Raw genomic sequence first — 57671 nt, forward strand, 5'->3', positions numbered from 1 at the left:
CTCCTGGTGCTTTCTCTCCTGACGTTTCCTCTGCCTTACCGGCTACGAGCGTCGAGGCTACAACTTCCGTGTTGTTTCCGGAATCAATGGCAATGCCTTCACCCCCTGTTATGCTTGACCCCACAACTTGGCGCACATCCATCTTGTTATGCTCAGATTTACTGCTACTAAACACCCCACCGTCTTTATGGTACGACATCTCATACTGTAAGCTATCCTCTGCATTATTGATCAGGACATCGTTGCTGGCTTTCAGCCCCACCTTGCCATCAGCCGCAATGGAACTACCTGTGATGCTAAGATCATGCGATTTGCCATCCTGCCCTGCAATGACAGTGGTGTCACCTCCCGATTTTATCGAAGAGCCAACGGCATGAGAGGCTTGCATATCCTCTTTCGTATTTTTGGTGCGAAGATGATATTCCATCTCAGCGTTTCTCACCCCTATCGCTATCTCCCTTGGGCGCCAAGAGCAACATTACCCTCGGCATCTATATCGGAAGCAGCAATATGGATATCGCCACCCGAGATAACAGTGGTCTCTTTTCCAGAACTTAGATGAGAGCCATTGTTTAAGGCAACATGAGATGTTTCACTCCCATTCTGATTGTCCAAACTGTTGCGTGTGGCATCAATCGAAACATTCCTCTCAGCTTGCAAGAGAAGTTTATCCTTTGTTTGAACATCAGAGCCTAAGATATTCAAATCTTTTCCAGAGGCATAAGTGGGCTTGATGTACTTTGAAAAATATTTATTTAAAAAAAATGTGTGAATACACAACAACAAGTGTATTCCGTTTAGGGCGTTCTGTTTTGCATGAGGAGTATGATCCCATTAAAAATGAAGAGATTAAGAGGAATAAAATAGAGATAATAAAATAAAGGCCCCGTTAAACGAGGCCTTAGTATTTTTTGTGCTGATAATTTCATTTTTACGAAATTAGAATTTGTAAGCGACACCTACACGGAAGTCATTGGTTTTGTAGTTGAATTCACGTGTATCGTTGGCGAATTTCTTTTTACCAAAATCGGAGTAACGGTATTCTGCACGTAAAAGAACGTTGTCGGTCATTGCAAAGTCAACACCGCCTCCAATAGTGAAACCAACCATTGTCTTCGTGTCATCAGCCCAAGTACCACCAGTCAAATCTACATTTTGCTTAATTGATGGGTTTTCAACCACATCAGCTTTCTGTTCACCTTTAACTCTCTCTCCTTTTCCTGTAACTGATTGAATGCCCTGTACCTGCGCATAGGCAATACCACCAGCAACATAAGGCATAATACGGTCAACAGCAGCAAAACCGATACGAACGCGTGTAGCACCAGACCATTTTTCTTTGTAACTGTGCTTTTCCGTTACCTTGTCACCTATTTCAAACTGTTGCTGACCTTTTAATTCAACCTTAGCTTTTTCAAGGGCAGCATTAAAATCTGCTGCATTTTTTTCAGTAAGAGTCAATTCACGGGCTGTTTTTGATTCTTCACGGTCTGCCCAAACTGCATCGGTTTCAACACCGAGAATGAGACCATTTCCAAGGTCTACGTTAGATCCGGCATAAATCCCACCCATGAAACCAGAAGGACTAGGTGTGTTATCTTTTTTGACAAGTTCTTTATCTTCTCCTGGAATAGTTACTTTAGTTTTACTCGAAAAGTTACCAACTTGACCACCAAGATAAAAGCCTGTCCAAGAAAACGAAGGGGCTGCTGCGATAACTGCTGGGGCTGTTTCACGAGGGATCACCACGTCAGCAGCTTGTGCTGCAGAAGCTGAAATTAAAGCGGCAATAGAAGTTGCTATTAAAGATTTTGTATTCATAATTTTGCTCCTAAATTAACTATAAAATGACCTTACAAGATTATAGATAGAAAAGCTGTAGTAAAAATGTCACAGTCGTACAAATAAAAGCCCAGAAAACAGCGCTTTTGTAAAAGTCAATATCTTTTGGAAATTTAATTTTTTATTAATACTTTTTATTCATAATTGCACTTTTGATGAAATTAGAACTTGTAAGCGATACCTACGTGAAAGTCATTGGTTGTGTAGCCTAGTTTAAGGTAATACTTTTTAAATTCCTTCTTAGCAAAGTCTAAGTAACAGTATTCCGCACGAAGCAGAATATGATCTGTCATCGCGAAATCTATACCACCACCAAGGATAAAACCCTCCATCGTTTTTGTTTTATCAAATACTGTAGCAGAAACTCTTTACTTGGCTTACCCATTTTCCCAACTTTTTTGTTCCTGAAACTTTACCAACACCTTGTATTTGCGCATAAGCAATACCACCAGCCACATAAGGCATAATGCTGTCAGCGACAGAAAAACCAACACGAACCCGTGTTGCACCAGACCATTTTCTTTGAAACCAATGCAATACACTGCTGTGTCACCCTTTTGAAACTTTTCATTTTCATCCAATGTGACACCAGCATCTTTAAATTCATCATTAAAATCATCAAATTCATCAATCGCAAGAATCTTTGAGACCGTCTTCGTCTCTCCTCAGTCTGCCCAGACTGCATCGGTTTCAACACCTAGGACATTTCTAAGATCTACGTTGGAACCTAAAATAAATACCACCTATGAAACCTGAAGGCTTAGGTAGTGCATCTTTATCTGAAGTTTTTTTCTTTTGTCTCTAAATCAAATACATAAACTTTGACTTGAAAAGTTGCCAACTTGACCACCAAGATAAAAACCTGTCTAAGAAAACGAAAGAGCTATGATAACTGTTGGAGCTTTTTTACGAGGAATGACAATATCAGCAGCTTGTGCCGCAGAAGCTGTAGTCATAGCGATAACAAAAGTTGTTACTGAAGATTTTATATTCGTAAACTTTGCTCCTCATTTATTTACGAGCACAGTATTATACGACTACAAAAAAACACTGTAGTAAAATGATACAATCATAGGAAACGAAAGCTGACGCAATATAAAGTCATTTCATAACTTCACGTTTCACAAGAAATTGTAAGTTATGAATACGTATAATTCATTGATTTTACCGCGTAATTATTGCCTGTCGTTTATAAAAATCTTTTTAAGGAAATCTGAATAATATCTTTTACACCGCCAATAAATATGGAGTGTGTAATAATATAACAATAGAAAAAAATAGAGGCCCTGTCTTTGACAGAGCCTCTTGGAAGTTTATTTCGTTGTTGACGAAATTAGAATTTGTATGCAACACCTACACGGAAATCATTGGTTTTGTAAGCTATTTTATCCCCGTCCTTTACAAATGCTTTTTTACCAAAGTCTGAGTAACGGTATTCTGCACGCAACAGAACATTGTCTGTCATTGCAAAGTCAATACCACCACCTACAGTGAAACCAACCATCGTTTTCGTTTCATCAAACACTTTAGCAGAAGCGATTTCGGCACCATCAGCTCCTTCCGCCTTAAGAGAATCGACTATCTGGAGCTGCGTATAAGCAATACCACCAGCAACATAAGGCATAATGCGATCAACGGCTGCAAAACCAACACGAACGCGTGTTGCACCAGACCATTTTTCTTTTATAGAGGTGCTATCTACACGTTTGTCAGTCGCCGCGATACCAGTAATAGTTTTTCCTGTAGCAGGTGTAGCTTTCGCTGCTATAAGCTCATCTTTGAAAGCATCAAGGCCAATTGCTCCAATGACTGCTGAATGCGCTTTTGAATCTTCGCGGTCAGCCCAGACGGCATCAGTTTCAACACCTAGAATGAGGCCATTTCCAAGATCTACGTTGGAACCTACATAAATACCCCCCATGAAACCGGAAGGTTTAGGTGTCCAGTCTTTATCTGTAATTTTCTTTTTTGTTTCTGAATCATATTCATCAACTTTACCTGAAAAGTTACCAACTTGACCACCGATATAAAAGCCTGTCCAAGAAAATGAAGGGGCTGCTGCGATGACTGCTGGGGCTGTTTCACGAGGGATGATAACATCAGCAGCTTGCGCTGCAGAAGCTGCTGCTATAGCGATAACAGAAGTTGTTACTAAAGATTTTATATTCATAAACTTTGCTCCTAATTTATTTATGAGCACAGTGCTACAAGATTACAGAAAGAAAAGCTGTAGTAAAAATGATACAGTCACAGAAAATGGAGGGCACATCCCAGACAAAATCGCTTCATAGCTTGATTTTGTACGAGAAACCTAAAGATATAACATACAAATAAATTATTGATTTTAAATGTAATTATTTTTATTGCTTATGAATTTTTTTGAAGAAAATCTGAATAATATCTTTTCACATCCACAATAAATTATGTCTTGTGTGATAATATGGCAACAGAAAATAACAGAGGCTCTGTCAAAGACAGAGCCTCTGTTATTTAACTTATCATCTGTTAAAATTTGTAAGCAACACCAACACGGAAATCATTGGTTTTGTAAGAAGTCTCATATTTATCATTTGAGAATTTCTTTTTCCCAAAATCTGAGTAACGATATTCCGCACGTACAATAATATTATTGGTCATTGCTAAATCAACACCAGCACCAAGGGTGTAACCAACAAGGGTCTTTGTTTCATCAGACAGAGTACCAGAAGCGATTACTTTGTCTGAATCTTTATCTGTTATTGAAATCAACGCACTATCTTGAAGCTGTGTATAAGCGATACCACCAGCAACATAAGGCATAATGCGTTCAGCTGCAAAACCAATACGTACACGTGTCGCACCAGCCCACTTTTCTTTAAAAGTGAAACTGTGGGTTCGTTTAGCACCAGGTACAAGCGCATCTTTACCAATATTAATTGCAGCGTCTTTTAATACCTTGTTAATATAATTGATGTGTTCTGGGGCAATGACATATGTTTTTCCTGTCTTCGTGTCATCTTTATTAGACCACATGATATCTGTATCAACACCTAAAATAAGGCCATTGCCGAGATCAACGTTGGAACCTGCGTAAAGACCACCCATGAAACCAGATAGTTTAGGCAAAAGGTCATCAGGTGCTGGAATCTTTTTTCCGTTACTGAGAATATCCATTTTCGTCTTACCCGAAAAACCACCAATCTGCCCCCCAACATAAAAACCTGTCCAAGAAAAAGTTGGAGCAACAATAACGGGAGCAACAGGTGTTGGACTGGGGGGAACAATAACATCTGCTGCTTGAGCTGCTGAAGCTGAAACAAAAGCGAAAGCAGAAGCTGTTATTAACCATTTCATATTCATATTTTCTCTCCATAGCTGAATATTTATTTGAACACACCATTTCATATAGAGCCCCATCTTCAGATATCTGTAGCAAAAATGATACACTTATAAAAAAAACAAAAAGCCAATCAAAGTACCCTTAATTGCTTGATCTGTAATAAATGAGAATTAAACTATGCCCATGCACAAATGATCTCTTTTCCTCACGTTTTCTCTCCTTTTATAATTTTGAAAAAAAACTGCGCCACAGTACCCTCCGTGTAAAGCGTGTGCTATTGGAATGAAAATATAATATATTGATTTATAATGAAAAAAATATCTTTTATATTAATTCGTCTGCAATATTGACGATGCTCTTATCTTAAGCTTTTTTATATTAAAGAAACCAAAACCATCCCTCTGCACCTCACAAACGAGCAAGTGTGTGAATAAATAAAACTATTTAAAAGCTAAAATGCTTCCTATTAATACTCTCAATATTGTAATAGTGAAGACCGTTACAATATTGAGAGCAGCTAAATCTAACTGTTCCATTTAAATTCATACAAACAACGTTTTTAGCTTCATCCTTCGCATAACCAAATGTGAATAGCTCTTTGATTGTTTTTTCATCATTGTAAAGAATGCTTGTACCCGACAGAACAAGATCTTCACTACCCCATGAACTGCAACAAGATTACATGCAATTTCATCACGCTTGCTCTTTGTTTTTAATTTAGGCATTTATTCCTTTTTGACATACTTACCATTTTTTTCTTCTCTCAACCTTATAGTAAAGTCTTTTTCAGAGCTTCAGCCTTATTTGTAGGCTATCATTTCATACTCCTTTACAAGACGAAATTGAAAAAAATACCTAAAGACAGACAACCGGTATGATAAACATTAAAACTTATATAGAAATCTCCTTAAAGCTGAAAAAATGAGAAATCTTTCTTAAAGTTTTCAAACCACCCCTTGCTTTAAAAATCATGAATTTGACAGAAAAAATATCCCTCTTTTTCAACTTCAAAGCATATATTATACTTTTTGATGTTGTTTTTTCACTTTTTAAAAACTCATTGGACCTCGTGCAAATAGGTTTGTCCGTCCTTTTTTCCCTGGTCTTCTTTTAGGATAATGATCTCTTTTTTTACCAGAATGTAACACAGGTACTAACTTAGCTGCTGTTATGCATTCGCTGTTATTTGTGCAAGAAAGTTCTATCTGAAAAACTTCAGATAATAACTTGCAAAGCTGTTCAGCAGAAAAAAAACCTATTGGAGGAACAGTCGAAGATGCTCTCTGTATAAGATTTTGAGACGCTAAAAAACTTGCACCTTGAGCCATAGAGATTGAAGCAAAAGTAGCAAAAGCTGTAATAAAATATTTTATATTCATAAATTTAACCTCATCAAATATTCATAATGGATTTTATCTAGTGCCTTCATTGCAAATTTCCAGAGAAAAATAATGTGTTTATAGATAAAAAGTGAAAATCCTTAAAAATAAAGCTTTGGAGCATTTTGCTTTTAAAATAAAAGCAAATTGCCCTGCTCTGCCAACATAGAAATTACTTATTGAGTAATAAATAAAGGCACGAAGTATCGTCTGAAAATAATAAACTATACGAACTTCATATAATATACTGATTTATAATGATAATTTAGCATTATTCATATTGACTGAGAACCCTAAACATCATAAGATTCTCTCATTCAAAATCTTTTTCATGTTGAATCAATTAAAACCATTTGTTTGCACGTTATAAGTTGGAAGAGCTGTGTGGATAAAAAACACTAAAAAGACTAAAATGTCTCTTATGAACCGTGCCAAGGGCTACACAACATTGGGAGTTGGAAAGTGGTGTGATGGTAGCAGCTTGTTACTCCGTAAGCGTAAAATGGGAGTGCTCAATGAATTTTATATCATATTTTTGGGGGCTTTATCGTTATACCATTCATAAGCGCCGCTGTAAAATGGATTTGGGTGCCGGTTTCTTTAAAAAAGCACATGAATTAGCAACACAAATATATTCCGTTTAGGGCGTTCTGTTTTACACGAAGAACGTAAATCCATTAAAAACATGAGGCAATGCGTAATCTCTATTATTTAACAGACATTGCTTTAAATACTTGTGAGAGTCGTAAAGCCGAATTAAAAATGATGGTAAAGATGAGATTTGTTTTTTACATTTACACATTCATATTCTCCCCCAATTAGGCTGTATACTGGTTGCAGAGATTTAAGTCTTCCAACCTACCGTATGTTTTCAGCCTCTCCTCAAAATTGCTTTGTTTCAAATAAAAGCTGTTACAAAAATAAAAAATATGAATTCGCAAAAGTACTTTTATTACCTAAACTTCAAATGAAATAGCACTTAAGAATTTATTATAATTCTTATCAGAAAAGATGAGAGGATAAAATGTCCATAATGTACAAGCATTTTGTCCTCTCACATCAATAATTAACTCCATTAAAAAGCCAATTTTAAAGTTAGCTATGCGCAAAAATATCAACTTCCGCCCATCCTAAAAGATCAAGCCTAGCTCTCATAGGCAAAAATTGAAAGCATGCCTTGGCAACATTTTCTCGCTCTTCACGTCTTAAACGTTCTTCAAATATAACCTTTAAACGATGCAAATATAACACATCCGACGCAGCATATTCAATTTGCGCCTGTGATAACGTTTCTGCCGCCCAATCCGAAGATTGTTGCTGTTTAGAAATATTCACATTCAGCAATTCATTACAAATTTCTTTCAAGCCATGACGATCCGTGTAAGTACGCGTGAGTTTCGAAGCAATCTTTGTACAAAAAATAGCCTCTGGCATAACACCAAATGTATGTGCTAAAATAGCAAGATCAAAACGCCCAAAATGGAATATTTTTACGACTGCTTTATCTTTAAGAAGCTTGACCAAATTAGGTGCATTCTTTTGTCCTTTAGCAATCTGTATAATATCAGCAGTACCATCTCCAGAAGAAAGCTGAACAACGCATAAACGATCACGATGGGGTTGTAATCCTAAAGTTTCGGTATCAATCGCAACAGCATCAGTTTGATAATTATCTAAGTTTGGTAAATCACCTTGATGAACACGAATCTCAGCCATTTACCCTCCTATTTGCTAAAGCTGCAAGAATACGCGCCCAAGACCGCTGCCCCTTATGAAACGATTTTAAATTATACTTTTCATTAGGAGAATGAATACGGTCATCAGCCAATCCAAAACCAACCAAAAGAGTTTCCATACCAAGAATTGACCGAAAATCTGCTACAATTGGGATCGAGCCCCCCATGGCTGTTAAGACAGCGGGCACTTCCCACTCTTGTGATAAGGCATCCTTCGCCTCCTTGATAAAAGATGAATCATCAGAAATCTGAAGTGCCGGAGAAGAACCGTGATTCTTAAATTCAACCTTACAATCAGCAGGAATTGAGCTACGTACATAATCACGCAACGCTTGGCGTATTTTCTCTGGATCTTGCTTATGCACCAAACGACACGATACTTTTGCACTCGCTTGAGAAGCAATAACTGTTTTCATCCCCTCCCCTTCATAGCCGCCACTAATACCATTAATTTCCATGGTAGGACGTGCCCATACAAGCTCTAAAATGCTCCGCCCTTTTTCACCAGCTGGAACGGAAAGTCCTATAGGACCAAGAAAATTTTCAGCAGTACAATTAAGTGCATTCCATGATTGTAAAATCTGTGGAGGTGTTTCTTCTACGCCATCATAAAAACCAGGAAGTGTTGCCCTATTATTTTCATCGTGAAGTCCTGCTAAGATTTTCGTTAAAATACGAATGGGATTAGCTGCTACTCCTCCAAAATAACCAGAATGTAAATCACGATTCGCTGCTGTGATAATAATCTCTTCTGCCATAATTCCCCGAAGAGAAAGAGCAATAGATGGTGTATCCGCATCCCACATTGACGTGTCACAAACCAATGCATAATCTGCCTTAAGTTCATCTGTATTTGCTTTTAAAAAAGGAATAAGGGAAGGAGAAGCACATTCTTCTTCTCCCTCAAATAAAACAGTAACTTTAATAGGAAGCTGCCCTGTTTCTTTCTTAAATGCACGACATGCTTCAATAAAAGTCATCAACTGACCTTTGTCATCTGAAGCTCCACGAGCACAAATAACTTTCTCTCCATCTCTCTCTTTTAAAGAAGGTGTAAATGGATCATCCTCCCATAAACTCAATGGATCAACAGGTTGAACATCATAATGTCCGTAAAACAGCACATGCAAACAATCATCTGAAGGTCCAGGATGATGCCCAACAACCATTGGATGCCCCGGCGTATCACGGCGTGAAGCCTCAAAACCGATGCTTTTTAAATCCTCCACTAACCAATCAGCTGCTTTACGACATGCATCCTTGTAAGCCGAGTCTGTAGAAATCGATTGAAAACGTAAAAGAGAAAAAAGGCGTTCAAGGCTCTTCTCTATATTTCCATCAAGATGTGTTAGTACTTTATTCAGCATAAAAAAAACCTTTCAAGCCTTGTGTAATTATATTATAGATGCGATGACTTTAAGCCTCTTGTAAGATTTTGCAAGACACCTTATTCATTTTTGACATTGTGAGCAGTAAAAACTTGAACGTCCAGCCTGTAAAATGCGCATAATAGGCGCTCCACATTCCAAACATTGCTTGCCTTCTCGTCCATAAACTGAAAAAGCATGCTGAAAATAACCAAGCGAACCATCTATATGCATATAATCACGTAAAGAAGAGCCACCAGACAAAATGGCTTCAGAAATCACATTGCGTATATTTTGTGCTAAAGAATCTGCAAATTCACGTGCACGTGCCGTTTTTGATGCTAATGTAAATGCACCACGTTGTGGAGACAAACGACTCCGCCAAAGTGCTTCACAAACATAAATATTCCCAAGACCTGCAACAATAGACTGATCAAGTAAAACACCCTTGAGAGACATTTTTTTATTAACAAAAGCCTTTTGTAAATAACGACCAGAAAACGAATTACTTATAGGTTCAAGACCTAGCTTATTTAAAAGTGGATGTTCATAAAGCTTATCCGTATCGACTAAAAGCATAAACCCAAAGCGACGCACATCATTATAAATAAGACGATAAACGTCACCATTCTTTGTCTGAATATCCATGACAAAATGATCATGTTTAACTAATTTACTTGACGCTGAACAAGCTTTTCTTAAAAAATCATTCTCTATACGCCATGAACCAGACATTCCTAAATGGCTTAAAATCGTTTCATCCTGAGAAAGATGAAATAATAAATATTTCGCACGCCGACCAAGTTCTATAATTGTTCTGCCAATAAGGCGCTCAGAAAAAGCCTCAGGAAAAGGAAAGCGCAAATCTCTACGATTAAGTTTGACAGATACTATCTTTGCATCAGTTACAACGGACTCAAGTCCACGACGAACTGTCTCTACTTCAGGAAGCTCAGGCATTACTCTTCTTTAATAATTATACACTTTCCAATCGTATCACTGATAAATTGACTTCTTCCCCCCTCAAAAAACGAAGACTTCCTCTACATCTACTAAACAAATTCTTGATGAGTCGATTTTACTTGGATTCCTACTCATGTGAATCATTTAACTAAAGGCTTTATGGACAAACCCTGCCTTGAATATATACCACACACTCTAAAATACTTAACGTATCAATAAAGCTTACATCCCACCCCACCTCAAATGACCGCGTTTTATGGTAACAAAATTAAGCCCATTCACCCTTACGAAATACAGGAACTCTTACACCATCTTGGGTAATGCCATCTATGTCAATTTCACCAGAACCAATCATCCAGTCAATATGAATGACACTTTTATTCCCACCACGTGCTGCAATCTCTTCTGACGTCAATGATGCCCCATCTAAAAAGCATTTGGAATAACACTGCCCTAAAGCAATATGACATGCAGCATTTTCATCAAATAAGGTATTATAAAAAAGGAGGTCACTCTTAGAAATTGGTGAAGAATGGGGCACAAGGGCAACTTCGCCCAACCGGCTTGCACCCTCATCACTTTGCAAAACCTGCTGTAAAACTTCTTGGCCTGTTGATGCACGAGCCTCAACAATACGCCCGGCTTCAAAACGTACTTCAATATTATCAATCAGAGTTCCTTGATAGGAAAGGGGCTTTGTTGAGCGAACGAAACCTTCAACCTTATGAGCATGAGGAGTCGTGAAAACTTCTTCTGTCGGAATATTCGGATTGCAAATAACACCATTTTGAGCAACGGATGCACCACCATGCCATTCATGATCATCTGCCAAACCAACAGTTAAATCAGTCCCTGGCCCTGTAAAGTGTAAGGCAGAAAAACGCTGCTCATTAAGCCAAGATGACCGTTTCTTCAAATGTGCATTATGAACAGTCCACGCCTGCACCGGATCTTCTCCTGTAACACGTGAAGCAGAAAAAATTGCATCGGCTAATTTTTTAATCGCCTCATTAAGTGGTAAAGAAGGAAACATTGCCTCAGCCCATCCTGCTGTTGGATAAGCAACAATCGACCAATTCATAGCAAAATTTGATATTTGCTTGAGTGCCGGCTGGTAAGCTATTGAAGTGGCTTTATTTAAACGTGAAACCTTATCAAAATCCTGATTGGAAAGGAGCAAAGGATTATCACCAACAATCGCTAAACGCGCTGCCCCATTTTCAAAAGCCTTTGCCATTCCCTCATAAAGCCAAGAAGGGGCACAATCAAAACTAGCTGTATGGGCATTTTCAAACCGTGTAAGCGATAACATATCATCACTAAAAATTGGTGTAATGACACCAGCACCAACCTTATAAGCATGATATGCAATACGCCGAACAAAAGGTAACGCTGAAACTGGAGCAGTTAAAACAAGATCCTGCCCCTCTTGTAAATTCAACCCCACTTTCACTGTAATTTCTGCAAGACGATTAAGCATTTCAGGCAAAATTGTCTCATGAATATCAAAGTACATTACCAATACCCTTCTTTAAATAGAATGCGTTCTTTATGTCGTCATATTATAAATTGTTTTTCAGATCCTTTGAGTTCGCTTTCTCTACGTATATTTATGCGTATCATTATCGCTAAAATTCACTTAATTCATAAACCGCAATGGGTATATCATCCTTCTTTGGTCATGAAAAACTTACTAGTTCCTGTGTCGTTTTTCTAACATTGCAACAATTGCATTTAACTGATCAGATGAAGGTAAAACCATAATCGTTTTATTTTCCTCTTTCCTAGCTAGATGTTGAGGTGCATAGGCAGGGATAGGAACTTTATCAAGCTGTACCATAGCAAAAGGCGCAGGATGTGCCATCTTGGACTGTGCTACTTCTGTCGAAGGAGATGTACTTTTCTCTGCCTTTACGCCCCTACTCTCTAAGCCTTCATCTATAAAGCTTGGCGCATGACCAGAACGTTCTTGAGCAAAAGCATAAGCAACATCATAAGGGCGATTATTTGTAGGAACTTGAAGCTCTCCATCACGTGATCGTTTTTCATAAAAAGCATTTCCCCCTGCAACCTGAACATAATGCATGTTTTTATACGGAAAAGACAAACCAGCGGTATGAAAAAACTTAGCGTGTTTAACTTTCTTATCTCGTTCACCCCGTAAAACGGCATCAGCCGCCTCTCTTACACGAGCAACAGATGCTTTCTCCGTCATAGGACGCGTTAAAACACCAGGAGCAAATTGCCTATATTGACCAACAACACCACAAATCGTCTTAGGATAGGCGGTTGAATTAACACGATTCATAACAACCGTTCCAACGGCAATCATTCCTTCACGGCTTGTGCGATTTGATTCAAAATACATCGCTCGCATAAGACATTGACGCTCTGTCAATGGATATGTAACCGCTTTTGTCTTATTATTATTTATTTTTCCAGCATCTAAATGACTTGAAGCACATCCCACAACAACTAACGGCGCTACACAACAGGTAACAAAAACATTCCAACGATTTTTTTTCATCTTATGCAACACATTCCTATAATCTCTGAGATATTCAAGTCTTGAAATGAGCTTTAAATGTATCTCTCAATAAAGTACATAGCTAATTGTTACCACTCAGTAAAATTTTAATACAAGAGGTAATCAAAAAGTATCTATGCAAAATAAAAAATAAAAAACTCTTAATTTACAGATCGATATTGTTATTCTTCATGGTTCAATATAGGCTATAATAACCCACACGTTTCAATTACAATAAAGTAACACTATCCACTTCTTCTACATACGAAAAAATAATACAGATATCCCCTTTAATATAAAATTTTAACAAAATGATCTGAAAGGAAATTCCCCTAGAAAACTCCCCTCCTGCCACAATACGAGTGATGATATCATCCAATATACAAATATGTCAAACCAAGAGTTAACAATCTGCCATGCTTCTCTGAAAAAACTCTTTGTTGCTTCTTTGTGCTTTGCCATAAAATGGTTATCTTATTCTTCTTATAGCTGCACTGTAAGAAAATACTCATATATCTACAAACTTATTTTATACATATAAGAAAAATTTTAATCTATTTTCTTCTCACCTACCCCAACTTTATAAGTAAGGTCATCACGAGGACGATCAGAGGACATATGGTAACCCGTTATGATATAATGCAGCATTTCAGCAATATTAGTAACATGATCACCAATTCGTTCAATATTCTTTAAACAAAACAGTAAGTGCGTACAAACCGTAATATTGCGCATATCTTCCATCATATACGTCAAAAGTTCACGAAAAAGAAAAGTATACAAAGCATCAATCTTCTCATCACGCTCACGCACCGCGTCAACACGCTCTAATAGGCGACTCGTATAAGCATTTAAGACTTCTTTTAATTGATTGAGTGCTAAAGCTGTAATTGTTTCAAGCCCATGATAAACAGAAGCAGATTGACGTATTTCTGAAAGTGCAACAGTCCTTTTAGCAATGTTTTTTGCCATATCCCCAATCCGTTCAAGATCAGAAGAAATACGAATGGCTCCAATAATTTCACGCAAATCGACAGCCATCGGTTGGCGTTTGCAAATAATAGCAACCGCTTTTTCATCAATGTCACGTTCTGCTTCATCTAAAAACACATCATCGGCAATCACTGTCGTTGCAAGTTGAAGATCACTACTCACAACCGATGCGACAGAACGTTCAATCATCCTTTCTGCATGGCTCCCCATTTCTGTAATCCTTACTCTTAAATATTTTAGTTCTGCATCATAAGAACGGACAGTATGTTTCATAGACATATCTTACACTCCTCAATTCACCTATCCAAAACGCCCCGTAATATAATCTTGTGTCCGTTGCTCTTTTGGTGAGGTAAAGATCATTTCAGTCGCACCAACTTCTACCAAATGCCCTAAATGAAACATAGCCGTATATTGAGAAACACGTGCGGCCTGTTGCATGGAATGCGTTACGATAACAATTGTATAATTTTGCCGTAACGCATCGATAAGCTCTTCAATCCGTGCTGTTGCAATGGGATCAAGAGCTGAACAGGGCTCATCCATCAAAATAACTTCAGGACTAACCGCAATAGCACGTGCAATACACAAACGCTGTTGTTGTCCCCCTGATAAACTTGTTCCAAGATCATGAAGGCGGTCTTTTACTTCTTCAAACAAACCTGCCTGCCTCAAACTCTTTTCAACGACATCATGCAATTCAGAGCGTGTTTTAACTAAACCATGAATGCGTGGACCATACGCAACATTCTCAAATATAGATTTTGGAAAAGGGCTGGGCTTTTGAAAAACCATTCCAACACGAGCGCGCAATTCTACAACATCAATCCGTGTGTCATAAATATTCTCCCCATCTAAGGTAATAAGACCAGTTGTTTTAGCGCCTTCAATTGTATCATTCATACGGTTAAAACAACGCAAAAAAGTTGACTTTCCGCATCCTGATGGACCAATCAAAGCAGTTACTTGATGTTCAGGAATATCAAGTGTAATACCGTGGAGTGCTTCTTTATCTCCGTAAGAAACCTTCACATCCTGACCGCGCATTTTAATCTTCATTACAAAAATTCACCTTACAAAAATCTTATCAAAGCTGTTGTTTTATTAAAATTACTGGCGGCGTTCAAATCGTCGACGTAAAAAAACCGCAGAAATATTCATGATCGCAAGAAAAATCATCAATACAATAATAGCACCTGATGTCTTTTCAACAAAAGCACGCTCTGCTTCACCCGCCCACATAAAAATTTGAACAGGCAAAGCCGTTGCTGGATCCATGGGGGTCGTAGGAATATTAACAACAAAAGCAACCATTCCAATCAAAAGCAAAGGAGCTGTTTCACCCAAAGCCTGAGCGACTCCAATAATTGTGCCTGTTAAAATGCCAGGCGCAGCTAAAGGAACAACATGATGAAAAATCATTTGTGTTTTTGATGCTCCCAACCCCAAAGCTGCAGAACGAATAGAGAGAGGAACAGCACGCAGAGCAGAACGTGTTGCAATAATGATCGTGGGAAGAGTCATGAGCGCTAAAACAAGACCACCAACAAAAGAGGCTGAACGTGGTAATCCTAAAAAATTAACAAAAAAAGAGAGTCCTAAAAGACCAAACACAATTGAAGGAACAGCTGCAAGATTATTGATATTAACCTCTATAAAATCTGTAAATTTATTTTTGCGTGCATATTCTTCTAAATAAAGAGCCGTTGCTATGCCTATCGGAAGGGAAACTAATAAAACGATGCCTATCATATAAAGAGAACCAATGATCGCAACACCTAATCCCGCAGTCTCAGGACGACTTGAAGCGCCAAATGTAAAAAAACCAATATTAAATGTTTTATAAAGCGTACCATCATGCGCTAAACGCTTTATCCATTCTATTTGTCGATTAGAAACTTTACGGTTTTTTTCTGCTACACGCAGATCAATCTGTCCCTTATAAGCAGAATCAATATCCGCAGATGCCAAAACTTTAACTTTTTGCATTGTGCCAATCAGTTTTGGATTTTTTGTCACCATTTCACGCAGTTGAACACGGACACCATTTGAAAACATACGGTTAACGTCCAAAAGAGAGGCTCGATCATTTTGATTGATATTAAGTTTCTTCGCTAAAGCATTGCGTACAAGAAGTGGATAATTCGCCGTCATGAGCACTTGTGGTTTTGTTTTACGTTGACCACTTGGATCAATGATCTTTTCATCCAAATAAATCGATAATGTCATTTCACTTTGAAAAAAAGCTGTATAACCCTGACTAATGATAGACCATAAAAGCGTAAATAAAAAAAATAAACCAATAAAAATGGCAATCAAACCATAGGCACGAAAACGACGTTCAGCCCAATACCGACGCTTGAGACTAATATTGCGACGAGGAAAAAAATCTTCATTCATTCATATTGTTCCCGATATTTACGCACAATATAAAGAGCTAGAATATTCATCAAAAGTGTCATAACAAAGAGCGTCATCCCTAAGGCAAAAGCCACCAGAGTTTGTGGAGAATTAAACTCAAAATCACCGGTCAATTGATTAACAATCTTAACAGTCATCGTAGTCATTGCTTCGAAAGGATTGAGTGTTAAATTTGCTGCAACACCTGCCGCCAAAACCACAATCATTGTTTCTCCAATTGCACGCGATGCCGTCAACAAAATAGCCCCCATAATCCCTGGAAGCGCTGCTGGTATAACAACTTTTTTAATTGTTTCAGATTGCGTTGCGCCTAAACCATAAGAACCTTCACGTAAAATGCGTGGAACAGCCGTAATAACATCATCCGATAAAGAGGAAACAAAAGGTATCAACATAATTCCCATCACAACTCCAGCAGTCAAAACACTTTGTGCCATAATAAAACTAACCCCGTCTGAGAGAGAAGCAGAGAGATCTCGTAAAAATGGTCCCACAACCTTCAAAGCAAAAAAGCCATAAACAATCGTTGGAATGCCAGCAAGAACTTCTAACAATGGCTTCACAATTGCTCGCAATCGCGCAGAAGCATACTCCGCCATATAAAGAGCTGAAAATAGTCCTATAGGTACAGCAAAAAGCATGGCAACAAATGCAATATAAAGCGTACCAGCAAGAAGCGGTATTAGACCAAATTGTCCTACTTCATCGCTGGAACCGCTCGCGGAAAAACGCGGATCCCAAACTGTTCCTAAAAAGAAATTTGAAAAGGATACAGACTGAAAAAAGCTTACTGTCTGAAAAAGCATAGAAAGCGCAATGGCTATTGTTGTCAAGACTGCAACAATAGATGCACAAATCAATCCAATAATAATAAAAGATTCAACCTTATTACGGGCACGTTGATGAGGCGCAATTTGCATCATTCCACAGATAAAACCAAAGGACGCAATAGCAAAAAGAAAAACATAACCTATAAACTTAAGCTTTTCAGAAGAGAATACCCACGACTGTGCTATTTTGAACACATCATCCGATGCTTCATCGGATAAAATCAATCCCTTCGCGAGTAATTGTGCCTGCACTTCCTTATAGGAAGCGGTAGAAAGATTCCCCTCAAAGCGATGAATCTTTTTGACGAGACTTCGAAGTGTCTCCCAAAGTAGATCGTGATTTACAGGCTCTGTTACATGCGCACTATACGCCCCCAGCTCTCGAGAGGCATTATATTCTAAATAAATTGTACTCCCAGCATCCCAAACAATTAAAAAAATAAAAGCTGGAATAACAGTAATCAAAAATGTCCACCAGCCATAATAATACGCACGAGAATGCATTTTATGTTGTCTGTATTCAAGAATGCGTGCTCGCATATAAGAAATACAAAAGCCACAAAATCCAAAAATCAATAATAGCAAAACAATGAAGGAAATGCGCATTTTATCTTTCAGTTTTTATAAAAAAATAGCACCCAAATTTCCTATCTCAGAAATCCAACAAATTTTCCCTGCAAATTATTTCAATGTCATTACTCGACCAGCAGAAAAATCAGAACGCTGTGCTTGACGTTCCTTTTCAGGAGAAACAATCAAACCATATTCAGCCAAAGGACCCTCTGGACCAATCATTTGATCAGAAAGAAAAAAATCAACATACTCTCGCAAACCTGAAATAATACCTAAATGTGCTTTCTTAATATAGAAAAAAAGCGGACGAGAAACCGGATATTGTCCACTAGAAATCGTCTCAACTGTTGGCGCAAAACCGTTAATATCGGCAACCTTTAGCCTATCAGCATTATTTTGATAAAAAGACAAACCAAAAATACCAACCCCTGTTTTATTAGAAATTAGACGCGCAAATGTTTCAGAATAATCACCATCAATATCAACCGCTTTTCCATCCTTACGTACCGCAATACAAGCAGTGTGTATCTCCTTATCATCCATTCCTAAAGACTTCATCACCTCAACTGCCCCACTCTCTTTACACCCCTCAGTAAGTAATTTTTCCTCAAAAACTTCACGTGTCCCATGCTTCTCCCCAGGAATATACGCTGCTATCGTCCAATCAGGAAGAGCACTATTGACTGCACTCCATTTCAAAACATTATTCGGTTGCAACTTTCCGTCTATAATAATTCGAGCAGCAAGGGCTTTATAAACATCTACTGGCTGTAATTTCCAATCAGGTCCCTTAATATCAGTTGCAAAAACAATGCCATCATACCCAATACGTATTTCCTCAACATCTTTTACACCAGCATCAAAACAAGACTGTAATTCACTCGGTTTCATTGCTCGCGAAGCATTAACAATATCAACAGTGTTCTCCCCAATACCACGGCAGAATTCCTTAATACCAGCTCCTGTTCCTCCCGATTCGATAACAGGAACCTTAAAATGGGGATAAATTTCTCCAAATGTTTCAGCAACAATCTTTTGATAAGGTAAAACTGTAGATGAACCAGTAATCTGTATTTGATCGCGCGCATTGCCTCCATTTGCTGACAGCAGTAGCGCAAAAATCAATCCCACTCCAATTGATAATACTTTGTTCATCTATAAACTCCCTAAAAATTGAAAACAAAGCCTCTTAATTTATATTATACGGTCATTCTAGTTCACATTTGCAACATAACAAATATAAAAAACAACATGGATCATTTTTTTAAAACCATGTTTTTGTCCTCTGTCAAATAAATTCATTTGAACGCTTGAACTCAATAACATCCCAAAACAAATGAGCAACATCCGTACCGCAGAAGCGTTTAATTTCACGAATTCCCGTAGGAGACGTCACATTAATTTCTGTTATATAATCTCCGATCACATCAATCCCCACAAAAAGAAGACCGCGTTCCTTTAAGGCTGGACCAATGCGTTCACAAATTTCATAATCACGTTTTGTTAACTCCACATTTTCCGCGCGACCTCCAGCATGCATATTAGAGCGCACATCTGTTTCTGTCGGAATTCGATTAATAGCTCCAACAGGTGTACCATCAAGCAAAATAATCCTTTTATCTCCTTTTCGTACTGCCTCTAAATAGCGCTGAACAATAAAAGGTTCGTGATAAATTTCTGCAAACATTTCTAACAATGATGCTAAATTGCGATCATCTTGTCTTAAATAAAAAATACCAGCGCCCCCATTCCCATAAAGTGGTTTAACAATAATATCGCCAAATGTCTCTCTAAAAGCTGTTATTTCTTCAATATCTTTGGTAATTAATGTTTCTGGCATCAGATCAGAAAATTCAGTAACAAAAATTTTTTCTGGACTGTTGCGTACCCATGCAGGATCATTCACAACGAGTGTTTTAGGATGAATACGCTCTAACAAATGAGTTGTTGTGATATAATTGAGATTAAAAGGTGGATCTTGGCGTAAAAGAACCACATCCATATCTGTTAATTCCGTACGAACAGGCTTTTCTAATCGATAGTGGCTTCCCTCTTTATCATGTACAATCAATGGCTCTAGTCGTGCAATCACACAACCATCGTATAGAGATAAACGATCTGGTGTATAATGGAAGAGAGAGTGTCCACGTTCTTGGGCTGCTAAAGCGAGTGCAAATGTCGTATCTCCTTGAATCCGAACTGTTGAAATATGATCCATCTGAATGGCAATTTTCATAAATAAATCCTCTCTATCCTAAAAGCAGACTGGTCTATGCATCATAAACTTAGTAAACAATAAAAGAACTATGACAAGAGAAAATTTATGACACAAGAAACAGATATAAAATTAAACAACAAAGAAATCGAACGCTATGCACGCCACATCATTTTGCCTGAGATTGGTGGTGCAGGGCAACAAAAGCTAAAAACAGCACGTGTTCTTGTTGTAGGCGCGGGTGGTCTTGGTGCTCCTGTCTTAACCTATTTGGCTGCCGCAGGTGTTGGAACCCTTGGAATTGTCGATAACGACATCGTTTCACTTTCCAATTTACAACGCCAAGTTATTCATAAAACAAATGCAATCAACAAAAGCAAAACAGACAGTGCTGAAACCACTATAAAAGCAATAAATCCCCATGTTGTAGTTAAAAAACACACCCTACGCTTAGATAAAAGTAATGTGGATAAACTGCTCAATGCTTACCACATCATTGTTGATGGAAGTGATAATTTTACCACACGCTATCTTCTCGCTGATCACGCTGCCCAATGCAAAAAACCTCTAATAAGCGGTGCTGTAGAACGTTTTAATGGCTCATTAACGGTCCTTATGCCGTATAAAGACAATAATCCTCACTATCGCGATTTATTTCCCACCCCTCCAGCTCACGGGACTATCCCAACATGCGCTGAAACTGGAATCATCGGTGTTTTACCTGGCGTTATTGGGACCCTACAAGCAATGGAAGTTATTAAAATGATCACAAACATCGGAGAGCCATTAGTAGGAAAGATTCTTCTCTATAATGGATTATTAGCGCAATTTAATATTATTACTTATAAACGCTCAAATTATAAAGAAAATACCATAGTTATTAAGAAGCTTGGAGAATCATGATTATCTCCTCTCTTCCACTAATTTTTAGCACTCTCGCAATATGTATTGAAATACTAATTAATTTTATCGCAAGTCATCGAAACATTGTAACCAATGAAACCTATTAAATTTATCACAAATATGGCAAACCTTTTGTGAAAAAATAATTCTCTATAATGGATTATCAGCATAATTTCATGTCATCGTCTATAAATGGACAGAGACTCGTGGGAACGCAGCTGCTATCAGTATTCTTGTGTAAAAAATTTTCGACGTAGATAAAAATACAATCAGCAGAACTCTATTCAACTATTTTACTATTCACACATAAAAATTGTTTCACATGAAAGTGCTTACTTCAAACCATAACCTATAAATAAATAATTTAAGTCATATTTTAGTGATCGATACTATAAAAGGTCAATGATCTGTCCGTACATCTCTAACCTCAAGAGAAAACGTCTATTCATCGAGCATCATAAAATGCAGCTTAGGATTATTGCACGTATAAGAACAATCAATTGTCTCTGTTCATAAGAAAAATACATGGGACTTGATGTAAAAGTACATAGGGATTGATGTGTATAGAAGGATTGAGATAAACCTCATGGAGAGCTTTAATTACATAATTATTGCATTCAGAAGCAGAAAGCTGCGGCTCATGAATTGATAATCCTTCAGCAATAATTTCACAGACAAGTATATGTAGAAAAAGTGAAGCACACAAATCTTGAAAACCAATCCACAGACGACAGCGTAAAGAGTGCATTTTTATAAAAGATCTCTTTAAAATAAGCGAGTAAATATGCAATGTTAAATATGTTCTGTTTTGCGTGAGGGGCGTTCCCCCCTAACAAAACATCAATAAGAGCTCTTTTTATAAAACTGTGAAACTAAAATTACAAAAAAATCAGACTTCTTTCTAAAATTAACATCTATGGTATAAGTTAATTTGGCTCGTTCGCTTTATTATTATCCATTGGTAAAGGAACAGGATGATCGGATAAACTGCGTAAATAAAGCAAGAGATCGGCACGATCTTGGTCATTTTTAATTCCACGAAAAGACATAATGGTCCCAGGAAAAGCTTCACGTGGAGAATGTAAATAACGATCTAACGTTACAAAATCCCATTTTTGATCAGAATGAGCACGTAATGCCCGTGAATAAGCAAAACCTGCTGCTGATGCCAAAGGGCGGTTAACAATCTCCCAGAGAACTGGACCAACACGCCCTGCTTCATTGCGTCCAGATGTGTGGCATATGGCACATTGGCGAAAAACTTTACGGCCATTTTCAAAATTGCCTTGTTGAAGGCGGCTATTTAGTGATAGGGAAACATCAGGTGCTTTTTGTTTTTCTTGAAATATATCATTCTTGGCAACTGTATGATGATATTGGACTGATGTAGGATGATCATAAACTATATTGCTGAGTGTGGAAATCCCCACAATAGCGACCAGCACACATAAACAAGCACAAATAAAATAAATAAATCTCGAGCGATTCATAAAAACTCAAATGTTCACGGTTTTATTACCATTTTTAGTTTAAGCTTTTTCTTTATAACACACAATATCATAAATGCATCACAGATGACATTGGGAATCTTACAATGGCTCTTGAACCAATTATTCTTATTCCTGCCCGTATGGGCTCAACCCGTCTTCCTCAAAAAGCTCTCGCTGAAATTGGCGGAAAACCGATGATTGTTCATGTCGTAGAACAAGCCAAAAAAGCTGGAATAGGACGTACAATCGTTGCAACAGATCATAATGATATCGCTAAAGCTGTTGCAGATTATGGGCATGAATATATCATAACACGAGGTGATCATAAGTCTGGATCTGATCGTATTTATGAAGCTTTAGTGCGTATTGATCCTGAACAACGCTACAACGCCATTTTAAATATACAAGGTGACTTACCAACAATCATGCCTCGTGAAATCATTCGTGCGCTACGCCCTCTAGAAAATAGCTTTACTGATATTGCAACCTTGGGTGCCAAAATCATTGAAGAAAATGAAACAAGAGATCCCAATGTTGTCAAAATCATTGGTACACCGCTTTCTCAAAATCGCCTTCGTGCTCTTTATTTTACGCGCGCCAAAGCACCTTATGGAGAGGGTCCTCTTTATCACCATATTGGAATATACGCCTATAGGCGCGAAGCACTTGAGAAATTTGTATCATTCAAACCCTCACCACTTGAGAAACGTGAAAAACTTGAACAATTACGTGCATTAGAAAACAATATGCGTATCGATGTGGAAATAGTCGATACAATTCCCTTAGGTGTAGACACACAACATGATCTCGATAGAGTTTGTGAGATTTTAGCATGAAAATACTAAAAAAAAACCAATAAAATTTCTTTCCAAGGAGAATACGGCGCTAATTCCCATATTGCTTGCTCCAATATGTTCCCCAATATGGATGCTGTTCCCTCTGCTACTTTCGAAGACGCCCTTAATTTAGTGGAAAGCGGGAAAGCTGATCTTGCTATGATCCCTATTGAAAATACCCTTGCGGGACGCGTTGCAGACATTCATCATCTTTTACCACAGTCATCTCTTTATATTATTGATGAATATTTTTTACCTATCCATTTTCAACTCATGGTTTTGCCCGGCGTTACACATGACGAAATTAAAACCGTCCACAGCCATACGCATGCCCTTGCACAATGCCGAAAAATCATACGAAACAACGGTTGGAAACCTGTTGTTTCTGCTGACACCGCTGGAGCTGCAAAATTTATTAAAAAAAATGCTAAACGTTCACAGGCTGCCTTAGCACCTTTAATCGCAGCAGAACTCTATGGACTTGATATTCTTGAAAGAGATGTTGAAGATAACCCTCATAATATTACCCGTTTTGTCATCCTTTCACGCTCCAAACGACATGTCCCCAAACCTCAAAATGGCGAAAAAATCATCACCAGTCTTCTTTTTCGAGTGCGCAATGTCCCCGCTGCTCTCTATAAAGCTATGGGAGGATTTGCAACGAATGGTATCAATATGACAAAATTAGAAAGCTATCAAATTGGTGGAAATTTCAATGCAACACAGTTCTTTGTTGATATTGAAGGACATCCTGAAGACCCGATGATGAAACTTGCCTTAGAAGAATTATCTTTCTTTTCTGCAGAACTGCGTATTATCGGTACTTATCCAGCACAAAACGATCGAACATCGTATATATAAAAGCAATTAAGCTGCTATCATTTTTTGTTGATATCAAAAAGCATCGTAAAAATTTCATAATGCAACGTATCTTGAAAGAGCTCGTTTTTTTCTACTCAACACCCTTCATAAAAACTGAAGAAGAAAAAACGGCTCATAAAAGAATATATAAATTATTTCCATAATATTTTCTCACAAATTATATCATGATAAAAAGCACTTCAACTTGTATAAAAACCAGTGTAAAAAAACACAGTAACCAAAAATAAAAACGCTTGTACCATCTATTTCCTTTTATATATTCAAAGAGAGCTTCTTGAGAAAAGTCATTTCCTCTGACAATATTCCAATAAAGATAACGAACTTCTAATTAGCTCTCAAAACAATTCAAATTATTATACATAATAGAGCATTCAAATCTCTTAGATTAATGTCATTCTAAACATGGTTTAAAACTAGAAAATGCAACTTAGCCCTGATTTTAGCGTTAAGTTTGAGCTTTTATCTTTATAAAAATTGATTTATGATTCACCTCACTTTAGAAAAAGGAGAGGATAATGAAAAAAATCTTCATGCAAGGATTATTAGCCACAAATATTCTCGCCTACTCTAGTGGTGCGTTTGCTGGCTTTGGTGAGAGAAAATGGAATTTTGGGCTGGATGAAAGTGTTGTGATCATCCCATCCGATACAATCCATCAAGGAGCTGAATACTCTTGTAGTATCTTTGAACCGAAGAAAGTATCCTTTACTTTATCATACTCTACCCCTTCTGATTTAAACAAATTGAGAATTGCTGTTGATGATGAAAAGAAAATAACCCATGATAAAGAAAAGAAGATCTTTATCCTAAAAAATATAAAATCTCTTCATATAAGTTTTCCTTCGTCAGGACATTATATTTTTAAAAATATTACGAAGAAAAAAGTTGTTGGAACAAATTGTGACACAGGAGATTATGATTAACAATATTTCTATAACATCTAAATTGGAGTAGAGTTATTCTTTTTTTAGGTATTTTTTTCAAAATAGGGCATAATGAGCCATTAAAACTAATCGCTGAAAAGCTTATTTTTATCCTAATATGGCAAACCTTAAGCTGCTTATAAGGTTAGATATTAAAGAACTTTTGCGAAAACTAAATGACTAAAATTAAATTGTTCTGTATTTTCTACTATCAGAGCTATTTTTTTAATAAGAATATAACTTCTATCTTTGCAACTGCTTTATTTTAAGTACTATAAAGCACATCGTACCCAAATCACTTAGATAAACAGAAAAGTAAAATTTGCTCTACAGATGCATTCCTCACTGCACTTTAAGTCATACTCATTCAGCTTTTTATAAAAATTATCTCGCTTTTCCCTCCTTATTAAAGAATATAATTATCTGAAACTATAAAATGTCGCTTATATCGAATAAGAACCATTTTTATGCTTATAAAATCAGTACCCCCTTATTTCTATAGCGTTTAATGTTGCATCTTCTCTTGCATGAGTACAGTCTCTTAAAAATATATGAAACCTTTTCTCAAATAATAAAAATTCATATATTGATCCATCTTGTGATAAACATCAATGTTTTTTAATTAAAAGAACAAGCACGCAAAAAAAGAGCGATAACATCTACTCAGTATTTATATACGTTAAAAGAAAAAATATTACATATTTGATATTCTCATTCACTATAGAAATGAGGTGGTTCTCTTATAAGATATTTAATATATTGACTTATCATTATAAGAGTTCGATTTTTTATACTGAATTACAACCACAAATAAAGTAAGATCCTCCCATCTTAAATCTCATATTGAATCAATTAAAATCATTTCCTTGAAAGTTACAAATGGGAGTGGTGTGTGAGTAAAAACGATTAAAAAAGGAATAAAAATGCTTCTTATAAAGCCTCTCAAGTGCAAGGGATCGCAACATTGGGAGTTGTTAAGTAGTATGAGGGCTAAAATTTATACTTTTATTAAGCATAAAAAAGATAGTGCACAATGGACTTATATCTCAAGGAGAGTATGTATACTATTTATGAGTGGAGTTTGAAATATAGTTAAGAGTATTGAGCAATCGCTCTTTAAAAAGCCTGTGAATGTATAACATTAAATGTATTCTGTTTGGGATGTTCTGTTTTGTATAGAGGAGCAACACCATTAAAGCAATATTTTATAATTATTTAAATAGCACTCTTCCCCCTAACTTTCAAATGTTAGCCAATTACATGATCTATCTGCTTTATTTGCTTCTTTGACTGTTGTAAATTTTTGATGATTCAATTTCGTAGTTTTAGAACAGATGTATCTATCCTAAAACTCTTACATGTTTCAGCGAATGAGAATAATTATACATTCAGACTATCTTAAGCGAAAAAATATTTTCATACCAAATAAATATGAAGAGCTACTGCTATAAAAACTGGTAAATCCACAATCTCTTTGTTGTTTATATGTCAATAAATTAAACGCAAAGGAAAATTCTTCGTCGTTCTTAGGATATTTTTCATTTCTGATCTTGATTTTTCATTCCAAATCGACAATATGAGCTTGGGAGGTTGGTGGTGGACGGACTACTCGCCAACTGGGTCAGGTCTGGAAAGAAGCAGCCCCAACGAGTTCTGGTACGGGTCATCGTTCCAACCTCCTATTTTGCTGAAGAAATTATTTTTTATGCTGTCTTTTAGCGAGGTATTTTTAATCTTCAGAGCAGCATTTGTATGCAGCAAATAAAGGGGTTTTGTTATTTTTAAACAAATTGTCCCATAAATAATTTGATTAAGAAAAAATCCTTTTATATGAGACTACAGTATTGATCTATGCTTTTGTATTATCAAAATGTACGCATAAAGAACTTCGAAGTTGGAAATACTCATGGAAAATTTACCGGTAGAAACAGCCTATCGTGTTCTTGCTCGTAAATATCGACCCAAAAACTTCTCTGACCTCATTGGTCAGGAAGCTATGGTGCGTACTCTCACCAACGCCTTTGAAAAAGGTCGTATTGCACAAGCGTGGATGTTAACAGGGATTCGTGGCGTAGGTAAAACCACAACAGCACGTATTTTGGCACGTGCGCTTAATTATAAAACAAAAGATATTGATCAACCAACAACTGTATTGGACTCTCTTGGTGAACATTGCACACAAATTATCGAAGGACGCCATATTGATGTTATAGAAATGGATGCCGCTTCTCATACGGGCATTGATGATATTCGTGAAATTATTGAACAAATACGCTATCGTCCTGTTTCTGCACGCTATAAGGTTTATATTATCGATGAAGTACATATGCTCTCAACACAAGCCTTTAATGGTTTATTGAAAACTCTTGAAGAACCACCTTCCCATGTGAAATTTATTTTTGCCACAACAGAAATTCGCAAAGTTCCTATTACAATTCTTTCGCGTTGCCAACGTTTTGATTTACGACGTATTGACTCAAAAGCTTTGAGTGCACATTTGCGTCAAATTGCGAAATATGAAAAGGTAGAAGTAGAAGATCAAGCACTCTCTATGATTGCCCGTGCTGCAGAAGGATCTGCACGTGATGCATTATCCATTTTTGATCAAGCAATCGCCCATAGCAATGGCAATGTTAATGCTATTGCGGTGCGTACAATGTTAGGATTAGCGGATCAAGCACGTATTATTGATCTTTTTGAATTTATCATGAAGGGCGATGTTGTCAATGCGTTACATGAATTACGCAGTCAATATGAAGCAGGTGCTGATCCTCTTACTATATTGACAGAACTAGCCGATTTTAATCATCTGGTCACACGTTTACGTTTTACACCAGAAATAGTGGAAGATTTCTCTCTGACTGAAGAACAACGTTTAAGAAGTTTAGACTTTTCAAAAAAACTTTCCGTTCCTATTTTATCCCGAAACTGGCAAATGTTACTCAAAGGTTTACAGGAAGTTAATCAAACTGCACGTCCTCTTCAAGCCGCTGAAATGCTTTTAATTCGTCTTGCTCACACGGCTGACTTACCAACTCTTGATGAGGCTTTAAAAAAGCTTACGCAAGAAAAAACGCCTCTCACACTGGTTAAAAACTCTTCTCATCAAGAATCTACAAATGCAAATAATATAACAAAAGAAACAATGGTCGGAGCCCATGCTTCCTCGAGCATTTCAAATACATTAGCCGATCAATCAGATTTAAAAACATCTTTGAAAAACCAATTAGATCATTCCTTACAACCAGAAAATTTAGTTAAAAATCAAAACCATGACAAAATCAGCGCCCAAGAAGTAACAGAAATTCTAGAAACTTCTCAATCTACTGATCTTTCTGAAAAGATTGCAAATTTATCGCATTCTGTCACGCAAACAACAGAAAAGATTACTGAACCTAAAACTCTCGTGATTAATTCTTTGCACGATATTGTTCAATTAGCCGAACAGCATAATGACGTTCCTTTCAAACTCCTTGTTAAAGAATTTGTTCATCCTGTTTCTTTTGAAGCTGGGCATATTACCTTGAGACTTTCTGAAAATACCCCACAATTTCTTGCTCATGATATAGAAAAAAAGATATCTCAATGGACTGAAAAACGCTGGACAATAACTTTTGTTAATGAAGGAGGTGGCCCAACCTTACAGGAGGAAAGTATAGCGATTCAAAAGACTCTTTTTTCCAATGCAGAAACAGATCCTGATATTGCGAAAATCCTCAATCATTTCCCAGAAGCAAAAATTGTCGATATTCGACTCAATAAAGAAGAAAATGATCTTGATTTACTCTCCAATACCTTTAAAAATGCTGATATTTTTAAAAATAAAAATGATATCAATGATGAATAAGGATACCTATTCCTATGCGTGAAATGATGAGCATGATGAAAAAAGCCAAAGAAATGCAAGAAAAAATGCAGAAGATTCAGGAGGAAATAGCTAATCTGCAAGCTGTGGGTACTGCAGGGGGTGGTCTCGTCAATATCACTTTAAATGGCAAAAATATTATAACAGCAATTCAAATTGATCCTTCATTACTCAAACCTGAGGAAGGTGAAATTCTTGAAGATCTCATTATGGCAGCTTATAATGAAGCAAGAACAAAAATCGAAGTTGCAATAGAAGAAAAAACCAAAAGTATGACCGCAGGGCTACCACTCCCATCAGGTTTCAAACTTCCATTTTAATGAAACGGTTTTTTCCCGTGAGACAAAAATATGTCTAAATACATTGCAGGACCTGAGATTGAACGTCTCATTCAGATTTTATCACGGTTACCAGGTCTTGGTCCACGTTCAGCACGTCGTGCTGCGCTTCATCTTATCAAAAAAAAGGAGACATTGCTGGAGCCTTTGGGAGCGGCTATACAAGCAGCTATCGAAAAAGTCGGTATTTGTTCTGTTTGTGGAAATGTCGATACCATTGATCCTTGTTCAATTTGTACAGATTTGCGCCGCGATGATACAACAATCATCGTTGTTGAGGATATTGCTGATCTGTGGGCCCTTGAGCGCGCAAAAACTTTAGCCGCACGTTATCATGTGTTGGGTGGACGACTCTCCCCCTTAGATGGAATAGGTCCTGACGAACTCAACATTGCCACCTTAATACAGCGTGTTGTACAAAACCCTATTACGGAGATTATTCTTGCTGTCAATGCGACTGTCGAAGGTCAAACAACTGCTCACTATATCACTGATCAGCTTTCTAATTTTCCAGTTAAAATTACGCGACTTGCTCATGGTGTTCCTGTAGGAGGTGAGCTTGATTATCTTGATGATGGAACTTTAGCAGCAGCTGTACAAGCAAGAACAAATCTTTAAAGCTTTTTCTTCTTAACCTTTAGCTCTTTAATGACGGGGGAATATTAAAATGATAAAGAAAAATCTCTCACTTTTAAACGACTTTGGTCCTGGTGTTTTAGTATGTTTACTCATATCAGCCTTAGCTTATGGCTTAGAAGTTGTAGAAAAACAGCTTTTCACGGAAGCGTGGCTTGAAAGCCTTGTTTTGGCAATTCTTCTAGGATCAATTATCCGTAGTTGTTTTTCTTTGCCAACATATTTTCAAAAAGGTATCACCTTTTGTGCAAAAACACTTCTCGAAATTGCTATCGTTCTTCTAGGAGCAAGCATTAGCATTAACGCAGTCCTTTCAGCTGGTTGGAATTTGCTTGCTAGTATCATATTCGTGATATTCGTAACAATTATCCTGAGCTTTGCCATCGGCCGACTTTTCGGGCTTTCTACACATTTGGCAATGCTGGTCGCTTGTGGGAATGCTATTTGTGGCAATTCAGCTATTGTCGCCGTTGCACCTGTTATAAAAGCAAAACATGACGATGTAGCCGCATCAATTGCCTTCACTGCTCTTTTAGGAATTCTTATTATTTTATTTCTACCCTTTTTACATCCATCTCTGAATTTGTCATTTAGCCAATATGGTGTGCTTGCTGGCATGGTTGTGTATGCTGTACCACAGGTTTTAGCAGCAACAGCACCTATCTCTTTTCTAAGTGTTCAAATTGCAACAATTGTCAAATTAGTACGGGTTCTCATGTTAGGCCCTGTTATTTTTACTCTATCAATCATTTATCGCCGATCAGCAGAAACACGCTTGCGTTTACATACCCTCGTCCCATGGTTTATCATTGGCTTTATTATCATGATGCTTGTTCGCTCAAGTGGTCTTATCCCTGAAAAGGCTATCAATCCCATCAAATTTATTGCCCAGTTGTTTACTGTTATCTCAATGGCTGCACTAGGATTAGGTGTTGATATCCGATCACTAAAAAAAGCAGGATGGCGCGTCATTTTGGCTTCAACCTGCTCCATAATTATTCTCGGTATTTGTAGCCTTCTTATGATACAATTGAATGATTTAAATCATATAACATTTTAAATGTGCATTGATTATTATTTTTTCAACGTAGTATACAATCAACCCAAAGTCCTCATTATTATTAAAATCAGTTCTTTCATAAACCAGAAAAAGTTCTAAAATACTGCTCATTATTCTATACAAAAAATTGAAAGAGCTGATATTTAAGTGAAAACTGTCAAATGTGCTTTTCAGTCCATAATGATTTGCAACAGGGTAGTATCAAAATACGTAACTCATGCAAAACAATGCCATTTCTTTCATCTGCTCTTATTATGCTGAGTTTTTTATATAAAGACGGATAGAATATATTCTTATTTGGAAAAAATGTGGGGTCATAACTTTTCCTCTTTTAAATTACTTTTACTTACTATGTAATACAAGTGGCATCAAAGTACTATTTGATAGCTTACAAGTTGTGACAACCCTTACATTTAAACGATTCGTGAAGGAGTTTTTATTCTTTTCTTCAACAGTTTTGATTCATACGCTAACTCCGCTTGTAATATACAAGCTAATAACTTTAATTGTTTCACCATAAGTAGATTTAAAATAAGAGAATCTTACAATACTCAAGATACTCATTCAAAAAGTGATAAAAATAAGGATTAAATCAACATCTCGTTCTATCCCATAAAAAGATATTGTTGCTTATTGGCACTAGTAACTTTCTTACAAATGAAATATACGATAATGAAAAGATTAAAAATACAGCAGGACTTTTATTTATCATTTTATTCAACTAAAATATTTTTATGCTTATCCTTGCTATAGATACTGCTTCAATTTATTGTGCTGTTGCGCTTATTCGTCATAAATCTGTTATTGCGCGTATCAATGAGCGCATGAACAAAGGACATGCTGAAAAACTTATTGGGCAGATTACACAAATAATGAAACAAGCCAATATGACGCTTGATCAAGTTGAGCGTATTGCTGTCAATATTGGACCTGGATCATTTACTGGTGTACGTGTCGGTGTTGCAACAGCACGCGCTTTGGCATTAGCACTTGAAATACCTGCTGTTGGAGTGAGTGCTCTTGAAGCGTTAGCAGCACAAGTCATAAACAATAAAAGTACAGCATCGGCAATTACTGTTGTCATTGAAGCAGGGAGAGGGATGTTCTACCATCAAAATTTTCATAATGATCTCACACCTTTGGGAGAGCCGGGATTAAAAACAATGGAAAATATCCTCGAAGATTTGCCAAAAAAACCCGACTGACTGGCCCAGCTGCTGATGTCGTTGTGGAACATGTTAAAAACCATAAAATATACGAAAAAATTGTCCTAGAAAAAATCCCCTGCGAAGCGGCCGATATTGTAAACTATGCTTATCTTGCTGCAAACAAACAATCAAAAAATTCACCTCGCCCACTCTATCTACGCAGCGCTGATGCAAAACAACAAACCAATTTTGCTTTACCACAAAAAAAATAATGCCCAAATTTTCATTGACAAAAAAGAATTTTGGAATTGCTCCGCTACAAGTTAATGATAGTGCTTCTCTTCATCAAATTCATCAGCATTGTTTTACCCCTTCTTGGGAAAAACAAGCTTTTGATAATTTCTTAACAGATCACTCTATCTTCGGATACAAAGCTTTTCTCATTGATCACTCTGATCAAATTTTAGGCTTTTGCCTATGCCGTCTCATCCTTGATGAAGCAGAAATCATCACAATTGCTGTTCACCCTCATTATCGTCAAAAAGGAATTGGTACCTTTCTTATTGAAAGCACAGTTCACTATCTTCACGACAAGGGCGCCATAAAATTATTCTTGGAAGTAGAAGCCACAAATCTTTCTGCTTTGAACCTTTATCAACGCTTTGAATTTCAAAAAATTTCTGAACGTCTTGCCTATTACGCGTCAAAAAATGGTCGTGGTGATGCAATTATCATGCAAAAAACTTTTAAGCAAATAGATTGAGATTTGTGTAAAAAACATTTAGACAAGCACTATGAATAAAGTAAATCCTAAAAATACATCTCCTGTTGCTCCTAAAAAGGTTTTTATCAAAACTTATGGATGTCAAATGAATGTTTATGATAGCCAACGGATGACTGATAGTCTCAGTTCGCAAGGCTATGTGACAACACAAATTCCCAATGATGCCGATCTTATTCTTGTTAATACCTGTCATATTCGTGAAAAAGCAGCAGAAAAACTTTATTCTGATCTTGGTCGTTTGCGCATTATGCGTCAAGAACGCACACCTGATAAACCCTTGACAGTTGGTGTAACGGGTTGTGTTGCACAAGCTGAGGGAAGTGAAATCTTGCGCCGTGCGCCAACAGTGGATCTTGTTATTGGTCCACAAATGTATCATCGCCTGCCAGAATTGTTAGAAAAAGCCAAACAAGGAAAAAAGATTATCGAAACAGACTATGCTGTTGAAGATAAATTTGCTCATTTGCCGCCTCATAATAAACATGCAGTAAGAAAACGGGGTGTTAGCGCATTTTTAACAGTACAAGAAGGGTGCGACAAATTTTGCACTTTTTGTGTTGTTCCCTATACGCGGGGTGCTGAAATATCACGGTCCGTCGAGCAAATTACCGAGGAAGCCCGCCAGCTTATTGAAGCAGGTGTTAAAGAGATTACGCTGCTTGGACAAAATGTCAATGGTTGGCATGGACAAAGTGCTGATGGCAAAACTTGGCGTCTTGGCGATCTTCTTTATCATCTTGCAAAACTCGATGGTTTAAAGCGTTTGCGTTACACAACCAGCCACCCGCGTGATATGGATGATAGCCTTATCGCCGCACATCGAGATCTTGATATGTTAATGCCTTACCTCCATCTGCCTGTTCAATCAGGTTCAGATCGCATCTTAAAAGCCATGAATCGCCAACACAAAAGTTCTCATTATCTTCATCTTATCGAAAAAATTCGGACGGCACGACCCGATATTGCCTTTTCAGGTGATTTTATTGTAGGGTTTCCAGGAGAAACAGATGAAGACTTTGAAGAAACCATTAAACTTATTCAACAAGTACAGTACAGTTCAGCTTATTCTTTTAAATATTCCCCCCGTCCTGGAACAGTGGGAGCCACAATGAAAAATCATGTTGATGAATCTGTAAAAGATGCCCGACTTCAACATTTACAAGCCCTTCTCCTTGAGCAACAAAATGCGTTTTTGCGTTCTAAAATTGATCAAAAAACGAACGTTCTCATCGAAAAACCTGGACGTCACTCAGGGCAAATGGTAGGGCGTTCCCCGTGGCTTTTACCTGTTGTTGTCGATACAGAAGCCTCTACAGGTAGCGTGATAGAAATTCATATTAAAAATGCAAGCTCAAACAGTTTTGTTGGTGAAGTGACAAATAGATAAACATGCCTCTAATACCTTGTTCAAAAATAAATATTTTGGAAAACTCTTTTATTTTAAAAGCAAATGATTACATCTAAAGCGTGCACTTTTTGTAAAAATTGTCTTTTATAAAGTTTACTTAACAAAATGTGCAATATTTATGTAAATATGGAGAATAGGCTGAAAGCTTCAACCGAAAAAATAAAGCGTATTAAAGAAAAAGTAAATATGTCCCTTGAAAAGGCTGATACCTTGAAACAAACAAGCGCTTCAGATGTGAGCCAAGTTGTTTTGATTTTCGAAAATAATAAATATGCAAAAGCAGTTTTTGGTAAATTTGACGAAAATCTCGCTTATATCGAAAAAAAACTCGAACTTAGTATTCATCCGCGTGGTAATGAAGTCTTAATCCGTGGAAATATTTCTGTTATAAAACGTGCGCAATATGCATTGCAGCAGCTTTATGAACGTGCCAAAACACATCAAGAGCTCACTTTATCAGATATAAAAGGAGCGATTGCTATGGCAAATATACCAAAGAAGCAGAAAGAAGACACAATAACACACAAATCTGCAACGAAACGTATAGCAGCTCGGTTGAGTACCCATAAAAAAATAATTCATGCAAGAACTCCAACACAAGACGCTTACATAAGTGCTATGGAGCATACTGAACTTGTGTTTGGTGTAGGACCAGCAGGAACAGGAAAAACGTATCTTGCTGTTGCTCATGCTGCAATGCTTCTAGAACGTGGTATCATTGAGCGAATTATTCTCTCACGTCCGGCTGTTGAAGCTGGAGAACATCTTGGTTTTCTTCCCGGTGATCTCAAAGAAAAAGTCGACCCATATTTACGACCACTTTATGATGCTCTTTATGATATGATGCCCGCTGAAAAAATAGAACGCATTTTAGCCTCTGGTGTCATAGAAATTGCTCCTCTCGCCTTTATGCGCGGACGAACACTTGCCCATGCTGCTGTTATTCTTGATGAGGCACAAAATACTACGCCCATGCAAATGAAAATGTTCCTCACACGTCTTGGAGAAGGAACACGTATGATTGTTACCGGTGACGTAAGCCAAATTGATTTGCCTACAGGGCAAAAATCAGGTCTCATTGAAGCAATTCGCATTCTTTCAAATGTAGAAAATATTGCAATTGTGCATTTTGATGAAAAAGATGTTGTACGCCACCCACTTGTTGCTGCTATCGTTCGTGCTTATGATCGTGATTCCGAAATACAAAATAAAAAAAAATCATTCGCATGCGATGCATTAAAAAATGAATTTGATTCATCATGATTATTATTGATATAATGATTAAAAGCGCAGGGTGGAATGATGAGAAAATGCTTTATAATATCACTGAAAAAGCATTAATGGCAACTATGCATCATGTTTCATTGGCAAATGTTGTAAGCGAGATTAGCCTGCTTTTTACGGATGATGAACATATGGCACAAATCAATGCACAATGGCGCAACAAAAACAAATCTACTAATGTATTATCCTTTCCTGCTTTTCCACTTAAAGCTGGAAATCGACCTGGTCCCATACTCGGTGATATTATTATTGCCCGAGAAACTGTTGTTTTCGAAGCAGAGAAAGAAGGAAAAACATTTCAAGACCATTTAACACATATGATTGTTCATGGTATCTTGCATCTGCTTGGTTATGACCATGAAACTGATGATGAAGCATATAAAATGGAAAAGCTCGAAAGAGAAATTCTTCAAAAGCTTTCCATAAAAGATCCTTACGCATAATTGTCTATCAATGATAAAATTTAACTTTTAAAATCAATATTACCAGCATACCATTTAAAGCCTCTTATTTATCTATTATAAAAAAGAAAGTCTAGAAGATTTCAAAACCATGGCAAACAAAATAAATGCACAAAATAATAGTCAAGCATCTTCTAATAATGAAAAAGACCCCTCTCAGCAGACGAATCATACAGAGAAATATTCCCTGATGAATCATTTATTTTCATTCTTACGGGGTCGTAATTGTGCATCTACGTCACTGCGCGATGATCTTACCGTTGCACTCACGACTAACAATGAAAAAGATACCGCCCTCTTCTCACCTGAAGAACGTACTATGCTGCATAACATTTTACGCTTACGTGAAGCACGCGTGGATGATGTTATGATACCTCGTTCTGAAATCGAAGCATTAGAAATAAACACCTCTCTTGGAGAAACCCTTAAATGTTTTGCAAAAATTGGTCATTCTCGTATCCCCGTTTATGCTGAAACTTTAGATGATCCGCGCGGCATGATCCATATCCGCGATATTCTTAACTACATCACTCGCTTTATTATCAACCCAACAAAAACCGAACAAAAATCTGATTTGCTTCAATTAAACCATACAGACTTGCATACTCCAATCGGTGAATTGGATTTGATCCGAACAGTTCTCTTTGTTCCCAGTTCTATGCTTGCAAGCAAATTATTAACACGGATGCAAACTACACGAACTCAAATGGCTTTAGTTATTGATGAACATGGAGGAACAGATGGTCTCGTTTCAATGGAAGATATTGTTGAGTTAGTCGTTGGGGATATCGAAGATGAACATGATAATGTCGACAATGCTATCGTACGTGAACCAAATAATAAATGGCTCGTTGATGCAAGAACTGAACTAGAAGATGTGGAGAAAGCTCTTGGTCCTGATTTTATCGTAGGGGAATATGGTGATGAAGTTGATACTATTGGTGGTTTGATCGTCTCAATTCTTGATCGCATTCCTGCTAAAGGTGAAATTGTCGAAGCTGTACCTGGCTATAGATTTCGTATTTTAGAAGCTGATAAACGCCGGATTAAACGATTGCGCATTTTTCGCATTCCCAAAAATGAGAATCTTGAGAACAATGCCATCCCTAAAGAATAGTCCAGTATTTTTAAACAATTTCATCGTTTTTTTGTTCTCTGTTACAGGCTGGAAGCGCCAAGCATGGATATTTCTGTGTGGTGCTCTTACTTCTTTTGCACTTCCACCCTTTTATTTAACGCCTCTTTGCTTTTTAACTTTCCCTCTCTTTATTGTTTTACTTGACTCAATACGGGCCACCAAAAACAATAAAAAACATTTTTTTACTTACGCTTTAAGCTGTGGAACCTTTGGTTTTAGTTATTTTATTTGCGGCCTTTGGTGGCTATGCAATGCTTTGTTAACAGATCCAGATTCTTTTGGTTGGGCAGTCCCATTAGCCATTTTATTCCCTCCACTCTACCTTTCTCTTTATTGGTTTTTTTCTGGTTTCATTGTCGGTTTATTATGGACAAAAGGAATAGCACGCTTTTTTGTTTTAGCCTTTGCATTAGGATTATCCGAGTGGTTGCGTGCGTTTTTATTCACAGGATTTCCATGGAATTCTCTTGGCTATACAGCCATGCCAACCCCAATGTTCATGCAATCTGATGCAATCGTAGGACTTTACGGAATGAATATTCTTGCTGTCTTAGCCTACAGTTTGCCAACTGTTTTATTAACGGATGAAAAAAAGAAAGTGGCACTTTCTCTTTGCTTATCACTTATATTCATTCACTGTGGTTTTGGGTTTTATCGTCTTCATACTATAGAAAACACAACTGAAGATCAAAAAAGTGCTTATTGGGTGCGCATTGTTCAACCGTCCATCCAACAAAATATAAAATTGCGTGATAATACACGAGAATCTATGTTGGAAGCACATATGAAGCTAAGTGCAACGCCAACAACCGATCAAAATTCAGAACCCGATTTTATCGTATGGCCTGAAGCTTCCGTTCCTTACCTTCTCTATGATAATTCATCTATCACAATGCGCATTGCCTCTCTTTTAAAACCTAAACAATGGGCTATTGTTGGAGCAATACGCGCCAGCAATGATCTACCTCATTCCCAAACACAATATTTTAATACAATTGCAGTCATTAATGCTCAAGGTAATATTTTAAATACTTCCGATAAACTTCATTTGGTTCCTTTTGGTGAGTATCTTCCTTATCAGAATTTATTGAAAAAAATTGGATTGCGTACCCTTGCTGATAATATTGGTGGATATAGTGCTGCAAGTGTGCGCAAAATTGTTACAATGCCAAACGGATTTTCTTATCTACCCTTAATTTGTTATGAAGCAATATTTCCCCATGAAATGACTTTTAAAGGCTCCCCACCTCAAGCAATTATTAATATTACAAATGATGCATGGTTTGGTGTAACACCTGGACCCTATCAACATCTTCAACAAGCACAGCTTCGTGCCGTTGAACTGGGAATCCCCCTCATACGGGCCGCCAATAATGGCATATCAGCTGTTATTGATTCTTATGGACGAATCGTTGTAGCTCTTCGACAAAATGCTGTGGGCATTATTGATTCACAAGTTCCATCATCCATTACCCCTATAGGAAGCAATGAATACAGAACTTTCTCTACTTTTATCTTATTCATCCTTATGCTATTGTGTCGTATTGGTTTTGGTTTTACAAAACAGCTTAAATGATTCAAGTGCCCTTTGTACGGTATTGTGTTGTGTGTACCAGTGATATTGGGAAAAAATATTACATATTGTTTTAATTATATGATAAATCAACTGCGCATAAATATGATGTTGGTTTAGAAGAAAAATGCTGGAAATAAAGAGTTGCATTATGACCGAAACTAGAAAAAAACCTGACCCTATAGATATCTATGTTGGAACTCGTATCCGTTTACGTCGTAATATTTTAGGACTCACTCAAGAGAAACTAGGTGAAAAATTAGGAATTACTTTTCAGCAAATCCAAAAATATGAAAAAGGAACAAACCGTATTGGTGCCAGCCGTCTTCAAGCGATAGCGGAAATTATGGATGTTCCTGTTTCTTACTTTTTTGATAAAGGTATTACCTCCCAACAAGTAGAGGGTTTTGCTGAAAGTGAACACAATTTTATAGACTTTTGTTCTAGCAGCGAAGGGATTCAGCTCATGCGCGCTTTTACAAATATATCTGATGCTAAAGTGCGTCGAAAAATTATTGACTTGGCAAAAGCACTTTCTGAGGAAGATTTGACAAATAAGTTATAAATTAAAATTATATCTTTTCTCTTTTATTCATATACATTTGCATTGACTATTTGCTGTAGAATTAGCAAATGGTGACGACTTTAGTAAGCAATTGATTAAATCGTTGGTTTTCTTTTTTGAAGGAGTTCCTATGCCGCATCAAGATTATCTTTTTACGAGCGAATCGGTATCGGAAGGACATCCTGATAAAATTTGTGATCGTATTTCCGATGAAATCGTTGATATGATCTATAAAGAAGCTGAAAAGACTGGTACTGATCCATGGTTAGTACGCGTTGCCTGTGAAACTCTCGTCAGTGTCAACCGTGTTGTTATCGCTGGTGAAGTACGTGTTCCCGATACGCTATTAAAAAAAGATAAAAATAAAGAATTCATCTATGATGAAACTAGCTTTCCACTCATTAATCCTACACGTTTTCGTACAGCAGCGCGCCGTGCTATTCGTACCATTGGCTATGAACAAGCAGGCTTCCATTGGAAAACTGTTAAAATTGATGTTCTTTTGCGCCCACAATCAGCTGATATAGCAAGAGGGGTTGATAATGCTACGGATCGGCATGGTGAAGAAGGAGCGGGTGATCAAGGTATCATGTTTGGATATGCTTGCCGTGAAACACCTGATCTCATGCCTGCGCCAATTTATTATGCGCATAAAATTCTCAAACTTCTTGCCGCAGCTCGTCATAAAGGAGAGGGAGAAACTGGAAAATTAGGACCAGATGCTAAAAGCCAAATAACCATACGTTATAAAAATGGAAAACCGATAGAGGTCACATCCATTGTTCTTTCAACGCAGCACCTTGATGAAAGCTGGGATTCCAATAAAGTACGTACAGTGGTTGAACCTTACATTCGCCAAGCTTTACATGACATTCCCATTGCAGCTCAATGCAGTTGGTATATTAACCCAACAGGAAAATTTGTCATTGGAGGCCCTCAAAGCGATGCCGGATTAACGGGACGCAAAATTATTGTGGATACTTACGGAGGTGCAGCACCCCATGGAGGCGGTGCTTTTTCAGGAAAAGATACAACAAAAGTTGATCGTTCTGCTGCCTATGCGGCACGCTATCTGGCTAAGAATATTGTTGCTGCTCATTTAGCAGAGAGATGCACCATTCAACTCTCCTATGCAATTGGTATTGCACAACCTTTATCTATTTATCTTAATCTTCATGGAACAGGAAAAGTCGATGAAAAGGTTATTGAAGAAGCCATCCGCAAAATAATGGACCTTTCACCTACCGGCATTCGAAAACATCTTGACCTCAATAAACCTATTTATGCGAAAACAGCTGCCTATGGTCACTTTGGTCGTAAACCAAAACACGATGGTTCGTTTTCATGGGAAAAAACTGATCTCGTGAAAACGCTTCAAACAATGATCCAAATCCCATGATTAAACATAATATACGTAAGAGTGAAGCATTTTTTGGACGCCGACAAGGAAAACAACTTCGAGACAGTCAGCTTACACGTATACAAATGCTTCTCCCCAGTTTGAATATTGATTTAAATGTCCCTCCTCCCTTAAACCTTACATCCTTATTTTCAAGCAAAGTAAGAGAAATTCGACTTGAAATCGGTTTTGGTGGAGGTGAACATTTACTTCATGAAATGGCATATTTTCCAAAAACCGGTTTTATCGGCGTCGAGCCCTTTATCAATGGCATGGCAAAAATATTATCGTCTCTTGAACAGCATCAAAACCATCAAAATCGTCTTCGCCTCTATAATGATGATGCTACACGCCTTCTTGATTGGCTCCCTGATAACTCGCTTGATGGAATAGACCTCTTCTATCCTGATCCTTGGCCGAAAAAGAAACACTGGAAACGACGCTTCATCAATATAAAAAATCTTAACCGTTTTGCTCGTGTTCTTAAAATAGGAAAATTTTTTCGCTTTGCTAGCGATATAGACAGTTATGTAAACTGGACTTTGTACCATTGTGCACAACATGATCACTTTGAATGGAAAGCAGAAAGCCCTCAAGACTGGAAACTCCCTTATCCACTATGGAGTGGAACCCGCTATGAAGCAAAAGCTTTACGCGAAGGACGAACGCCTGCCTATCTTACCTTTATCAAGAAATAAATGATCAAGCGCTTTTCTCATAAACAACTTGAAAAATTTTGAATTTAAGAGTATCAATAGTTAAATTCTTGGTCTTATGATGAAGAGTGGGCCGTTGGACCCGCTCTTTTTTAATATCATAAAACTGATGAAACCAACTTGGATAAAATGTATGAACGAAGCTGAAAAAATAAGCAATCTTGACGAACCGCGCCTGTTTGAAGAAGATGGTATCGAAGCACAGGTTGCTGCTCTTGTCATACCACTACTTAAACCTTTAGGTTTTCGTTTGGTTCGTGTGAAGCTTCTTGGTCAAAATGGTTTAACACTTCAAATTATGGTTGAACGTGCCGATGGTTCTATGACCATAGAAGATTGTGAAACTGTTAGTCGAACAGTTTCTCCCCTCCTTGATGTACAAAATGTTATTGAACGCAAATATCATTTAGAAATCTCATCACCTGGAATTGATCGTCCATTGGTAAGAAAATCTGATTTTTTTCATTGGCAAGGGCATCTTGCAAAAATTGAAACCAAAATAACAATTGATGGGCGCCGAAAATTTCGTGGGACACTTACAAATATCACGCAAGATGGATTTATTTTAAACACTGATAAAGCTGCTTATGGAGAAGCCATGTATACCCCTATTTCCTTTTGTGATATCATAAATGCGCATTTAGTGCTTACCGATGAGCTTATTCGCGATGCATTGAAACAAAATAAAGATTTAAGTCAACAATTCATTGCCGAAGAGAACGCTAACGACTCTATACAGACGCTCAATTTCAAAAAATAATATCACTGGGAAATACCCATCGTGTGGCACAAAGAAGGAGAAAATTGATGGCTACAAGCGCTAACAGGCTTGAGATTCTGCAAATTGCAGATGCTGTTGCACGTGAAAAGTCAATCGACCGTGAAATTGTCATTTCTGCGATGGCTGATGCTATTCAAAAAGCAGCACGTTCTCGTTATGGTCAAGAAACCAATATTCGTGCTGAAATCAATTCTAAAACAGGTGAAATTAAATTACAGCGCCTGCTTAAAATCGTTGATGTCGTTGAAGACTATACAACGGAAATTACTTTGTCTGATGCTCTCAAACGTCAAGCAGAAGCAAAAATTGGTGATTTTTTTGCTGATCTTTTACCTCCTATGGATTTTGGACGTATCGCAGCACAATCTGCTAAACAGGTTATTGTACAAAAAGTACGCGATGCAGAGCGCGATCAGCAATATGAAGAATTCAAAAATAAAGTTGGTGAAATTATTTCTGGTACAGTTAAGCGTGTGGAATATGGTAACGTCATCGTTGATCTAGGGCGCGGTGAAGCTATTGTTCGCCGTGATGAATTAATTCCTCGTGAATCATTCCGCTATGGAGATCGCATTCGTGCTTTTGTCAATGATGTACACCGTGAAACGCGTGGTCCGCAAATTTTCCTTTCACGCACACATCCCCAATTTATGGTAAAACTTTTCACTATGGAAGTACCAGAAATTTATGATGGTATTATAGAAATCAAATCTGTTGCTCGTGATCCAGGTTCACGGGCTAAAATCGCCGTTGTTTCACGTGATGGTTCCATTGATCCTGTTGGAGCATGCGTTGGAATGCGAGGAAGTCGTGTACAAGCTGTTGTTGCTGAATTACAAGGCGAAAAAATTGATATTATTCCTTGGTCGCCTGATGCGGCAACATTTGTCGTTAATGCACTGCAACCTGCTGAAGTTTCTAAAATCATCCTTGATGAAGATGCTGAACGGATTGAAGTTATTGTGCCAGATGATCAACTTAGCCTTGCTATTGGACGACGTGGGCAAAATGTTCGCTTGGCTTCGCAACTAACAGGATGGAACATTGATATTTTAACGGAAAAGGAAGAATCTGAAAATCGTCAAAAAGAATTTACTGAACGAAGTAAATTGTTTATGGAAGCCTTAGAGGTTGACGAAATGATCGGACAGGTTATGGCATCAGAGGGTTTTTCTTCTATTGAAGAAATCGCCTATATTGATCTTGAAGAAATCGCTTCTATTGATGGTTTTGACCATGATACCGCCGCTGAAATCCAAAGTCGTGCCCGCGAATATCTTGATCATCAAGAAAAAGAACTCGATGAAAAACGCAAAAAGCTCGGAGTTTCTGACGAATTGCGAACACTTCCTGGAATGACAAGTGCTATGTTGGTTGCTGTAGGTGAGGATGGTGTAAAAACAATAGAAGACTTTGCTGGCTATGCCGTTGATGATTTAGCTGGTTGGAGAGAACGTAAAGAAGGTCAAACACAGAATTTTTCTGGTATTTTAACCCCTTTTGACATTACACGCGCAGATGCAGAAGCTATGGTTTTAGCCGCACGTGTACAAGCAGGCTGGATAGACCAAGCTGATCTTGTTACAGAAAATCCTGTAGAAGATGGAAATTCTACAGAAAATGAAAAAATAGATGATTTGGATGTGGATACACTTTAAATGAATGAACGGACTTGCATTGTGACCCGAAAAAATGCTTCAGCACAAACGCTGATCCGTTTTGTTATTGGACCCAACAACCAAATTGTTCCTGATCTTAAAGCGAATTTACCAGGGCGTGGCGTTTGGATTTCTGCCCATCACGCTGTTATTGAGAAAGCAATCAAACAGAAAGCTTTTCATAGAAATTTTAAAACAGATGTTGAGGTTGCACCAAATCTTGTGCATGTTGTTGATACGCTTTTACTAAAAGCCGCTCTTTCAAGCCTTTCCATGGCACGAAAAGCGGGAGCAATTGTTATGGGAGCAACAAAGGTTGACGCTGCTATCCGCTCTGGTAAAGTTATTCTTGTACTTCATGCTAAAGAAACAACAGAAGATGGGAAACGAAAAATTGCACAGGCCATCCATTCAATACAACAACAAACAAATCGGACTATAAAAACCATATCTTTATTTACAAGTGATGAAATGCGAGTGGCTTTTGGCTCTAATCCTGTAATGCACGCGGCCTTACTGGACACAAAAGCTGCTGAAGGATTTCTCAAAACAACATGTAAATTGATCAGCTATCGTGACGACAAGCATAGTAAGTCTAGTGAGATGACGGCCCAAGCCGTGAAGGAAGTACAATGAGTGAAAATAACAACGACAAAACAACCGTCAAGAAGACACTAACTCTCAAGAGGTCTGTCTTGGAAACGAGTACGGTTAAACAAAATTTTAGTCATGGCCGTACGAAGGCTGTCGTTGTCGAAACCAAACGGCGTAAAATTACGCGACCTGATGAAAAAGCTGAAACCCTACAGCCCATTACAAAGCCGCATGTGGCCCCCCAGCGTTCTAAACCGCGTTTTGAGGGAAAAAAGCCTCAAGAATCTGTGACCAAAAGCAATCTTTCATCAACTGAAATGGAAGCGAGACTTCGCGCGTTAGAAGAAGCACATATCCAAGAAAAAATAACGCGAGAACAAGCCGAAGAAGAAGCAAGACGCGCTAAAGAGCGTGAAGAAATTTTACAGCAAGAAATTAAAGAAAAAGAAATACATCTCCAACAAGAAGAAGAAATATCGCCAGTACAGACTCCACCTGTTCCCCCTCTCATTGAACAGACAGATATTCCTATTGCCCCTAAACAGACAACCGTGGTTGAAAAACGCAAAATAGATGACAATAAAGAGGAAGAACGGCATAGTCGACGTGCTAATCCTGCTAAATCAGAAATACGTGTACCCAAAGTTGTCAAAGGAGCTGATGAGCGGAGACGCGGAAAGTTAACTCTGAATAGTGCACTGGATGAAGAAGGAAGCGCACGTGGGCGCTCAATGGCTGCAATGCGGCGTAGACAGGAAAAGTTTAAGCGTGCACAAAATCAAGAACCAAGAGAAAAAATTTCTCGCGAAGTTGTTCTTCCTGAAACGATTACTATTCAAGAGCTCGCACAACGTATGACTGAGCGTTCTGTTGATGTGATTAAATTCTTGATGAAACAAGGACAAATGATGAAACCTGGCGATGTTATTGATGCAGATGTTGCCGAACTCATCGCTGTTGAATTTGGCCATACTGTTAAACGTGTTTTAGAATCTGACGTAGAAGAAGGTATCTTTAATATAACAGATAATCCTCAAAACATGCAGCAGCGCGCCCCTGTTGTAACCATTATGGGCCATGTTGACCACGGAAAAACTTCGCTTTTGGATGCTATTCGTAAAGCAAATGTTGTTTCTGGCGAAGCAGGAGGTATTACGCAGCATATTGGTGCCTATCAAGTAGAACAAAATGGTCAAAAAATTACCTTTATTGATACACCAGGTCATGCTGCATTTACCGCTATGCGTGCACGCGGAGCTCGTGTTACTGATATTGCTGTTCTCGTTGTAGCCGCTGATGATAGTGTTATGCCTCAAACGATTGAATCAATCAATCATGCGAAAGCTGCTGGTGTACCTATCATTGTTGCTATCAACAAAATTGATAAACCAGCTGCGAATGCACAAAAAGTGCGTACAGAACTTCTACAACATGAAGTGTTTGTTGAAACTATGGGTGGAGAAACTTTGGACGTTGAAGTTTCTGCTAAAACTGGTCAAAATCTTGATAAACTTCTCGAAGCTATCCTTCTTCAAGCTGAAATGCTTGATCTGAAAGCAGATCCTCAACGAACTGCAGAGGGCGTTATCATTGAAGCCAAATTGGATCGCGGACGTGGGTCTGTTGCAACAGTTCTTGTTCAAAAAGGTACATTACACCCTTCTGATATTATCGTTGCTGGAAATGAATGGGGTCGTGTACGTGCTTTGATTGACGACCATGGCCGCCATGTCAAAGAGGCCGTTCCCTCTACACCAATTGAAATTTTAGGCATGCAAGGAACACCACAAGCCGGAGACCGTTTTGCTGTTGTCACACATGAAGCAAAAGCACGTGAAATTTCTGAATATCGGCAACGATTAGCACGTGATAAAGCTGTTGCGCGGCAAACTGGTTCGCGTGGTTCTCTTGAACAGATGATGACAAAATTGCAAACGACTGGTGTTAAGGAATTTTCTCTTATTATAAAAGGAGATGTGCAAGGATCAATTGAAGCAATCGCTTCAGCATTGGAAAAACTCGGAAATGACGAGGTTCGTGCGCGTATTGTACATTCTGGTGCTGGAGGAATTACCGAAAGTGATATTTCTCTTGCAGAAGCTTCTAACTCTGCTGTAATTGGCTTTAATGTTCGAGCCAATAAGCAGGCACGTGATTTTGCTAAAACACAAGGAATTGAAATTCGTTATTACAACATCATTTATGATCTTGTTGACGATATCAAGGCTGCTATGTCTGGATTACTCTCACCAGAACAGCGTGAAACTTTCCTTGGTAATGCTGAAATTCTAGAAGTCTTTAACATTACAAAAATTGGAAAAGTTGCAGGATGTCGTGTTACAGAAGGTAAAATAGAACGAGGAGCCGGTGTTCGCCTTATCCGCGATAATATCGTTATTCACGAAGGAAAGCTGAAAACACTCAAACGCTTTAAGGATGAAGTCAATGAAGTGCAAAGTGGTCAAGAATGTGGAATAGCCTTTGAAAATTATGAAGACATGCGCGCAGGAGACATCATTGAGACCTTCCGTATCGAACATATTAACCGCACATTATAAAATAATCCAATAACTTTACTCTGTTGTGAAATGAGAAAAGTTATTAGGTTTTATACACAATATCTCTTTTTCCTTATCTAAATGGTCAAAAAAGAGATCTTGTAGCAGGGATAAAACTTTGATGAAAAATGCAGGGCCATCACAACGGCAACTTAGAGTAGCAGAGCAAGTACGTCATGCAATAGCGCATATATTACAGCGTGATATTTTGCTTGATGATGTCTTGAAAGATATTGTTATTTCTGTCTCTGAAGTACGCATGTCACCAGATTTAAAAATTGCTACTTGCTTTGTATCACCTCTCAGTACTCTTAAAAATGCTTCTCATACCGATGTTGTTGATACCCTCAATAAACATAGTCGTTTTCTCCGTGGAGAAATCAGTCATGCGTTGCGACAAATGAAATATATGCCAGAACTGCGTTTCCGACTTGATAATAGCTTTGATAATTTTTCAAAAATTGATGCCCTCCTTCGCTCGCCTGAGGTTGCACGCGATCTTCACCATAGTGATACAGATGAGGATTAAAGATATGGCGCGGCAACACAAGAAAAAAGGGCGTCCTGTTTCTGGCTGGGTCATATTTGATAAACCAAAAGGAATGAAATCAACAGAAGCTGTCTCACAAATCAAATGGCTCTTCCATGCTCAAAAGGCAGGACATGCGGGTACACTTGATCCTCTTGCTTCTGGTCTCCTTCCCATTGCATTGGGCGAAGCAACCAAAACCGTCCCTTACGTGATGCAAGGCAAAAAAACTTACCGTTTTCATATTGCTTGGGGGCAAGAGCGCTCAACAGATGATTTAGAAGGAGAAATAACGAAAACTTCTCTCATACGTCCAACACAAGAAGAAATACTTGCTCTTCTTCCTCAATATACAGGTGTTATTTTGCAAACACCTCCACAATTTTCAGCAATCAAAATTGCTGGAAATCGTGCCTATGATTTAGCGCGTGAAGGGGAAGTTGTTGAAATTCCGCCCCGTGAAGTGGAAATAGAAACTTTCAAGTTATTAGAAATGCCTACTAAAGAGCATTCTATCTTTGAAATAACCTGCGGAAAAGGAACTTATGTGCGCTCTTTAGCACGCGATATGGGACGTGATCTCGGTTGCTATGGGCATATTGCTGATTTAAGACGTATTGCCGTCGCACCTTTTGATGAAGAAGATCTCATTACATGGGAGGAACTAAAAGCGGCCATTCCGCCAAATAAAAACACTACAGATGAGAATAATCGTTCTTTTGAAAAAAACTTCTCAACACTCGATGGGCTCTTAATTGACACAAGTGCCGCATTGGATTGCCTCCCTCACTATATCCTTAATGAAACTCAAGCACAGAGAATTATAAATGGTCATTCTATCCTCTTGAATCATCATAAAATACCTCTTGATGAAGAGGAAGTTTGTGTCCTCTATAAGGAACAACTTCTTGCTATTGGCATTCTCGACAAAAGTCTATTTAAACCAAAGCGGATTTTCTCAATTTAATCGATTCTTTTCCCAACCACCTTTTGCGGAAAGATATTTTTCTCTATCAATTAAGAAAAATATGGTGCTTTTCATTGTCTATATTTACCGTATTCATATCAAAATTTAAGTCAGTGCTATAAGCTAACACCACCACACACTTTTTCCTCTTAATGTCGCAACAATCCTTGCATTTAAAGGATTCATAAGAGGCTTTTTATTTCTTTTTCAATCGTTTTTTACTCATACTTTAGTCCTCGTTTATAATGTACAAGCAAAGATATGGACTGATTTACTCTAAATAGATTTGAAACGAGAAAAGCTTAAGATTTTCAGAACTATCACTCAACATGAAAAATGACAAATAACCATTATAAATCAATTCATTAAATATTGAAATAGCAATTTTTTATGATTATGCTAACAAATTGATCGAAATAATATTAACATAATTTAATATTTTACAAAAAAACTGTTTTAACCCTAAGGGAGATGATCAGAGGAGGATTTTAAAAGCATCTCATTGGCTTGGGGTATTGTTTGGCGTTCAATCATGCGGTGCACTCTTATACCGTTAGGAGCACAATTTAAATGGCGCAGACGCTTATTGACTTCGGCATCCGCTTTTGTACGACGATGATTATGGCGTAAATAGTCTACCCATGTTGGCATATGATAAGCCTCTGTCCAATATTCAGGTCTTTCAAGATCTCGTAACAGGACCCACTGACGCGCACCATCACGTAATCGAATATGGCGTCGACGCGTCATCACTTTGAGAAATTCTTCAAGATCATTTTCATGAATTTTATAATCGATCATTATCATAATCGGGCCACTTCTTGCTTTGAGGTCGAGTAATAATTCCGGCTCTCTAAAATGATCAAGAGGATTTAAATCTATCTGAGGAATTTCTTGAATTCTAAATTTTACCCCTGCAAGAGCACCAAAAATCAAGAATAAAGAACAAACGCTCAAAGCAATTGTTGGAGAATAACCATCAGCTAAACCTCCCCAGATTGCACTTCCAATAGCCATCCCCCCGGCAGATGCCGTTTGATAAAGAGCTAAAGAACGTGCAACAACCCAGCGTGGTGTAGAGAGTTGTACAGATGTATTAAACAACGATAAGGCCAAAACCCAACATAACCCTGCAGGAAATAAAGCAATATGGCTTATAATCAGTGAACGACTGATTCCCAATAAAAAGCAAGAAAAGGCGAAACCAATAAATGCACTTGCAATAATTGTTTCTGAACGAAAATGATGCCGTACAACTGCATTAATAATACCTGCTGTCATGGCTCCTAACCCAAAACAACCGAGCAATGTACCATAAAGAAGGGCACTTCCTCCAAGAACTTTATGCGCAACAATTGGCAAAAGTGCTAAAATAGAAGTTGCTCCTATACCAAAAAGGAACGCTCGAACCATAATACTTAAGAGATTAGGTGACATCGCAACATAACGCAAACCATCTGAGACAGCTCCTAACAGCCTTTCTCGTGGCAATGAGTTGTTTTCATAATTCGACTTCCAGAAAAACAACGCACCAATAAGAGGAATATAGCTTATAGCATTAAACAAAAAAGCAGCCGATGCCCCTAAAGTTGCAATGATGGCACCACCAATCGCAGGACCAACACTCCGCATCAAATTAAAGCCGACACTATTCAAACTAACAGCAGCAGGAATATTTTCCCTGCTCACAATATCTCCTATCGTTGCTTGCCAAGAAGGATTATAAAAAGCTGTGCCACATCCAATCAAAAACGTAAAACATAACAAAAGCCAAGGTGTTAGAAATCCCATATAGGCTAAAACAGATAAACTCATCGATATGACCATCATCATAATCTGTACACACAACATAATTTGACGCCGATTAAAATTATCAGCTAATGCCCCTGCCATCAAAGAAAACATAACAAGTGGTAATGTTGTGGCACTTTGAACTAGCCCAACCATGGAATGCGAAGAACTAATCAACGCCATTAACCACCCTGCTCCAACAGCTTGTATCAGCCCCCCTAAATTAGAAATAAGAGTAGATGACCATAAATTTCGAAATACCGAATTACGAAAAAGTTTTAATGTTGAAATGCTCTGCATCTTTTCCCTCCAACGCTATTTATCACTTTTGTTACCACTCACACACACTCATAATCTTTGTATCAAAAGGATGCATAATTGTTTAAAACACTTCTCATAAAACTCTATTTAAATCAATATTTCAAAACAAAAGCTTTTATTTAAAGAAAGACTTCAAAATGCTGTCAAGGACTAGTATTTTAACCTTCTTTCCTATATAAGAACGAAAATAGGTAAGAGTCTTCGACTTTTCCTGTTTTCTCACAGACCCTTGCTGAACGACATCTCGGCTATGGGTGGCTTTATGTTTCTTCGTTTTTGGAAAGGATAATACGATGTCGATTACAGCTGAACGTAAAAAAGCTCTTGTCGCAGAATACGCAAACAAAGTTGGTGATACAGGATCACCAGAAGTGCAAATTGCTGTACTTTCTGAACGTATTTCTAATTTAACAAACCACTTTAAATCTCACAAAAAAGATAATCATTCTCGTCGTGGTCTTTTGAAGATGGTATCTCAACGTCGGCGTCTTCTTGATTATCTTAAAGGAGTTGACCAAAATCGTTATCAGACACTTATAAAGAAGTTAGGTTTGCGTCGCTAAAAGAAAAATGGAAGTGGTATTAAAAAAACACCCATTTTTTCAACGTGTTGCTTTTAATTAAAAATTTTAAAAACTGATAAGTTATTATGGGATAGAACTGCTCATCGTTTCGCATTTAAGCAGTTTACTTCTCTTTTCTTGCAACAAAGATAAAAAGTATGTTGTCCACCCCAGATCTTGGAAGTATGCTACGCAAAACCAGAATGTGAGCAATCAAAGATTTAAACACTGGTCATTAAGGATAAAAAATGTTCAAAACGCACAAGATAGAAATTGAATGGGCCGGGCGTCCGCTCACCCTTGAAACAGGGAAAATAGCGCGTCAAGCTGATGGTGCAGTGATTGCTACCTATGGAGAAACGATTGTCTTAGCTACCGTTGTATCGGCCAAAATCCCAAAACCAGACCAGGACTTTTTTCCACTCACCGTTAATTATCAAGAAAAATCCTATGCTGTTGGTCGAATACCTGGGGGCTATTTAAAACGTGAAAGTCGACCAAGTGAAAATGAAACTTTGGTTTCACGTTTGATTGATCGCCCAATTCGTCCCCTTTTCGTTGAGGGATATAAAAATGATACACAAGTTATTGTTTCCGTTATACAGCATGATCTCGAAAACAATCCCGATATCCTTGCGATGATTGCATCTTCTGCGGCATTGACCCTGTCAGGTGTTCCTTTCATGGGGCCTATAGCCGGTGCCCGCGTTGGCTATTGTAATGGACAATATATTCTTAATCCTCATATCGATGAAATGCCTGAATCAAAACTTGATCTTGTTGTTGCTGGAACAGAAAGTGCTGTTTTGATGGTTGAATCAGAAGCACAAGAATTACCGGAAGATATCATGTTGGGGGCCGTAATGTTTGGTCACAAAGGCCTTCAACCTGTCCTTGATGCCATTATAAAGCTTGCTGAAGTTGCTGCAAAAGATCCTCGTGATTTTGTTCCTGAAGATCTTTCTGAGCTTGAAAAAGCGATGCAGAAAATGGCAGAACAGGATATACGAAAGGCTTACACAATTACTGATAAGCAAGAACGTTATGCTGCAATTGATGCACTAAAGACAGAAATCCTCAATAAATTTATGCCAGAACCAGAAAAAGACTGTCAATTTAGTGCAGATCAAATTGCAACCGTATTTAAACAGTTGCAAGCAAAAATTGTTCGCGGAAACATTCTTGATACCCAAAAGCGGATTGATGGACGCAATCTTTCTACCGTACGCCCTATCCAATCAGAAGTAAGTATTTTACCCCGCACACATGGATCAGCACTCTTTACCCGCGGAGAAACACAAGCGATTGTCGTTGCAACATTGGGAACTGGTGAAGATGAACAATATGTTGATTCTTTGACAGGAATGTATAAGGAAACATTCCTTCTCCATTACAATTTTCCACCATTTTCAGTGGGTGAAACGGGACGCCTTGGTTCTCCAGGTCGTCGTGAAATTGGACATGGCAAATTGGCATGGCGGGCAATTCACCCCATGTTACCAACGAAAGAATCTTTTCCTTATACCATTCGTGCTGTCTCAGAAATCACTGAATCCAATGGCTCTTCTTCTATGGCAACGGTTTGTGGAACCTCACTTGCTCTTATGGATGCTGGTGTTCCTCTAGCACGCCCTGTTGCTGGTATTGCTATGGGCTTGATTAAAGAAGGAGAACGCTTTGCTGTTCTTTCTGATATTTTAGGGGATGAAGATCATCTTGGAGATATGGATTTTAAAGTCGCAGGAACAGAAAATGGTATTACTGCCTTGCAAATGGATATCAAAATTGATGGTATTACCGAAGAGATTATGAAAATCGCGCTTGAACAAGCCAAAGGTGGACGAATCCATATCCTTAATGAGATGGCGAAAGCTTTAACCAGTGCACGTGCTGAGCTGAGTGAATTTTCTCCACGAATCGAAGTTATGAATATTTCTGTCGATAAAATCCGTGATGTTATCGGCTCTGGTGGTAAAGTTATTCGGGAAATCGTGGAACAAACGGGAGCAAAAATTAATATTGAAGATGATGGTACCATTAAAATTGCTTCTGCTGATGCTAAAACCATTGAAGCAGCAAAACGTTGGATCCATTCTATTGTCGATGAGCCTGAAGTTGGTGCTATCTACCAAGGAACAGTTGTAAAAACTGCAGAATTTGGTGCATTTATAAACTTCTTTGGTTCTCGTGATGGACTCGTTCATATCTCTCAGCTTGCATCAGAACGCGTCACCAAAACAACAGATATTGTAAAAGAAGGTGACAAAGTTTGGGTTAAATTAATGGGCTTTGATGAGCGTGGAAAAGTTCGGTTATCAATGAAGGTCGTTGATCAAACAACCGGAAAGGAAATCACCGGTGATAAAGCGATGAATGAAGAAAAGTGCGTGGATGAAAAAAAACAACCTGAAAATAAGCGCCGCCGTAAGAAAGAAGAGTAAGTTTTTCCTCTTATCGTATCATGAAATGCCATCCCAACATTGGAGTGGCATTTTTCTTTGAAAGAGTCATATGTGTTATTATTTTTGCCTTTTGAAAATCATGAACTCCCGTATCCTGATCCAAACCAGTGTTGGCTAAGTTTTGGTTTAACAGAAATCCCAGCTCCAGAATGGGCACAAAATTTAAAAGTTATTACGCCTTGGCGACCAGATTTTTTAAAATTTGTCGATACTCAATTTCACTGCTCTCCTCAAATAGATAAAACTTTCAGCTATGATGGTGCATTTTTACATTTGAGCAAATATCGTGGTTTGAACCAAAATTGTTTTCTTGATTTATTAGAATGCGTTAAACCCAATAGATGGATTGTAATTAGTGGGGATAAAACTGCTGGTGCTGCTTCAATGATGAAATGGGTCAAAACAATTGTTCCCATCACCAATAAATTGTCTAAAAATCATGGTCTTGTATTTTGGTTGCAAGTTCCTCAACAAATTGAGAGACATAACATTGCGCAATTGCGCTCACCACCGCTCACTTTTGGTAAATTTCAAACCACTTCTGGTATGTTCTCACACGGACGTATTGATCCAGGATCTGCTGCGCTTGCTTCTTATATGCTCAAAGTTATTTCTGGAAAAACAGCTGATTTTGGTGCTGGATGGGGTTATCTTTCTCACGTTGCGCTTGAAAGAAGTGAAAAACTCACTGCTCTCGACCTTTATGAAGCAGACTACAATGCTTTGAGAGCAGCAAAACAGCACCTTAAATCCATAACAACTCCTTTTCCAATTCATTTTTATTGGCATGACCTTGTACATGAACCTGTCACAAATCTATATGACACAATCATTTCAAATCCACCGTTTCACACACAACAAACAACAGATGTTTCATTAGGAAAAAATTTTATTATAAATGCTGCAAAGTGCTTAAAGCCAAGCGGCAATCTGCTTTTTGTTGCAAACCGCCACCTGCCTTATGAAACATTATTAAAAAATATTTTCCGCACAGTGTTGATACATGAACAAGCCCATGGTTTCAAAATTATCGAAGCACGCAGATAAACAGAATAAGCAATAACTTTCAAAGAATAAAACGTGAAAGATCGATATCAGCAGCAAGCTCGCCAATAGATTTTCTCACGTAAGCAGCATCAATTTTAAACGATGTTCCAGCTTTATCAGGTGCAGTGAAAGAAATCTCATCCAAAACGCGCTCCATCACTGTTTGCAAACGACGTGCCCCTATATTTTCAATCCTTGCATTTAAATCTACAGCAATATCTGCTAAAGCATCAATTGCATCATCGGTAATTTCCAAATGAACCTCTTCTGTTGCCATAAGAGCAATATATTGTTTAATCAAACTAGCTTCTGGTTCCGTTAGAATGCGCCGTAAATCTTCCCTTGTTAAAGGGTTCAGCTCCACACGGATGGGCAAACGTCCTTGAAGTTCCGGTAATAAATCAGATGGCTTGGAAACATGAAATGCACCTGAGGCAATAAAAAGAATATGATCTGTTTTGATTTGCCCATATTTTGTAGCAATTGTTGTTCCTTCAACCAAAGGCAAAAGATCCCGTTGAACGCCCTCACGCGAAACCGCAACACTTGCTCCACCATCCCTAGTTGCAATTTTATCAATTTCGTCGATAAAAACAATACCGTCATTTTCAGCAACACGAAGCGCCTCTTGAATAATTTGCTCCTGATCAAGGAGTTTTTCAGATTCATCATCAATGAGCGGTTTAAAAGAATCCTTTACTGTCGTCTTACGGACTTTTGTACGACTGCCCATTTTGCCCAAAATATCTGATAAATTCATAATACCCATTTGTGCCCCAGGCATACCAGGAATATCAAAGGTTGAAGCACTATTGCTATTATTATCGGCGACTTCAATTTCAATCTCTTTCTCATCCAATTCACCTTCACGCAATTTTTTACGAAAACTATCACGGGTAGCAGGACTTGCTGTTTTACCAACAAGGGCGTCTAAAACGCGCTCTTCAGCATTCACGTGAGCCTTTTCTTTTATTTCATCCCGTTTCTTTTCACGCACAAGAGAAATGGCAATTTCAACAAGATCTCGAATAATTTGCTCAACATCACGTCCCACATAACCAACTTCAGTAAATTTAGTCGCTTCTACTTTAACGAAGGGTGCTCCAGAAAGTTTTGCTAATCGACGTGCAATACCAGTTTTACCAACTCCTGTTGGCCCTATCATTAAAATATTTTTTGGCATAACTTCTTCACGCATCGGCTCATCAAGCTGTTGCCTACGCCACCGATTGCGCAATGCAATAGCTACAGAGCGTTTGGCATCATTTTGGCCAATAATAAAACGATCAAGTTCAGAAACAGTCTCACGAGGGGAAAATACAACACACATTTAAATAGCTTTCTCTAAAGAAGATAATTCTGCATCCAATGTTTCAATCGTAAAATGATCATTGGTGTAAACACAAATTTTAGCGGCAATAGCCATAGCTTTACGAGCAATAGTTTCTGCATCTAAATCCAAATCCATGAGTGCACGCGCTGCTGAAAGAGCAAAATTTCCTCCAGAGCCAATTGCCATAACCCCATCTTCTGGCTCTAAGACATCACCAAGCCCTGTTAGAGCCAAAGTTACTTTCTTATCAGCCACGAGCATCATTGCTTCGAGACGACGCAAATAGCGATCTGTTCTCCAATCTTTTGCAAGTTCCACACAAGCACGCATAAGCTGATCAGGATATTGTTCAAGCTTTGTTTCCAATCTCTCCAGTAATGTAAAAGCATCTGCCGTAGCACCTGCAAAACCAGCAATAACCACTCCGTTCTTTCCAAGACGACGCACTTTACGTGCATTGCCTTTCATAATTGTCTGTCCAAGAGAGACCTGACCATCACCGGCCATCACGACTTTTCCACCTTTTCGTACCGTAATAATTGTTGTACCATACATTATGTCTGGCTTATGTTCTGTCATAAGGAAACTCCTTAATATTAACTTTACTTTTTAATATTGATTTCTTTTCATACAATGTAAAACTCAATTACTATTGTCCTATTTAAGAACATATACAGCAAAACACAATGATTCAGCATAACTCAATTTGTTGAAAATGGAAAAATGATATCATTGTTGTCAATGTAAATTACTGCTAAATAGCTTTATATAAACAGTTTGTGCTTTTTAGAGGAAAATTATGAAAAAAATAGCCATAGGGACCTTAGGTGGAACAATTGCAATGACTGCTGATAGTTTTGGTCACATGCAACCGACTTTAACTTCAGATAACCTCATAAAAAGTGTTCCTGATTTAAATAACGTTGCTGATATTCATGCACAAACATTGATGCAAATACCAAGTGGATCTTTATCGTTTCAAATGCTTTTTGAAATAATTAAGTGGGCAAAACAACAAATAAACGCTGGTGCAGAAGGTATTGTTTTAACACAAGGGACTGATACTCTGGAAGAAACAGCTTTTTTTCTTTCTCTTTATTGGAAAGAAGCCGAACCACTCATCATAACCGGTGCTATGCGCATGCCTCATGAAGCAGGCGCCGATGGCCCCGCCAACATTTTAGCAGCCACTCGTGTCGCAGCAGCCACACAAAGTCGTAACAGGGGCGTTCTCGTTGTCATAAATGATGCAATTCATTCACCTTATTGGCTCTATAAAAGCCATACCGTCAAAGTCGAAACATTTCAATCAGGTCTTGCAGGTGTTTTAGGAACTATTTTAGAGGGAAAACTTATTTATTTCAATGATCGAAAATTTTTCCCAAAAACGTTTGATCTTCCCCAAAACCATGATCATCAAATTGCACTCCTCTATTCCTCTTTATCATCTGATGCAAAATTAATGAAACTATGCCTTGAAAGTGGGTATTATG

General features: G+C 37.9%; 48 protein-coding genes, 1 other RNA gene and 3 pseudogenes (1 of these 52 running past the window's edge). 31 read left to right on the top strand and 21 right to left on the bottom strand.

Going from position 1 to position 57671, the window contains the following annotated elements; genetic code table 11:
• The 3 genes and pseudogenes from ACFIMM_RS08295 to ACFIMM_RS08305 all read right to left on the bottom strand — a co-directional run.
• Positions 1 to 726: pseudogene (locus ACFIMM_RS08295) on the bottom strand (hemagglutinin repeat-containing protein); the annotation flags it as partial.
• 213 nt (positions 727 to 939) lie between these two features.
• Positions 940 to 1821 (bottom strand): outer membrane protein, encoded by an 882-nt coding sequence (locus tag ACFIMM_RS08300; RefSeq protein ID WP_375682827.1) that lies wholly within the window; start codon positions 1819 to 1821, stop codon positions 940 to 942.
• A 182-nt stretch (positions 1822 to 2003) separates the two neighbouring features.
• A pseudogene (locus tag ACFIMM_RS08305) lies at positions 2004 to 2798 on the bottom strand (outer membrane protein).
• Here ACFIMM_RS08305 and ACFIMM_RS08310 point away from each other — a divergent pair.
• The gene (locus ACFIMM_RS08310; RefSeq protein ID WP_273790651.1) at positions 2728 to 2898 is read left to right on the top strand and encodes a hypothetical protein; all 171 of its coding nucleotides are present in this window, start codon (positions 2728 to 2730) and stop codon (positions 2896 to 2898) included. The pseudogene ACFIMM_RS08305 and the gene ACFIMM_RS08310 sit on opposite strands and share 71 nt — an antisense overlap.
• Positions 2899 to 3175: 277 nt before the next feature.
• Here the strand turns inward: ACFIMM_RS08310 and ACFIMM_RS08315 are convergent, their stop codons facing one another.
• From ACFIMM_RS08315 to ACFIMM_RS08325, 3 genes are all read right to left on the bottom strand, one after another.
• Positions 3176 to 4012: a porin gene (locus ACFIMM_RS08315; protein ID WP_375613332.1), complete on the bottom strand. Its 837-nt coding sequence runs from the start codon at positions 4010 to 4012 to the stop codon at positions 3176 to 3178.
• A gap of 335 nt (positions 4013 to 4347) precedes the next feature.
• Positions 4348 to 5181, bottom strand: coding sequence for an outer membrane protein (locus tag ACFIMM_RS08320; protein ID WP_375613331.1), 834 nt, complete (start codon positions 5179 to 5181; stop codon positions 4348 to 4350).
• Between the two features lie 1029 nt (positions 5182 to 6210).
• Entirely contained in the window at positions 6211 to 6540 is a 330-nt protein-coding gene (locus ACFIMM_RS08325; RefSeq protein ID WP_375682826.1) for a hypothetical protein, read from the bottom strand.
• Positions 6541 to 7055: 515 nt separating this feature from the next.
• Here ACFIMM_RS08325 and ACFIMM_RS08330 point away from each other — a divergent pair.
• Positions 7056 to 7184, top strand: a complete 129-nt coding sequence (locus tag ACFIMM_RS08330; RefSeq protein ID WP_375682825.1) for a hypothetical protein — start codon at positions 7056 to 7058, stop codon at positions 7182 to 7184.
• A 451-nt stretch (positions 7185 to 7635) separates the two neighbouring features.
• Here ACFIMM_RS08330 and ACFIMM_RS08335 read toward each other — a convergent pair whose 3' ends face one another.
• The 11 genes from ACFIMM_RS08335 to gshB form a co-directional block, all read right to left on the bottom strand.
• Positions 7636 to 8256 (bottom strand): ribonuclease D, encoded by a 621-nt coding sequence (locus ACFIMM_RS08335; protein WP_273790559.1) that lies wholly within the window; start codon positions 8254 to 8256, stop codon positions 7636 to 7638.
• Positions 8249 to 9643: a M20/M25/M40 family metallo-hydrolase gene (locus ACFIMM_RS08340; protein WP_375613329.1), complete on the bottom strand. Its 1395-nt coding sequence runs from the start codon at positions 9641 to 9643 to the stop codon at positions 8249 to 8251. Before ACFIMM_RS08340 ends, ACFIMM_RS08335 begins: the two co-directional genes overlap by 8 nt.
• An 84-nt stretch (positions 9644 to 9727) precedes the next feature.
• Positions 9728 to 10603: a bifunctional DNA-formamidopyrimidine glycosylase/DNA-(apurinic or apyrimidinic site) lyase gene (gene mutM, locus ACFIMM_RS08345; protein ID WP_375613328.1), complete on the bottom strand. Its 876-nt coding sequence runs from the start codon at positions 10601 to 10603 to the stop codon at positions 9728 to 9730.
• Positions 10604 to 10874: 271 nt separating this feature from the next.
• Positions 10875 to 12122 carry an aminopeptidase gene (locus tag ACFIMM_RS08350; RefSeq protein WP_375682824.1) on the bottom strand — a complete coding sequence of 416 codons (1248 nt, stop codon included), beginning with the start codon at positions 12120 to 12122 and terminating at the stop codon, positions 10875 to 10877.
• A gap of 177 nt (positions 12123 to 12299) precedes the next feature.
• Positions 12300 to 13133, bottom strand: a complete 834-nt coding sequence (locus ACFIMM_RS08355) for a cell wall hydrolase (protein WP_375613326.1) — start codon at positions 13131 to 13133, stop codon at positions 12300 to 12302.
• 549 nt (positions 13134 to 13682) lie between these two features.
• Positions 13683 to 14405, bottom strand: a complete 723-nt coding sequence (phoU, locus tag ACFIMM_RS08360; RefSeq protein ID WP_375638370.1) for a phosphate signaling complex protein PhoU — start codon at positions 14403 to 14405, stop codon at positions 13683 to 13685.
• Positions 14406 to 14426: 21 nt separating this feature from the next.
• On the bottom strand, positions 14427 to 15185 hold the full coding sequence (gene pstB / locus ACFIMM_RS08365) for a phosphate ABC transporter ATP-binding protein PstB (protein WP_375611792.1): 759 nt from the start codon (positions 15183 to 15185) through the stop codon (positions 14427 to 14429).
• A gap of 51 nt (positions 15186 to 15236) precedes the next feature.
• Complete coding sequence (pstA, locus tag ACFIMM_RS08370; RefSeq protein WP_375611793.1) at positions 15237 to 16526, bottom strand: phosphate ABC transporter permease PstA; 1290 nt, start codon at positions 16524 to 16526, stop codon at positions 15237 to 15239.
• A complete protein-coding gene (gene pstC, locus ACFIMM_RS08375) occupies positions 16523 to 17983 on the bottom strand; it encodes a phosphate ABC transporter permease subunit PstC (RefSeq protein ID WP_375611794.1) in 1461 nt (486 codons plus the stop codon). Before pstC ends, pstA begins: the two co-directional genes overlap by 4 nt.
• Before the next feature lie 75 nt (positions 17984 to 18058).
• The gene (locus tag ACFIMM_RS08380) at positions 18059 to 19105 is read right to left on the bottom strand and encodes a PstS family phosphate ABC transporter substrate-binding protein (protein ID WP_375611795.1); all 1047 of its coding nucleotides are present in this window, start codon (positions 19103 to 19105) and stop codon (positions 18059 to 18061) included.
• Between the two features lie 133 nt (positions 19106 to 19238).
• Positions 19239 to 20186, bottom strand: a complete 948-nt coding sequence (gene gshB, locus ACFIMM_RS08385; protein WP_375611796.1) for a glutathione synthase — start codon at positions 20184 to 20186, stop codon at positions 19239 to 19241.
• Between the two features lie 87 nt (positions 20187 to 20273).
• Between gshB and ACFIMM_RS08390 the strand changes: the two genes are divergently transcribed.
• Positions 20274 to 21068 carry a molybdopterin-synthase adenylyltransferase MoeB gene (locus ACFIMM_RS08390; protein WP_375613322.1) on the top strand — a complete coding sequence of 265 codons (795 nt, stop codon included), beginning with the start codon at positions 20274 to 20276 and terminating at the stop codon, positions 21066 to 21068.
• Between the two features lie 926 nt (positions 21069 to 21994).
• Here the strand turns inward: ACFIMM_RS08390 and ACFIMM_RS08395 are convergent.
• Positions 21995 to 22558, bottom strand: coding sequence for a c-type cytochrome (locus ACFIMM_RS08395; protein ID WP_375634582.1), 564 nt, complete (start codon positions 22556 to 22558; stop codon positions 21995 to 21997).
• A gap of 104 nt (positions 22559 to 22662) precedes the next feature.
• Here ACFIMM_RS08395 and ACFIMM_RS08400 point away from each other — a divergent pair, with 104 nt between their 5' ends.
• The 24 genes and pseudogenes from ACFIMM_RS08400 to truB all read left to right on the top strand — a co-directional run bounded on the left by ACFIMM_RS08400 (position 22663) and on the right by truB (position 48661).
• Positions 22663 to 23394, top strand: a complete 732-nt coding sequence (locus ACFIMM_RS08400) for a 3-deoxy-manno-octulosonate cytidylyltransferase (protein ID WP_375632301.1) — start codon at positions 22663 to 22665, stop codon at positions 23392 to 23394.
• A gap of 24 nt (positions 23395 to 23418) precedes the next feature.
• Entirely contained in the window at positions 23419 to 24255 is an 837-nt protein-coding gene (locus tag ACFIMM_RS08405) for a prephenate dehydratase (RefSeq protein ID WP_375692699.1), read from the top strand.
• A 536-nt stretch (positions 24256 to 24791) separates the two neighbouring features.
• Complete coding sequence (locus ACFIMM_RS08410) at positions 24792 to 25199, top strand: hypothetical protein (protein WP_375668310.1); 408 nt, start codon at positions 24792 to 24794, stop codon at positions 25197 to 25199.
• Between the two features lie 1585 nt (positions 25200 to 26784).
• Positions 26785 to 26882, top strand: an RNA gene (gene ffs, locus ACFIMM_RS08415) — signal recognition particle sRNA small type.
• 223 nt (positions 26883 to 27105) lie between these two features.
• On the top strand, positions 27106 to 29046 hold the full coding sequence (locus tag ACFIMM_RS08420; protein ID WP_375682823.1) for a DNA polymerase III subunit gamma/tau: 1941 nt from the start codon (positions 27106 to 27108) through the stop codon (positions 29044 to 29046).
• Between the two features lie 14 nt (positions 29047 to 29060).
• Positions 29061 to 29384, top strand: a complete 324-nt coding sequence (locus ACFIMM_RS08425) for a YbaB/EbfC family nucleoid-associated protein (RefSeq protein ID WP_375611802.1) — start codon at positions 29061 to 29063, stop codon at positions 29382 to 29384.
• A gap of 30 nt (positions 29385 to 29414) precedes the next feature.
• Positions 29415 to 30020, top strand: coding sequence for a recombination mediator RecR (gene recR, locus ACFIMM_RS08430; RefSeq protein ID WP_273790577.1), 606 nt, complete (start codon positions 29415 to 29417; stop codon positions 30018 to 30020).
• Positions 30021 to 30069: 49 nt separating this feature from the next.
• Positions 30070 to 31098, top strand: a complete 1029-nt coding sequence (locus ACFIMM_RS08435; RefSeq protein WP_375613318.1) for a YeiH family protein — start codon at positions 30070 to 30072, stop codon at positions 31096 to 31098.
• 734 nt (positions 31099 to 31832) lie between these two features.
• A pseudogene (gene tsaB / locus ACFIMM_RS08440) lies at positions 31833 to 32518 on the top strand (tRNA (adenosine(37)-N6)-threonylcarbamoyltransferase complex dimerization subunit type 1 TsaB).
• Positions 32518 to 33009, top strand: a complete 492-nt coding sequence (gene rimI, locus ACFIMM_RS08445; protein WP_375627639.1) for a ribosomal protein S18-alanine N-acetyltransferase — start codon at positions 32518 to 32520, stop codon at positions 33007 to 33009. Before tsaB ends, rimI begins: the two are co-directional and overlap by 1 nt.
• Before the next feature lie 31 nt (positions 33010 to 33040).
• Entirely contained in the window at positions 33041 to 34417 is a 1377-nt protein-coding gene (miaB, locus tag ACFIMM_RS08450) for a tRNA (N6-isopentenyl adenosine(37)-C2)-methylthiotransferase MiaB (protein ID WP_375627640.1), read from the top strand.
• 159 nt (positions 34418 to 34576) lie between these two features.
• Positions 34577 to 35701 (top strand): PhoH family protein, encoded by a 1125-nt coding sequence (locus ACFIMM_RS08455; RefSeq protein ID WP_375613339.1) that lies wholly within the window; start codon positions 34577 to 34579, stop codon positions 35699 to 35701.
• The gene (ybeY, locus tag ACFIMM_RS08460) at positions 35698 to 36165 is read left to right on the top strand and encodes an rRNA maturation RNase YbeY (RefSeq protein ID WP_375611807.1); all 468 of its coding nucleotides are present in this window, start codon (positions 35698 to 35700) and stop codon (positions 36163 to 36165) included. Before ACFIMM_RS08455 ends, ybeY begins: the two co-directional genes overlap by 4 nt.
• 109 nt (positions 36166 to 36274) lie before the next feature.
• On the top strand, positions 36275 to 37300 hold the full coding sequence (locus ACFIMM_RS08465; protein ID WP_375613314.1) for a hemolysin family protein: 1026 nt from the start codon (positions 36275 to 36277) through the stop codon (positions 37298 to 37300).
• A complete protein-coding gene (gene lnt / locus ACFIMM_RS08470; protein WP_375613313.1) occupies positions 37263 to 38897 on the top strand; it encodes an apolipoprotein N-acyltransferase in 1635 nt (544 codons plus the stop codon). The genes ACFIMM_RS08465 and lnt overlap by 38 nt, the downstream gene beginning before the upstream one ends.
• A gap of 148 nt (positions 38898 to 39045) precedes the next feature.
• On the top strand, positions 39046 to 39459 hold the full coding sequence (locus tag ACFIMM_RS08475; protein ID WP_375611810.1) for a helix-turn-helix domain-containing protein: 414 nt from the start codon (positions 39046 to 39048) through the stop codon (positions 39457 to 39459).
• 130 nt (positions 39460 to 39589) lie between these two features.
• Complete coding sequence (gene metK / locus ACFIMM_RS08480) at positions 39590 to 40858, top strand: methionine adenosyltransferase (RefSeq protein WP_375613312.1); 1269 nt, start codon at positions 39590 to 39592, stop codon at positions 40856 to 40858.
• Positions 40855 to 41556, top strand: a complete 702-nt coding sequence (locus tag ACFIMM_RS08485) for a tRNA (guanine(46)-N(7))-methyltransferase TrmB (protein WP_375613311.1) — start codon at positions 40855 to 40857, stop codon at positions 41554 to 41556. The genes metK and ACFIMM_RS08485 overlap by 4 nt, the downstream gene beginning before the upstream one ends.
• 127 nt (positions 41557 to 41683) lie before the next feature.
• Complete coding sequence (gene rimP / locus ACFIMM_RS08490) at positions 41684 to 42334, top strand: ribosome maturation factor RimP (RefSeq protein ID WP_375611870.1); 651 nt, start codon at positions 41684 to 41686, stop codon at positions 42332 to 42334.
• A gap of 47 nt (positions 42335 to 42381) precedes the next feature.
• Positions 42382 to 44013, top strand: a complete 1632-nt coding sequence (gene nusA / locus ACFIMM_RS08495) for a transcription termination factor NusA (RefSeq protein WP_375613310.1) — start codon at positions 42382 to 42384, stop codon at positions 44011 to 44013.
• Positions 44014 to 44649, top strand: a complete 636-nt coding sequence (locus ACFIMM_RS08500; RefSeq protein WP_375611814.1) for an RNA-binding protein — start codon at positions 44014 to 44016, stop codon at positions 44647 to 44649. It abuts the gene before it with no gap.
• On the top strand, positions 44646 to 47165 hold the full coding sequence (infB, locus tag ACFIMM_RS08505; RefSeq protein WP_375611815.1) for a translation initiation factor IF-2: 2520 nt from the start codon (positions 44646 to 44648) through the stop codon (positions 47163 to 47165). The genes ACFIMM_RS08500 and infB overlap by 4 nt, the downstream gene beginning before the upstream one ends.
• A gap of 121 nt (positions 47166 to 47286) precedes the next feature.
• On the top strand, positions 47287 to 47694 hold the full coding sequence (gene rbfA / locus ACFIMM_RS08510) for a 30S ribosome-binding factor RbfA (protein ID WP_375611816.1): 408 nt from the start codon (positions 47287 to 47289) through the stop codon (positions 47692 to 47694).
• A gap of 4 nt (positions 47695 to 47698) precedes the next feature.
• A complete protein-coding gene (gene truB, locus ACFIMM_RS08515) occupies positions 47699 to 48661 on the top strand; it encodes a tRNA pseudouridine(55) synthase TruB (protein ID WP_375682828.1) in 963 nt (320 codons plus the stop codon).
• 462 nt (positions 48662 to 49123) lie between these two features.
• Here the strand turns inward: truB and ACFIMM_RS08520 are convergent, their stop codons facing one another.
• Positions 49124 to 50752, bottom strand: coding sequence for an MFS transporter (locus ACFIMM_RS08520; RefSeq protein WP_375682822.1), 1629 nt, complete (start codon positions 50750 to 50752; stop codon positions 49124 to 49126).
• Between the two features lie 314 nt (positions 50753 to 51066).
• Here ACFIMM_RS08520 and rpsO point away from each other — a divergent pair, with 314 nt between their 5' ends.
• The 3 genes from rpsO to ACFIMM_RS08535 all read left to right on the top strand — a co-directional run bounded on the left by rpsO (position 51067) and on the right by ACFIMM_RS08535 (position 54845).
• A complete protein-coding gene (gene rpsO, locus ACFIMM_RS08525; protein WP_375611819.1) occupies positions 51067 to 51336 on the top strand; it encodes a 30S ribosomal protein S15 in 270 nt (89 codons plus the stop codon).
• Between the two features lie 248 nt (positions 51337 to 51584).
• Positions 51585 to 53777, top strand: a complete 2193-nt coding sequence (pnp, locus tag ACFIMM_RS08530; protein ID WP_375630006.1) for a polyribonucleotide nucleotidyltransferase — start codon at positions 51585 to 51587, stop codon at positions 53775 to 53777.
• 72 nt (positions 53778 to 53849) lie between these two features.
• Entirely contained in the window at positions 53850 to 54845 is a 996-nt protein-coding gene (locus ACFIMM_RS08535) for a class I SAM-dependent methyltransferase (RefSeq protein ID WP_375682821.1), read from the top strand.
• Between the two features lie 19 nt (positions 54846 to 54864).
• Here ACFIMM_RS08535 and hslU read toward each other — a convergent pair whose 3' ends face one another.
• Both hslU and hslV read right to left on the bottom strand, forming a co-directional pair.
• Positions 54865 to 56175 (bottom strand): ATP-dependent protease ATPase subunit HslU, encoded by a 1311-nt coding sequence (hslU, locus tag ACFIMM_RS08540; protein WP_375611822.1) that lies wholly within the window; start codon positions 56173 to 56175, stop codon positions 54865 to 54867.
• Positions 56176 to 56757, bottom strand: coding sequence for an ATP-dependent protease subunit HslV (gene hslV / locus ACFIMM_RS08545; RefSeq protein WP_012754621.1), 582 nt, complete (start codon positions 56755 to 56757; stop codon positions 56176 to 56178).
• 220 nt (positions 56758 to 56977) lie between these two features.
• On the opposite strand from hslV, the gene ACFIMM_RS08550 reads away from it, so the two are divergent.
• Positions 56978 to 57671, top strand: the 5' portion of a protein-coding gene (locus ACFIMM_RS08550; protein ID WP_375627650.1) for an asparaginase. It continues 296 nt past the right edge of the window; 694 of the gene's 990 nt are visible here — the first part of the coding sequence; the start codon lies at positions 56978 to 56980; the stop codon falls past the right edge of the window.

The organism is Bartonella sp. AP258QHHD (assembly GCF_042196145.1).
Classification (GTDB): domain Bacteria; phylum Pseudomonadota; class Alphaproteobacteria; order Rhizobiales; family Rhizobiaceae; genus Bartonella.

Excerpts from the sequence above, each read along its gene's own strand:
- ACFIMM_RS08485 (WP_375613311.1), top strand. The coding sequence starts at position 40,855 with ATGATTAAACATAATATACGTAAGAGTGAAGCATTTTTTGGACGCCGA.
- ACFIMM_RS08410 (WP_375668310.1), top strand. The coding sequence starts at position 24,792 with ATGAAAAAAATCTTCATGCAAGGATTATTAGCCACAAATATTCTCGCC.
- ACFIMM_RS08350 (WP_375682824.1), bottom strand. The coding sequence starts at position 12,122 with ATGTACTTTGATATTCATGAGACAATTTTGCCTGAAATGCTTAATCGT.
- recR (WP_273790577.1), top strand. The coding sequence starts at position 29,415 with ATGTCTAAATACATTGCAGGACCTGAGATTGAACGTCTCATTCAGATT.
- ACFIMM_RS08465 (WP_375613314.1), top strand. The coding sequence starts at position 36,275 with ATGGCAAACAAAATAAATGCACAAAATAATAGTCAAGCATCTTCTAAT.
- hslV (WP_012754621.1), bottom strand. The coding sequence starts at position 56,757 with ATGACAGAACATAAGCCAGACATAATGTATGGTACAACAATTATTACG.
- pstA (WP_375611793.1), bottom strand. The coding sequence starts at position 16,526 with ATGAATGAAGATTTTTTTCCTCGTCGCAATATTAGTCTCAAGCGTCGG.
- hslU (WP_375611822.1), bottom strand. The coding sequence starts at position 56,175 with ATGTGTGTTGTATTTTCCCCTCGTGAGACTGTTTCTGAACTTGATCGT.
- phoU (WP_375638370.1), bottom strand. The coding sequence starts at position 14,405 with ATGTCTATGAAACATACTGTCCGTTCTTATGATGCAGAACTAAAATAT.
- metK (WP_375613312.1), top strand. The coding sequence starts at position 39,590 with ATGCCGCATCAAGATTATCTTTTTACGAGCGAATCGGTATCGGAAGGA.
- ACFIMM_RS08500 (WP_375611814.1), top strand. The coding sequence starts at position 44,014 with ATGAATGAACGGACTTGCATTGTGACCCGAAAAAATGCTTCAGCACAA.
- ACFIMM_RS08300 (WP_375682827.1), bottom strand. The coding sequence starts at position 1,821 with ATGAATACAAAATCTTTAATAGCAACTTCTATTGCCGCTTTAATTTCA.
- miaB (WP_375627640.1), top strand. The coding sequence starts at position 33,041 with ATGAATAAAGTAAATCCTAAAAATACATCTCCTGTTGCTCCTAAAAAG.
- nusA (WP_375613310.1), top strand. The coding sequence starts at position 42,382 with ATGGCTACAAGCGCTAACAGGCTTGAGATTCTGCAAATTGCAGATGCT.
- rpsO (WP_375611819.1), top strand. The coding sequence starts at position 51,067 with ATGTCGATTACAGCTGAACGTAAAAAAGCTCTTGTCGCAGAATACGCA.
- ACFIMM_RS08340 (WP_375613329.1), bottom strand. The coding sequence starts at position 9,643 with ATGCTGAATAAAGTACTAACACATCTTGATGGAAATATAGAGAAGAGC.
- ACFIMM_RS08320 (WP_375613331.1), bottom strand. The coding sequence starts at position 5,181 with ATGAATATGAAATGGTTAATAACAGCTTCTGCTTTCGCTTTTGTTTCA.
- lnt (WP_375613313.1), top strand. The coding sequence starts at position 37,263 with ATGAGAATCTTGAGAACAATGCCATCCCTAAAGAATAGTCCAGTATTT.
- ACFIMM_RS08390 (WP_375613322.1), top strand. The coding sequence starts at position 20,274 with ATGACACAAGAAACAGATATAAAATTAAACAACAAAGAAATCGAACGC.
- pnp (WP_375630006.1), top strand. The coding sequence starts at position 51,585 with ATGTTCAAAACGCACAAGATAGAAATTGAATGGGCCGGGCGTCCGCTC.
- truB (WP_375682828.1), top strand. The coding sequence starts at position 47,699 with ATGGCGCGGCAACACAAGAAAAAAGGGCGTCCTGTTTCTGGCTGGGTC.
- ACFIMM_RS08355 (WP_375613326.1), bottom strand. The coding sequence starts at position 13,133 with ATGAAAAAAAATCGTTGGAATGTTTTTGTTACCTGTTGTGTAGCGCCG.
- pstC (WP_375611794.1), bottom strand. The coding sequence starts at position 17,983 with ATGCGCATTTCCTTCATTGTTTTGCTATTATTGATTTTTGGATTTTGT.
- ybeY (WP_375611807.1), top strand. The coding sequence starts at position 35,698 with ATGATTATTATTGATATAATGATTAAAAGCGCAGGGTGGAATGATGAG.
- ACFIMM_RS08435 (WP_375613318.1), top strand. The coding sequence starts at position 30,070 with ATGATAAAGAAAAATCTCTCACTTTTAAACGACTTTGGTCCTGGTGTT.
- ACFIMM_RS08335 (WP_273790559.1), bottom strand. The coding sequence starts at position 8,256 with ATGGCTGAGATTCGTGTTCATCAAGGTGATTTACCAAACTTAGATAAT.
- gshB (WP_375611796.1), bottom strand. The coding sequence starts at position 20,186 with ATGAAAATTGCCATTCAGATGGATCATATTTCAACAGTTCGGATTCAA.
- ACFIMM_RS08380 (WP_375611795.1), bottom strand. The coding sequence starts at position 19,105 with ATGAACAAAGTATTATCAATTGGAGTGGGATTGATTTTTGCGCTACTG.
- ACFIMM_RS08395 (WP_375634582.1), bottom strand. The coding sequence starts at position 22,558 with ATGAATCGCTCGAGATTTATTTATTTTATTTGTGCTTGTTTATGTGTG.
- ACFIMM_RS08310 (WP_273790651.1), top strand. The coding sequence starts at position 2,728 with ATGATAACTGTTGGAGCTTTTTTACGAGGAATGACAATATCAGCAGCT.
- ACFIMM_RS08420 (WP_375682823.1), top strand. The coding sequence starts at position 27,106 with ATGGAAAATTTACCGGTAGAAACAGCCTATCGTGTTCTTGCTCGTAAA.
- rimI (WP_375627639.1), top strand. The coding sequence starts at position 32,518 with ATGCCCAAATTTTCATTGACAAAAAAGAATTTTGGAATTGCTCCGCTA.
- infB (WP_375611815.1), top strand. The coding sequence starts at position 44,646 with ATGAGTGAAAATAACAACGACAAAACAACCGTCAAGAAGACACTAACT.
- ACFIMM_RS08520 (WP_375682822.1), bottom strand. The coding sequence starts at position 50,752 with ATGCAGAGCATTTCAACATTAAAACTTTTTCGTAATTCGGTATTTCGA.
- rimP (WP_375611870.1), top strand. The coding sequence starts at position 41,684 with ATGAAACCAACTTGGATAAAATGTATGAACGAAGCTGAAAAAATAAGC.
- ACFIMM_RS08475 (WP_375611810.1), top strand. The coding sequence starts at position 39,046 with ATGACCGAAACTAGAAAAAAACCTGACCCTATAGATATCTATGTTGGA.
- ACFIMM_RS08425 (WP_375611802.1), top strand. The coding sequence starts at position 29,061 with ATGCGTGAAATGATGAGCATGATGAAAAAAGCCAAAGAAATGCAAGAA.
- ACFIMM_RS08400 (WP_375632301.1), top strand. The coding sequence starts at position 22,663 with ATGGCTCTTGAACCAATTATTCTTATTCCTGCCCGTATGGGCTCAACC.
- pstB (WP_375611792.1), bottom strand. The coding sequence starts at position 15,185 with ATGAAGATTAAAATGCGCGGTCAGGATGTGAAGGTTTCTTACGGAGAT.
- ACFIMM_RS08330 (WP_375682825.1), top strand. The coding sequence starts at position 7,056 with ATGAATTTTATATCATATTTTTGGGGGCTTTATCGTTATACCATTCAT.
- mutM (WP_375613328.1), bottom strand. The coding sequence starts at position 10,603 with ATGCCTGAGCTTCCTGAAGTAGAGACAGTTCGTCGTGGACTTGAGTCC.
- rbfA (WP_375611816.1), top strand. The coding sequence starts at position 47,287 with ATGAAAAATGCAGGGCCATCACAACGGCAACTTAGAGTAGCAGAGCAA.
- ACFIMM_RS08315 (WP_375613332.1), bottom strand. The coding sequence starts at position 4,012 with ATGAATATAAAATCTTTAGTAACAACTTCTGTTATCGCTATAGCAGCA.
- ACFIMM_RS08325 (WP_375682826.1), bottom strand. The coding sequence starts at position 6,540 with ATGAATATAAAATATTTTATTACAGCTTTTGCTACTTTTGCTTCAATC.